This window comes from Sorangium sp. So ce590 (assembly GCF_051521365.1).
Classification (GTDB): Bacteria; Myxococcota_A; Polyangia; order Polyangiales; family Polyangiaceae; genus Sorangium.
Genome location: NZ_CP150346.1, coordinates 6,981,757 through 7,039,427 on the forward strand (window position 1 = coordinate 6,981,757; position 57,671 = coordinate 7,039,427).

The 57,671-nt window shown below is 73.3% G+C and carries 42 protein-coding genes and 2 pseudogenes (2 of these 44 only partly in view); 17 read left to right on the forward strand and 27 right to left on the reverse strand.

The annotated features are described in order from the left end of the window. The 3 genes in view from WMF28_RS26030 to WMF28_RS26040 are tightly spaced (each overlapping or abutting the next) and all read right to left on the reverse strand, a layout consistent with a single transcriptional unit that may run on beyond the window. Positions 1-1,346, reverse strand: the 5' portion of a protein-coding gene (locus WMF28_RS26030; protein WP_437596020.1) for a hypothetical protein. 442 nt of this gene lie to the left of the window's left edge; the window shows 1,346 of its 1,788 coding nt (coding positions 1-1,346); it begins with the start codon at positions 1,344-1,346; the stop codon falls past the left edge of the window. Then, entirely contained in the window at positions 1,333-2,217 is an 885-nt protein-coding gene (locus WMF28_RS26035) for a S8 family peptidase (protein WP_437596021.1), read from the reverse strand. The genes WMF28_RS26030 and WMF28_RS26035 overlap by 14 nt, the downstream gene beginning before the upstream one ends. Continuing rightward, the gene (locus WMF28_RS26040; protein WP_437596022.1) at positions 2,214-3,119 is read right to left on the reverse strand and encodes a hypothetical protein; all 906 of its coding nucleotides are present in this window, start codon (positions 3,117-3,119) and stop codon (positions 2,214-2,216) included. Before WMF28_RS26040 ends, WMF28_RS26035 begins: the two co-directional genes overlap by 4 nt. 268 nt (positions 3,120-3,387) lie before the next feature. On the opposite strand from WMF28_RS26040, the gene WMF28_RS26045 reads away from it, so the two are divergent. From WMF28_RS26045 to WMF28_RS26055, 3 genes are all read left to right on the forward strand, one after another. Beyond that, positions 3,388-3,993 carry a hypothetical protein gene (locus tag WMF28_RS26045; protein ID WP_437596023.1) on the forward strand — a complete coding sequence of 202 codons (606 nt, stop codon included), beginning with the start codon at positions 3,388-3,390 and terminating at the stop codon, positions 3,991-3,993. 413 nt (positions 3,994-4,406) lie between these two features. Further along, a complete protein-coding gene (locus WMF28_RS26050) occupies positions 4,407-4,844 on the forward strand; it encodes a DUF2382 domain-containing protein (protein WP_437596024.1) in 438 nt (145 codons plus the stop codon). 113 nt (positions 4,845-4,957) lie between these two features. Next, positions 4,958-5,728 carry a YsnF/AvaK domain-containing protein gene (locus WMF28_RS26055; RefSeq protein WP_437596025.1) on the forward strand — a complete coding sequence of 257 codons (771 nt, stop codon included), beginning with the start codon at positions 4,958-4,960 and terminating at the stop codon, positions 5,726-5,728. A 96-nt stretch (positions 5,729-5,824) separates the two neighbouring features. Here WMF28_RS26055 and WMF28_RS26060 read toward each other — a convergent pair whose 3' ends face one another. Next, positions 5,825-6,331 carry a DUF6326 family protein gene (locus WMF28_RS26060; RefSeq protein WP_437596026.1) on the reverse strand — a complete coding sequence of 169 codons (507 nt, stop codon included), beginning with the start codon at positions 6,329-6,331 and terminating at the stop codon, positions 5,825-5,827. Positions 6,332-6,404: 73 nt separating this feature from the next. Between WMF28_RS26060 and WMF28_RS26065 the strand changes: the two genes are divergently transcribed. Beyond that, a complete protein-coding gene (locus tag WMF28_RS26065; protein ID WP_437596027.1) occupies positions 6,405-7,262 on the forward strand; it encodes a LysR family transcriptional regulator in 858 nt (285 codons plus the stop codon). A gap of 583 nt (positions 7,263-7,845) precedes the next feature. On the opposite strand, the gene WMF28_RS26070 is transcribed toward WMF28_RS26065, so the two are convergent. Then, the gene (locus WMF28_RS26070; RefSeq protein WP_437596028.1) at positions 7,846-9,894 is read right to left on the reverse strand and encodes an ATP-binding cassette domain-containing protein; all 2,049 of its coding nucleotides are present in this window, start codon (positions 9,892-9,894) and stop codon (positions 7,846-7,848) included. Positions 9,895-9,912: 18 nt separating this feature from the next. On the opposite strand from WMF28_RS26070, the gene WMF28_RS26075 reads away from it, so the two are divergent. Continuing rightward, positions 9,913-10,587, forward strand: a complete 675-nt coding sequence (locus WMF28_RS26075; RefSeq protein WP_437596029.1) for a hypothetical protein — start codon at positions 9,913-9,915, stop codon at positions 10,585-10,587. A 30-nt stretch (positions 10,588-10,617) separates the two neighbouring features. Here the strand turns inward: WMF28_RS26075 and WMF28_RS26080 are convergent, their stop codons facing one another. From WMF28_RS26080 to WMF28_RS26130, 11 genes are all read right to left on the reverse strand, one after another. Further along, a complete protein-coding gene (locus WMF28_RS26080) occupies positions 10,618-12,126 on the reverse strand; it encodes a pyruvate kinase (RefSeq protein WP_437596030.1) in 1,509 nt (502 codons plus the stop codon). 217 nt (positions 12,127-12,343) lie between these two features. After that, complete coding sequence (locus WMF28_RS26085) at positions 12,344-14,821, reverse strand: SpoIIE family protein phosphatase (protein ID WP_437596031.1); 2,478 nt, start codon at positions 14,819-14,821, stop codon at positions 12,344-12,346. A 17-nt stretch (positions 14,822-14,838) separates the two neighbouring features. Continuing rightward, the gene (locus WMF28_RS26090) at positions 14,839-15,216 is read right to left on the reverse strand and encodes a hypothetical protein (protein ID WP_437596032.1); all 378 of its coding nucleotides are present in this window, start codon (positions 15,214-15,216) and stop codon (positions 14,839-14,841) included. Further along, positions 15,197-15,328 (reverse strand): hypothetical protein, encoded by a 132-nt coding sequence (locus tag WMF28_RS26095; protein ID WP_437596033.1) that lies wholly within the window; start codon positions 15,326-15,328, stop codon positions 15,197-15,199. The genes WMF28_RS26090 and WMF28_RS26095 overlap by 20 nt, the downstream gene beginning before the upstream one ends. Before the next feature lie 220 nt (positions 15,329-15,548). Beyond that, positions 15,549-18,047, reverse strand: coding sequence for a SpoIIE family protein phosphatase (locus tag WMF28_RS26100; protein WP_437596034.1), 2,499 nt, complete (start codon positions 18,045-18,047; stop codon positions 15,549-15,551). Positions 18,048-18,063: 16 nt separating this feature from the next. Then, positions 18,064-18,441, reverse strand: a complete 378-nt coding sequence (locus WMF28_RS26105) for a hypothetical protein (protein ID WP_437596035.1) — start codon at positions 18,439-18,441, stop codon at positions 18,064-18,066. Beyond that, a complete protein-coding gene (locus WMF28_RS26110; RefSeq protein WP_437604312.1) occupies positions 18,422-18,940 on the reverse strand; it encodes a hypothetical protein in 519 nt (172 codons plus the stop codon). The genes WMF28_RS26105 and WMF28_RS26110 overlap by 20 nt, the downstream gene beginning before the upstream one ends. Positions 18,941-19,016: 76 nt before the next feature. Further along, positions 19,017-21,527 carry a SpoIIE family protein phosphatase gene (locus WMF28_RS26115; protein ID WP_437596036.1) on the reverse strand — a complete coding sequence of 837 codons (2,511 nt, stop codon included), beginning with the start codon at positions 21,525-21,527 and terminating at the stop codon, positions 19,017-19,019. A 17-nt stretch (positions 21,528-21,544) separates the two neighbouring features. Further along, complete coding sequence (locus tag WMF28_RS26120) at positions 21,545-21,922, reverse strand: hypothetical protein (RefSeq protein WP_437477142.1); 378 nt, start codon at positions 21,920-21,922, stop codon at positions 21,545-21,547. Then, positions 21,919-22,335, reverse strand: a complete 417-nt coding sequence (locus WMF28_RS26125; RefSeq protein WP_437596037.1) for a hypothetical protein — start codon at positions 22,333-22,335, stop codon at positions 21,919-21,921. The genes WMF28_RS26120 and WMF28_RS26125 overlap by 4 nt, the downstream gene beginning before the upstream one ends. Before the next feature lie 339 nt (positions 22,336-22,674). After that, positions 22,675-27,333, reverse strand: a complete 4,659-nt coding sequence (locus tag WMF28_RS26130; protein ID WP_437596038.1) for an nSTAND1 domain-containing NTPase — start codon at positions 27,331-27,333, stop codon at positions 22,675-22,677. 46 nt (positions 27,334-27,379) lie between these two features. Between WMF28_RS26130 and WMF28_RS26135 the strand changes: the two are divergent. From WMF28_RS26135 to WMF28_RS26145, 3 genes and pseudogenes are all read left to right on the forward strand, one after another. Then, positions 27,380-27,670, forward strand: a pseudogene (locus WMF28_RS26135) (Uma2 family endonuclease); the annotation flags it as partial. Between the two features lie 158 nt (positions 27,671-27,828). Then, entirely contained in the window at positions 27,829-28,329 is a 501-nt protein-coding gene (locus WMF28_RS26140; protein WP_437596039.1) for an FHA domain-containing protein, read from the forward strand. Positions 28,330-29,012: 683 nt separating this feature from the next. Continuing rightward, the gene (locus WMF28_RS26145; RefSeq protein WP_437596040.1) at positions 29,013-29,855 is read left to right on the forward strand and encodes a hypothetical protein; all 843 of its coding nucleotides are present in this window, start codon (positions 29,013-29,015) and stop codon (positions 29,853-29,855) included. Between the two features lie 153 nt (positions 29,856-30,008). Here the strand turns inward: WMF28_RS26145 and WMF28_RS26150 are convergent, their stop codons facing one another. From WMF28_RS26150 to WMF28_RS26170, 5 genes and pseudogenes are all read right to left on the reverse strand, one after another. Then, positions 30,009-30,263, reverse strand: coding sequence for a helix-turn-helix domain-containing protein (locus tag WMF28_RS26150; protein ID WP_437596041.1), 255 nt, complete (start codon positions 30,261-30,263; stop codon positions 30,009-30,011). A 10-nt stretch (positions 30,264-30,273) separates the two neighbouring features. Then, a pseudogene (locus tag WMF28_RS26155) lies at positions 30,274-30,609 on the reverse strand (type II toxin-antitoxin system VapC family toxin); the annotation flags it as partial. After that, positions 30,593-30,913 (reverse strand): hypothetical protein, encoded by a 321-nt coding sequence (locus tag WMF28_RS26160; protein ID WP_437596042.1) that lies wholly within the window; start codon positions 30,911-30,913, stop codon positions 30,593-30,595. The gene WMF28_RS26160 and the pseudogene WMF28_RS26155, both read right to left, overlap by 17 nt. Before the next feature lie 186 nt (positions 30,914-31,099). Beyond that, positions 31,100-33,196 carry a PKD domain-containing protein gene (locus WMF28_RS26165; RefSeq protein ID WP_437596043.1) on the reverse strand — a complete coding sequence of 699 codons (2,097 nt, stop codon included), beginning with the start codon at positions 33,194-33,196 and terminating at the stop codon, positions 31,100-31,102. A 400-nt stretch (positions 33,197-33,596) separates the two neighbouring features. Further along, positions 33,597-35,993 carry a hypothetical protein gene (locus tag WMF28_RS26170; protein ID WP_437596044.1) on the reverse strand — a complete coding sequence of 799 codons (2,397 nt, stop codon included), beginning with the start codon at positions 35,991-35,993 and terminating at the stop codon, positions 33,597-33,599. A 398-nt stretch (positions 35,994-36,391) separates the two neighbouring features. Between WMF28_RS26170 and WMF28_RS26175 the strand changes: the two genes are divergently transcribed. Continuing rightward, positions 36,392-37,660, forward strand: a complete 1,269-nt coding sequence (locus WMF28_RS26175; protein WP_437596045.1) for an SGNH/GDSL hydrolase family protein — start codon at positions 36,392-36,394, stop codon at positions 37,658-37,660. Positions 37,661-37,750: 90 nt separating this feature from the next. On the opposite strand, the gene WMF28_RS26180 is transcribed toward WMF28_RS26175, so the two are convergent. Continuing rightward, positions 37,751-38,206, reverse strand: coding sequence for a GFA family protein (locus tag WMF28_RS26180; RefSeq protein ID WP_437596046.1), 456 nt, complete (start codon positions 38,204-38,206; stop codon positions 37,751-37,753). A gap of 124 nt (positions 38,207-38,330) precedes the next feature. On the opposite strand from WMF28_RS26180, the gene WMF28_RS26185 reads away from it, so the two are divergent. Then, positions 38,331-39,320: a helix-turn-helix transcriptional regulator gene (locus WMF28_RS26185; protein ID WP_437596047.1), complete on the forward strand. Its 990-nt coding sequence runs from the start codon at positions 38,331-38,333 to the stop codon at positions 39,318-39,320. A 21-nt stretch (positions 39,321-39,341) separates the two neighbouring features. Here WMF28_RS26185 and WMF28_RS26190 read toward each other — a convergent pair whose 3' ends face one another. Next, positions 39,342-42,695: a protein kinase domain-containing protein gene (locus WMF28_RS26190; protein WP_437596048.1), complete on the reverse strand. Its 3,354-nt coding sequence runs from the start codon at positions 42,693-42,695 to the stop codon at positions 39,342-39,344. 351 nt (positions 42,696-43,046) lie between these two features. Here WMF28_RS26190 and WMF28_RS26195 point away from each other — a divergent pair, with 351 nt between their 5' ends. The 3 genes from WMF28_RS26195 to WMF28_RS26205 are packed head-to-tail and all read left to right on the forward strand — an operon-like array spanning position 43,047 to position 46,884. Beyond that, positions 43,047-43,361: a hypothetical protein gene (locus WMF28_RS26195; protein WP_437596049.1), complete on the forward strand. Its 315-nt coding sequence runs from the start codon at positions 43,047-43,049 to the stop codon at positions 43,359-43,361. After that, positions 43,358-44,725, forward strand: coding sequence for a hypothetical protein (locus tag WMF28_RS26200; protein ID WP_437596051.1), 1,368 nt, complete (start codon positions 43,358-43,360; stop codon positions 44,723-44,725). The genes WMF28_RS26195 and WMF28_RS26200 overlap by 4 nt, the downstream gene beginning before the upstream one ends. After that, the gene (locus WMF28_RS26205; RefSeq protein WP_437596052.1) at positions 44,722-46,884 is read left to right on the forward strand and encodes a hypothetical protein; all 2,163 of its coding nucleotides are present in this window, start codon (positions 44,722-44,724) and stop codon (positions 46,882-46,884) included. Before WMF28_RS26200 ends, WMF28_RS26205 begins: the two co-directional genes overlap by 4 nt. 25 nt (positions 46,885-46,909) lie before the next feature. On the opposite strand, the gene WMF28_RS26210 is transcribed toward WMF28_RS26205, so the two are convergent. Beyond that, entirely contained in the window at positions 46,910-48,235 is a 1,326-nt protein-coding gene (locus WMF28_RS26210; protein WP_437596053.1) for an RNA polymerase sigma factor, read from the reverse strand. Between the two features lie 620 nt (positions 48,236-48,855). Between WMF28_RS26210 and WMF28_RS26215 the strand changes: the two genes are divergently transcribed. Next, entirely contained in the window at positions 48,856-49,368 is a 513-nt protein-coding gene (locus WMF28_RS26215) for a hotdog fold domain-containing protein (RefSeq protein WP_437573822.1), read from the forward strand. A 320-nt stretch (positions 49,369-49,688) separates the two neighbouring features. Next, positions 49,689-51,164 carry a hypothetical protein gene (locus tag WMF28_RS26220; RefSeq protein ID WP_437596054.1) on the forward strand — a complete coding sequence of 492 codons (1,476 nt, stop codon included), beginning with the start codon at positions 49,689-49,691 and terminating at the stop codon, positions 51,162-51,164. Positions 51,165-51,312: 148 nt separating this feature from the next. Here WMF28_RS26220 and WMF28_RS26225 read toward each other — a convergent pair whose 3' ends face one another. Then, the gene (locus tag WMF28_RS26225) at positions 51,313-52,629 is read right to left on the reverse strand and encodes a DUF5690 family protein (RefSeq protein WP_437596055.1); all 1,317 of its coding nucleotides are present in this window, start codon (positions 52,627-52,629) and stop codon (positions 51,313-51,315) included. 197 nt (positions 52,630-52,826) lie between these two features. Here WMF28_RS26225 and WMF28_RS26230 point away from each other — a divergent pair, with 197 nt between their 5' ends. Next, complete coding sequence (locus tag WMF28_RS26230; protein WP_437596056.1) at positions 52,827-53,327, forward strand: hypothetical protein; 501 nt, start codon at positions 52,827-52,829, stop codon at positions 53,325-53,327. A gap of 356 nt (positions 53,328-53,683) precedes the next feature. Here the strand turns inward: WMF28_RS26230 and WMF28_RS26235 are convergent, their stop codons facing one another. After that, on the reverse strand, positions 53,684-54,814 hold the full coding sequence (locus WMF28_RS26235; RefSeq protein WP_437604386.1) for a hypothetical protein: 1,131 nt from the start codon (positions 54,812-54,814) through the stop codon (positions 53,684-53,686). Positions 54,815-55,072: 258 nt separating this feature from the next. On the opposite strand from WMF28_RS26235, the gene WMF28_RS26240 reads away from it, so the two are divergent. Further along, entirely contained in the window at positions 55,073-55,435 is a 363-nt protein-coding gene (locus WMF28_RS26240; protein WP_437604313.1) for a BON domain-containing protein, read from the forward strand. A 493-nt stretch (positions 55,436-55,928) separates the two neighbouring features. Here the strand turns inward: WMF28_RS26240 and WMF28_RS26245 are convergent, their stop codons facing one another. Then, positions 55,929-57,671, reverse strand: partial view of a M12 family metallopeptidase gene (locus WMF28_RS26245; RefSeq protein ID WP_437596057.1) — the 3' portion only. It continues 474 nt past the right edge of the window; 1,743 of the gene's 2,217 nt are visible here — the last part of the coding sequence; the start codon falls outside the window, past its right edge — the gene reads right to left on this strand; the stop codon is at positions 55,929-55,931.

Consider the following 57,671-nt stretch of genomic DNA (forward strand, 5'->3'; position numbering starts at 1 on the left):
TTGCGGTGCGCCGCAGTCCGGCGGGCGGCAACCACGGTGAGGTCGTCGGGTCGGTCGTAGACGAGCTCGACCTCGCGCTGGACGGCCACATGAGGCGCCGCCTGCGCCGCCGCCGCGAGCGCCCGCTCGCGGAGCCCGCCGTCCGGCGCCGGCCCGCCGTTATCCTGCGGCGGCGCGGCCTCCTCGATTTCCAGCCGCTCGCGGAGCAGCTGCGCCACCCGAGACGGCAGCCCCAGCGAGCCGAGCGACCAGGCCGCGGAGAACCAGTCGACCGGCGCCGCGGGCTCCGCGGGCGCGAGCGCCTCAGCCGATGCACGGTCCCACGCGGCGAGCGCCTCCCCGAGCGGATGGCCGAGCTCCCGGAACAGCGCGCCCGCCTCCTCGAGCGCCACCGCCGCGCCGGGATCGCCGAGGTCCCGCCGCGCGCGCCCGGCAGCCCGCGCCGCGTAGGCGATCCAGGTCCGCAGCGGCGGCGCGGCGCCCGCGGCGACGTCGCGGGCGCAGCTCGCGAGCGCGAGGGCGTCGTCGGCGCGGCCCAGCTCGAGCGCCAGCTCCGAGAGGAACGTGAGCGCCCGGGCGCGGCCGAACGCGTCGCCGAGGCGCGCGCACAGCCACTCCTGCCGCTGGAGCGCCGCGCGGGCGCGCTCGAGGGCGCCGAGCCCGAGCGCCGCCGCGCCGAGCTGGCCGCAGGCGATCGCCTCGCCCACCGCATCGCCCCGGCGGCGGTGGAGCTCGGCCGCATGCTCAAGCAGCGCCTCGGCCGCGCCGTGGGCGCCGAGGGTCACGTAGAGCGTGCCCAGCGAGTTCAGGATCTGCGCCCGCTCGCCGAGGAACGGCTCCGACCGGCGCAGCGCCGACAGCAGCGTGCGCTGCGCGGCCGCCGCGTCGCCGACGATCCGCTCGGCCGTGCCGCGGTAGTGGCCGGCCACGACCGCGGCGCGGCGGCCCGTGTCCCCTGCGCCCGCGATGGCGTCGAGCTCCGCGACGGCGGAGGCGCAGGCCGACCGCGCGTCGCGGCGCAGCCGCGCGAGCACCGCCTCGCACCGGGCGAGGTCCCGGGCCTCCGCCTCGCCTTCCCGGTCGAACGCCGCGGCGGCGCCCTCGAGCAGCACGACCGCGGCGTCCAGCGCCCCCTCGCGCAGCGCGAGCGCGCCCCGCCCGAAGCCGAGCGCCGCCGCGAGGAGCGGGCCTCCGGCAGGCGGCGCAGCCGGCGCCGCCGCTGGATCCCCGGCCTTCCCGAGGAGCCCCGCGACACGGTCGAGCTCGGCGCGGACCTCGGCGCCCGGCGCGCTCCGGAGCAGCCGCGGCAGCGGCGACATCCTCTCGAGCGGGTCAAGCGGGAGCACGGCCATCCTCCAACTCCTCCGCGCCCGCGCGCTGCGGCGCCGCTCGCGCCGCCGTGGCGCCCTCCACCGCGCTCCTCCCCGCCCCGCGCGCGAGCTCGTGCAGCGCCGCCTTCACCGCCTCGATCGAGAGCTCCGGCCGGGCGGCGCGGATCCGCGCCACGTGCGCGGTCACGTGGGGCGCCGCGAACGAGGTTCCGGTCCAGCGCCGCTCGCCGCCGCCGGGCGCGGGCGCGAGCACCTCCTCGCCGGGCGCGAGGATCTCATGGTCCAGCGTGAGCTCGCTCCGGAGCGCCTCCGGGTCCTGGAGGGCCCCTCGACCGACGCCGATCAGCGACTTGAAGCGCCCTGGATAGGTGCGGAACGCCGCCGCGTTCGGGCCGGCGGCCACGAGCACGACCTCTGCCGTGTAGGCCGCGTCCGCGACCTCGTAGAGCTCGACGAGGGACCGGTAGTCGCCCGGGCGGAGCGGCGCGCTCCTCGGGATGTCGATACCGAGACTCAGGTTGACCACGGAGAAGCGCTCGCGGACGCAGAAGCGCAGCGCGGCGATGAGCCCGTCGCGCGAGCATCGTCCGTCCTCGCCGAGCGCGCGCACGCTCGTGATCTCGGCCCCGGGCGCCATGCGGTGGACGATGCCCGCGCACGCCGTCCCGTGCCCGCTGACGTCTCCCGGCGCGCACGGCGCGGCCTCGTGCGCGCCGCCGCGGCGGACCAGCGCGACGTGGCGCAGCGCCGCCGCGCTCAGCGCTGGGTGCGAGGCGTCGACGCCGGAGTCGACGAGCGCGACGCGCACGCCGGCGCCGCGGCGCGCCTCCCCGCGCGCCGCGTCGTCGAGGTCGCCGCCCGGTCCTGCCGGAGGGGGCGCCGTCACGCCGCGCTCCCCTCCCCCTCGGCGAGCGGCCCCTGTGCGCCGCCGGCGCCGCGCGCGTAGGCGTCGATCCGCGCGAGGAGGTCGAGGGCGAGGCGGGCCTCGGCCTCGCCGTGCTCGGCGAGCCTCCCCACCACCGCCGCGAGCTCCAGGCGGCGGCGGTACTCCGGCGTGAGCCGGAGCGCGTGGATGTGCCGCTCCAGCGCGGCGCGGAGCGAGGTCGGCGGCGGGGCCGCTCCTTCCTGCGCCGACTGGCCCGGCGCCTGCGCGAGCAGGTCTGGCATCGCGCGGGCGAAGAGCTCGAAGACGACCCGTTCGGTGCGGAACGACTCCACGGTGAGCGCGAGGACCTCGGCGAGCCGCTCGGCCATGTCGAGCTCCCTCGCTCCGAAGGGAGCGTCATGCGAGAAGAGCGCGGCGCCGCCCACGGTCGTCGCGCCGACGCGGATCGGCACGAAGATCGCGGCCGTCGGCGCCGCGGCCAACAGCGGCCGGAGCGGCGCGATCATCGGGTCGCCGTCGGACAGCCCCACCGCGTGCCCGCCGCCGCCGCCGAGCAGGAACGCGAACGGGGTGCCGCTCGGCGGCAGCTCCGCGCCCGGGGCGCGGAAGCCGGCGGCGTCGGCGACGACGGGCACCGTGAGCCGCCCGAGCGCCTCCATCTCGACCGCGACGAGCGCCTCCGAGCACGGCACCGCGAGGCAGGCGAAGCGCAGGTGCTCTCCGAGCCCGCGCACGCGCGCCTCGACCGCACCGAGGAGCGCCGCCGACTCGACGGTCGCGAGCAGATCGCGGAGGCGCGCGGTGAACGGGGCGAGCGGCGAGCGCAGCGCGTGCGGGTGGGGCGGGAGGGCCCGCGCCGGGGCGGGCGGGGCGCCCGGCGCGGAGCGGTCGGCGAGCGGCATGGTGCGGCGATGCTACCGCCGGAGGGCCCTCGAGCGAACCGCCATGACGCCCGCGCCGAGCCGCTGCCCCCCGGACAGCGCTGCCGCGGGCGCGGCGGGCCGCCTCCCGCCCTGCGAGGTTCGGGTTGACGTGCCCTGCTCCTCTCCTAGCATGCAAAGACATGCGGCGATCCGGCTGCCCCGCGCACCGTCCGAAGCGATCGACCGCGCACGCGGCAGACGGATCGCGGTTCACGGCCGCGAGGCCCCTCGATCCGGCGCGGGCGCGATGAGCCCGTCCGTCCGCGAGCAGCGGCTCCGTCTCGCCGTCGTCCTCTGGGGTGTCCTCGGCGTCGTGGCCGTCCTGATCGAGGCGATCTACCGGCTCGGGGCCACGGCGGTTCGCATCCTGACAACCCACGATCTCACGACAGCCCAGCTCATTCTTCTTGCGGCCTGGACGGTCGTGATCGCCTATTTCGAGGGGTATCGCGGTTTTCAGCAGCGCTTCTCGCCGCGGGTGATCGCGCGCGCGCTCCACCTCGCGGAGCACCGTCGGCCCCTGCATGTGGCGCTGGCGCCGCTCTACTGCATGGCGCTCTTCCACACGACGCGCCGCCGGCTGATCGCGACGTGGGTGCTCATCGCGGGCATCGTGGCGCTCATCCTGCTCGTCCGGCAGATGTCCCCGCCCTACCGCGCGATCGTCGACGCGGGCGTCGCGTTTGCGCTCGCCTGGGGGACCGTGTCCATCCTCGTCTACCTCGCGCGGGGGCTCGCGGGCCGCCCGCTCGGCATCCCGGCGGACGTGCCGGAGGACGCGCTCCGCGCGGGCAGCGGCGCGGGGCAGCTCGCCCGTCCGGCCGTGCAGGCGGGCGGCCCCTGCGATCCGTGAAGCCGTGCAGACGGGCGGGCGGCCCCTGCGGACCAGGAGCTCCGCGCAGGCGACCGACCTCCGCAACAGCACAGCCATGCGGGCGAGCGGCGCTGTGACTCCCGATCGGCCCGGCTCATCATACGCCCTGATCTGAACCGCGTCGCGGCCTCACCTGTGGCCTTCTGGTCATCGCCTCCGACGTCGCGATTCGCGGCAACAAATACTTTGTAAACACATCTTCATGTCACGCGTGTGGCGCGATGCCTCGCGCGGCGCGGCCCGCGCAGGGGAGAGCGCGCTGTCGCGCGGCGCCTCGACGCCTGCGGCCGCAGTTGGCCCGGACCGTGCTCCAGACCGGGGACGACCGGGAGCGCTCGTCGAGAGCGCGTCACCGACGAAGAACCGCGCTCCGTGGAGCGCACCGGGGCACCGTGCAGGACTCGATCAACAGCCAGAGACCGGCCGACGAGAGAGCAGAGATCGCCGACGAGCTCATCGTGCCTGTCGTCGCGCAGGAGCTCGAGGTGCAGAAGCGCACGGTCGAGTCTGGACGCGTCCGCATCGCCAAGCAGGTCCACGAGCGGGTGGAGGCCGTCGAGGAGCCGCTCGTGAGCGAGCGCGTCGTCGTGGAGCGCGTCACCGTCGATCAGGTGGTGACGGAGCCGCCCGCGACCCGGCAGGAGGGCGACACCCTGATCGTGCCGGTCGTCGAGGAGGTGCTCTTCGTCGAGAAGCGCCTGGTGCTGAAGGAAGAGCTCCGCATCACCCGGATCCGCGCGGTCGAGATGAGCCCGCCGGAGCGCGTCACGCTCCGGAGCGAGGACGTACGGGTGGAGCGCGTGCCTCCGCGCGATCGCGACGGCGAGTGAAGAGTTTTCGAGGGGCTCCGGCGTCCCGGGCCCCGAGCCACGAACCCCACCCTCGCGCGCGGCGCGGGGGGACAACGGTCCAGAGGGACCCCACCGACCCTGGAGGTCATGTCATGAATCACAGCGAACGTTCCATGTCCCCGTCCCAGCGCTCTCAGCAGCTGAGCAAGTCCCAGCAGACCACCAAGACCGCCACCTCGACCGCCAGGACCGAGGACCTCCGGGCCGACGTCCTGCAGGAGCAGCTCGCCGTCCCCGTGATCGAGGAGGAGCTTCAGGTCGGCAAGCGCGAGGTGAACCGCGGGGGCGTGCGCGTGTCGAGCCGCCTGGTCGAGCAGCCGATCCAGGAGTCGGTGAGGCTGCGCGAGGAGCACGTCCACGTCGAGCGGCACCCGGTGGATCGGCCGGTTCAGCCGGCGGCGCTCGACGCCTTCCAGTCCGGCACCGTGGAGCTCGTCGAGACCGACGAGGAGGCGGTCGTCGCCAAGAAGGCGCGCGTCATCGAGGAGGTCGTCGTCAGCAAGGCGGTCACCCAGCGGACCGAGCAGATCCGGGAGACCTTGCGTCACACCGAGGTCCACGTCGAGCCGGTCAGCGCGGCCGAGCGCAGCAACGGCGTGAGAGGGTACGAGCAGTACGACACCGACTTCCGGCAGCACTACCAGACGGGCGCCTACGCCAAGCACGGCTATGCCTACGAGCAGGTCGCGCCGGCGTATCTGTTCGGCTACCAGCTCGGCACGTCCAAGAACTTCAAGGGACACGACTGGACGACCATCGAGATGGAAGCGGGCAAGGCGTGGGAGGAGCGCAACCCCGGGACCTGGGAGCACATGAAGGCCGCGGTGCGGCACGCCTGGGACAAGGTCACGGACAAGGCGTAGGAGCGCGGCGCTGGCACGCCGCTGAGCCCCCGAGACGGGAGGGCGCTGGAGGCGCCGGGAGATGGGTTCTCTCGGCGTCTCTTTGCTTGATCCGATTCAGGACCAGCCCTCTTCCAGCCGCGCCGCATGGGCGCCGGGGCCTCGGGCTCGTGCCTCGCTCGCGGGGCGCGGCTTCCACCGGAAGGCCAGCACCACGATGAGCGTCGTGCACGCGATCTCGATCGCCGCGAAGAAGCGATAATAGCCGGCGGTGGGGCCCATCATGAGCGTCGCCGCGACGACCGCGGTCTTGACGGCGCCGGCCACGATGTTGGCCCACCGGTTGGCCCGATACGGCAAGATGCGCGACAGGAGCGTCATCGCGATCGGGATCTCCATGAGCACGGCTGCGCCGAGGAGGAACTCGCGGGTGATCCGGAGCGAGTCGACCTGGCCGCGCAGGTACTGCGCGAGCATCGTGGAGTCCATCAGCCCCACGACGTCGGCATAGAGGTAGTTGAACATCGCGAAGACCCACAGCGCCGAGAGGAGGCGCTGCATGTCCCGGGGCGGCGTGTGAATCGCGGCGGGCGGCGTCGAGAGGGTGTGTTCCGGGTGCCTCATGCGATGAACGTAGCGGCTCGTGTTCGTTCAGCCGATGGTTGAATCCGCAGATTCATTGTGCAAGGATGCACAGGTGGACTGGGACGACCTGCGGCACGTGCTCGCCCTCGCGCGGCACGACACGCTGAGCCGCGCTGGCGTCGCGCTGCGGACGACCCACACGACGGTGGCGCGCCGCATCCGGGCGCTCGAGGAGCGCCTGGGGGTTCTGCTCTTCGCGCAGACGCCCGACGGCTACGTGGCCACGGCGGCGGGCCAGGACGTGGTGGAGGTCGCCGAGCGGACCGAGGCCGAGCTGCTGGCGCTCGAGGCGCGCGTGCTCGGCCGGGACGCGCAGCTCCAGGGGAGGCTCCGCGTCTCCACGATGGATATGCTCTTTCGCGTATACCAGCCGGCGTTCTCGTCGTTCACCGAGCGCTACCCGGGCGTCGAGCTGACGGTCGCCTCCGGCGACAGCGAGGTCAGCCTGCCGCGCCGCGAGGCCGACGTCGTGCTGCGCATGACGAGCTCACCCCCCGAGCACCTCGTGGGGCGCAAGGTCGGCCGCGTCCAGTTCGCCGTGTACGCGAGCAAGGGCCTCGCGGAGCGCGCGGGGCAGCCGGCGCGCTACGCCGACTTCCCCTGGATCCACTGGGACGAGCGGCTCGACCCGCGCTGGCTCGACGCGTGGCTCGCGGCGAACGTTCCGGGCGCGCGCATCGCGATGCGGGTGGACTTCAGCTCGATGGCGCTCCAGGAGGCGGTCGCCGCGGGGATCGGCGCGCACTTCCTCGCCTGCATCGCGGCGGACGGCGACCCGCGGCTCGCGCGCATCGGCCCGATCGACCCCGCGTTCGACCGCGACCTCTGGCTGCTCACGCTCCCCGAGCTGAGGAACGTGAACCGCATCCGCGCGTTCATGGAACACATGGCCGAGGCGCTGTCGGCTTGACGCCGCGCTCGCACGGGAGCCGCGTGGGGGCTCACGCCGGTGGGGCGCCGAGCTCCGCGCGCCGGCGCTCGCGACGGGAAGCCGGAATGCGCAAGCCCCACGACATCCTCATCGAAGACAACGTCTTCTGGCGGGGACGGCGGGCATCAATCACCACGACGTAGCGAGCAGGAAGAACGATTTCGCGACGACCACGATTCGCGACGACTCCTTCGGTCCGCGCGCTCCCCCGCGCCGGGCGCCCCGCTCGCGGGCGGCTCCGGCGGCAGCACCTCCTTCGCCAGCTCCTCGAGCGGGATCTCGGCGAGCTTCCGCTTGATCTCCGGGAGCAGCAGGCCTGGCCCTGAAGGTCGAATGAGGCATCCTCGCGAGGCGCAGAAACGAGCGCCGAGAGGTCATGCGGTGGCAAAGTCGGCGGGGATGTCGCTCTCTCGACGTGCGAGCCCGGCGACGGCGAATCACCGCGACCGGGAAAGGCCCCGGCCCGATTCGTGGTCCTCGATCGCGCTGGGCTCCTGGGACCCCAACGTGGTCGACGAGTACGTCGCGAGCTCTGACGAGCACCTCCTCCTGAGGGGATCCCTCAGGTGACAGGGGTCGAGCGCTGCAGCGCATCGGCCAGCAGCGACCGGTAGAGGTGCGAGCCCTCGCGCAGCGACTCGTGCGTGCCCACCGCCACGACCCTGCCCTCGTCGAGCAGCACGTTGAACGTCGACCTGAGGAGGTGCGGCCCGTGGGTCACCACGATCGCGGTGCGCCCGGCGGCGACCTCGCACACCGTGCGCAGGAGCGCCTCGGCGGTCGCGCCCGGCAGGCCCGCCTCCGGCTCGTCCAGCACAAAGACGCGCGGCTCGCGCAGCAGCACCCGCGCGAGCAGCAACCGCCGCGCCTCGCCGCCGGACAGGCTCGGCGGCGACGTGCGCACCTCGGTCGCGATCCCGCGCGCCGGCCGCGTCCCCGCCGGCCCGTCCGACCCCCCCGCCAGCTCGTCGAGCTCCACCCGGCGAAGCGCGTCGCGCATGCGGTCCTCCGAGGGCGCTGGCGCGAGGCCGAGCGCGAGGTTGTCCGCGATGCTCCGCTCGAACAGCCGCGCCGACTGGCCCACCACGCCGAAGAGCCGCGGCAGGTGCTCGGGCGGGATCTGCCGGAGATCGACGCCTCCCACGGAAATCGCGCCCGACGACGGCTCGTCCAGGCGCAGGAGCAGGCGCAGGAGCATCGATTTGCCGCTGCCGGAGCGGCCGCAGACGCCGACCACCACGCCGGCGGGAATCGAGAGCGACACGTCCTCGAGCACCGGACGGCTCGCGCCCGGCGGGGTGAAGGTGACCCGCTCGAAGACGATCGCCAGAGGCCCCATGGCCTCGCCGTCCAGGCCGGTCGCGGGGGCGCCGCTCGGGCGCGGCGGGTGCTCCGGCAGCCGCAGCAGGGCGAGCGTCGCACGCAGCAGCGGGGCGCGCTCGAGGAAGCCGGCGCGGAGCGCGTCGAGCGCCTCGAGGCGCGCCATCAGGAGCGGCACAACGAGCAGGAGCTCGCCGACCTCGCCCGCGCCCGCATCCCCGCGGGAGGCCGCGATCGCCGCCACGATGACGAGCGGCGAGAGCGCCGCGAGCACGCCCTTGATCTGGCCCGAGACCGCGAGCGCCTGGCCGAAGCGGCGGCGCGCGTCCGCGACCCGGTGCGCCGCCCCGGCGAGCTCGCCCTCCGCCTGGGCGCGGGCGCCGAGCAGGCGCAGGTCCTCCGCGCCCGCGAGCGCCTCGCCGAGGGCGCCGAAGACGGCCGTGTCGGCGTGCTGCATCTCCCGCATCGCGTGCGCCACGCGGCCCGAGGCGCGATCCGCCGCGAGGCGCGAGGCCGCGAAGAGCGCCGCGCCGCCCGCGAGGACGAGCGCCATGCCGCTCGAGACGAGCGACGCGGCGAGCACCGCGAGCGTCGCGAGCGCCTGGGGCAAGCCGGTGGCGAGGGCGACCCCGAAGTCGGCGACGAGGCCGGCGTCGCGCGCGATCGCGAGCCGCACGACCTCGGCGCCCCGCGCGGGCGGCGCGGGCCTCGCACCGGAGCCGGCCGGCGGCCGGGGCGCCGCGGCGGGCCCCGCCGCCCGGGCCTCCAGGAGGGCGCGCCCCGCAGCGTCGACGTCCCGGGGCGAGGCGGAGAGCGCCGCGTGGAAGAGCGCGACGCGGAGCGCGGCGGTGAGGTCGCCGGCGAGCTCGGAGCTCTTCCGGCTCGACAGCACCGCCGCCGAGGCCGAGGCGAGCGTGGCGCCCAGCGCGGCGAGGACCACCGCGGACGGCGGCGCGCCGTCGAGCAGCCGGGCGAGCGCGCCGCCGAGGCCGCTGGAGGGCGCCGCCGCGCGCCCGGCCACGGCGCCGAGGGCCGCGCCGGCCATGGCCGGCAGGAGGCCGGACAGGGCGCCTGCGAGCGAGGAGAGCGCCACGACGAGGGCGAGGCGCAGCCCTCCGGAGAGGGCCGCGCGGCGCTCTGCCGGCCCCTGCTCCCCCGCCGGCGCTTGCGACATGTGCGCCCCGCCCCCCTCGCGCAGCGAGCGAAGACCGATCCGCAGGATCGCGAGGAGCGCGCGCATCGACGTGCGGCGCCACGCTACACCGCGGACGCCGTTGCGCGCGACGCGCATTCGATCGACCCTCTCCCCGTGCGCACCGCGCTCGTGGTCCTGCTCCCGCTGCTCGCGGCCTGCGAGCGCCCTCAGCCCGCGCCGCCGGCGGAGGCCGACGCGGGGGCTCACACCCCCTGGACGCGCGGCGCCGCGCCGCCCCTGAGCGAGCGCAGCGCCCACCCCCGGACAGGCGCTGCGCCGGCGGTGGGCTCCGCCGAGCCGGACGCGCTCGAGGAGATCCTCGCCGCCGCGCGGCAGGCCGCGCCCAGGCCGGGCGACGGCGCGAGCCTCGCGAAGATCGGCACGAGCACCGGCCTGCCGGCGCCCTCCGCGCCCCTGCCGGCCCCGGCGCCCGACCCCACCCCGGCCCCGCGCTCGCGCGTCGAGATCGGCGCGCCCATGATGCAGGCCAACATGTCGAGCCCCGCGATCGAGAAGGCGGCGCGGGCGCAGCTCTACTGGGACCTCGTGCAGCGCTGCCGCGACCCGGACGGCAAGAGGTTGCCGCCCGACGCCGTCCGCGTCGAGTTCAACGTCGACGCCGAGGGCTACATCGTGGTGCCAACGATCATCGGCAGCGCCTCCGACCCCCGCCACGACGAGGCCGCCACGTGCATGCGGCGGGAGCTGTCCGGCGCCGCGTTCCGCGCGCCGGCGGGCGCGCGCGGGCTGCCGACCCGGGTCGACGCCACCGTGCCGTCGGTGGACTGACCGGCCGGCGCCGGCGGCCCCCGCGCCGCCTCAGTCGAGGCGCGAGACGCTGAGCGGCCGCATGAGCGCCCGCTTCTTGTCCTGGTGCTCGTGCATCCGCTTCAGCACGTCGACAACGAAGGCGACCGTCGCGACGAGGTTCTCGCCCTGGTTGAGCATCACGCACTCGGCGCGCGAGCTCATCGCCGCGTCCGTCACCTCCCCGCGGGTCGGCACGCCGGTCTTGTTCAGGCTCTCGAGCACCTGCGTCGCCCAGATCGCCGGGACCAGCGCGGCCTCGCACAGCCACAGGAGCTCCTCCTGGACCTCCGCCAGCCGCACGAACCCCATCTCGACGGCCATGTCGCCGCGCGCGAGCATCACCCCCACGTTCTCGCTGCGCATCGCCGTGAGCAAGAGCCGCGGGAACCGCTGGAACGCGGGCGTCGTCTCGATCTTGAGCACGATCCCGAGGTGAGCCGCCCCGCGCGCGGAGAGCTCCGTCTGGAGGCGCTCCACATCGGAAGGAGACCGAACAAAGGAGAGCCCCACCATGTCCGCGTGGCGCGCGATGAAGTCGAGATCCTCGAGATCCTTCGGCGCGAGCGACGGGATCCCGAGCTCGGTGTCCGGAAAATTCAGGCCCTTTCCAGGCTTCAGCTTCACCGAGCCCTCTCGCGCGAAATCCACCTCCACGAGCGCGGCCCCTTCGGTCACGACCTTGACCGTGCCGCACAGCCGCCCGTCGTCGTAGAACACCCTGTGCCCGGGCCGGAGGTCGTCGACGACCTCCGGGATGGAGCAGCCGACCGCGAGCGCCTCGTCGGCCTCGGCCTCGGCCCCGCCCGCCAGGGCGCGCGCCCGCTTCACGTCCTTGCAGAGCCAGAACCTCGGCCGCTCGCCCGACGCAGGGAGCGTGATGCGCGCCGACCCGCCGATCTTGCGCACGCGCGGGTTGGGCCCGGCGATGTCGCAGAGCACCTTGTACGCGATCCCGGTCTCCTTCCCCGCCTTCCGGAGCCGATCGAGGAGCTCGGCCCACGCGTCCGCGTCCCCCTTCGAGCAGTTGATCCGCGCGATGTCCATGCCGCCCTCGAGCAGCCGCTTCAGCTCGCCCTTCCGCGCGTCCCGGGGCAGCGTGACCATCACCCGCGTCTGGCGCCCCTGCCCCCCCGCGCCGAGCAGCGCCAGCGCGTGCTCCTCGAGCAGCGCGCCCCCCGACGCGAACGTGGTGGGGTGCTCGCCGGGCGGCCGCGCCTCGGGGCGGCGCCGCGCGAGCGCGTCGAGCGCGCCGAGCACCGCGTCCAGCGAGGCCAGCGCGCAGCTCTCCAGGCGCCCCAGCGAGCTCAGCCCGAGCGAGGCGAGCCGCGGCTGCAGCTCGCGGAGGTCCTGCTGCCGGACGGCGAGGTAGTGGAGCAGGTTCGTCGCCCCCGCCCGGTGCCGCGGGTGCACCGCCTCGATCAGGTGCCGGTAGCGCTGCTCGTGCTCGCCTGCGCTCGCGCGCAGCGCCTCCACGGCGGCGAGAGCGTGCTCAACAACCTGCGGGTCGGGACAAGCCATGGCGCGATCTCCGGGCTCCGGTGCGTGGATCCTCGCACCGCTGCGGCGCACCGCGACGCGCGGCGCTCCGGCGAGTCCAGCACCGCGCTCCGGGCAAGTCCAGCGCTGCAACCCCCGCAGCGCGCCGGCGACAACAGGACGCCTCCGCTCCGCCACGGCGCCGTCACGGACGGCCGCCCCCCGCGGCCAGCGCCGCGGCGGGCGCTGCCCCGAGGCGCTACGCGGGCGCGCGGTACCGCGCCACGACCACCGTGATGTCGTCGTCGGGGCTCGAGCACCAGCCCTCGACGTCCCTCAGGATCCGGTCGCGGATCGCCTCGACGGGCGCGGTCTGGACGGCCTCGATGGCGGCGCAGAGCCGCTCCAGCCCGAACTGCTCGCGGTGCGCGTTGCGGGACTCCGTTACGCCGTCGCTGTAGAGCACGAGGACGTCCCCGTCCTCCAGGACGAACTCGGCGTCCCGCGTCACCGCGTCGATGACGGGCAGCACGCCGATCCAGACGCCCGTGCTCGGGATGCACACGCACCGCCGCGTCCGCGCGGAGCACACGATGATGTCGTCGTGCGCCCCCGCGAACGTCACCCGCCCGCTCCGCTCGTACCGGAGGAGCAGCAGCGTCGCGTGCTCGTCCCGCTTCAACCGGCCGCGGACGTTCTTGAACACCGCCTTGTTGAGCGCCGCGAGGAGCTCGCTCGGGCTCGCGCCCGGGTCCCGGCTCGTCAGCGCCGAGACCATGCTCTGGATCATCAGCATCACGAGCCCCGCCGCGAGCCCGTGCCCCGCGACGTCGCCGATCCCGAGCCACCCGCCCCCGGGCGTCGCGATGACGTCGTAGTAATCGCCCCCCACCTCGGCGGCCGGGGTCATGGCCGCGCTGAGCTCCAGCCCCTCGACCGCGAGCTCCTCCGGCACAAGCGTCGTCTGGAGGCGCGCCGCGAGGGCGGTCTCCTGCCGCTCGCTCTCCTGCTCCAGCCGCTCGCGCAGCTCCACCTGGCGGACCATCTCCCGGTGCAGCGCCACCGTCTTCACCGCAGAGCCGATCTGGAGCCGCAACGCGTCGTACGCCGTCTCGGACATGCCGCTGTTGAGCGCCATGATCCCGAAAAACTCGGTGTCACCAAACGTAATCGGCATCACAACTGTGCCCCTGCGCTCGTGCGAGCTCAGGAACCCGGGCGGCGCGAGGGAGCGCGCGGGGAAGCTCTCCGCGGGGGGCGCCACCTCGCGACCGCCCTCCATCAAGAAGAACGTCTTCAGGGCGGTGCGCTGGGCGTCCTCGTAGAGCGAGACGGCGGCGCAGGTGACGTGCAGCCGGGGCATCTCCGAGGCCAGCATGCGCTTGAAGAGCGGCAGGCTCAGGCACGTCGAGAACCACCGCCCGCTCCAGCTCAGATCGATCGCGGCGACCTCGACGTCGAGGCGCTGGCGCCCCTCGGCGCGCACCGCCGCGGCCCCGACGAGGACGCGGCACGCGTGCCAGAGCTGCTCGATGGCCTCGTTCGCGGCGGCCCCGGCCGGGTCCTCGCTCGGCCGGCGGAGCCGCGCGCGCAGCAGCGTGATCACGCCCTGGAACAGATCGAGGAACACCCCCTCGCGCGCCGCCGCGTCGAGGACGCGCTCCAGCACGAGCAGGAAGCGCCCCTGGCTCCCCTCGAGCTCCTCCTCCAGCGCCGACAGGAGCTCGCCGGACCAGCCGTCGAGCGAGGCGGCCGGGATGCCCACGGCGCGCTCGAGCGCGCGCTCGAGCTCGCCGCGGCGGCCGCCGAGCACGAGCCCCCCGTGGCGCGGCGGCGGGCTCGTGCGCGGCGGCACGGCGGCGACGGCCTGATAGGCGCAGCCGCACGACTCGCGCCGCGTGAGCTCGATCGGCTGCGTGCGGAGCTCGGGGACGCGCTCGCCGTCGAGCATGCGCAGGACCGTCTCGAGCGCGATCTCCCCGAGCCGCTGGATCGGCTGGCGGACCGTGGTGAGCGACGGCTTCGCGTAGCGCGCCACGCCGACGTCGTCGAAGCCGCACACGAGGATGTCCCGGGGGACATCGCGGCCCTGCGCCTTCAGGAGCTCGATCGCGCCGAGGGCCATGTTGTCGTTGGCGGCGAGCACCGCGTCGAGCTCGACCCCGCGGGCCAGGATCTCGGCCATCGCGACCCGGCCGCTGTCGATCGTGAACTCGCCGGCCGCGACGAGGCGCTCGTCGCAGGGCAGCGCGCGCGCGGCGAGCGCCTTCCGGTACGCGTCGGCGCGGAGCCTCGCCTCCCCGTTGTTGGCCGGCCCGCCGATGTACGCGACGCGCCGGCACGCGTGCTCGTCGAGCAGGTGGCCGGCCGCCATCTCGATCCCGAGGCCGTTGTCGACGACGACGCTGGGGACGCCCGCGAGCGGGATCCCGATGCTGCACACGGGCAGCGGCGCGTAAGCACGGCAGAAGCTCTGCACGCCCTCGACGCCGACGTGGTTGCAGAGCGGCGCCGCGGCGACCACGATGCCGTCGACCGCCTCCGGGCCGACGAGGCGATAGATGCTGTTCTGGGCGACCTCGGCGGCGCTGTGGCCGGCGAGCGTCTCGCCGACGGCGATCACGAGATTGACGTCGTGCGCCTCGGCGGCGCGCTCGGCCCCGATCCGCACGGCGGACTGGTACTCGCCCCGCACATAATCCATCACGAGGGCGATCGTCCGGCGCTTCTGCTTCATGTCCTCGGGCTCTCGGGTCAGGCGTCCTCGATCGAGACGAGCTCCGGGGACATGCGCTCGAGCGCCGCCAGGCTCCGCCTTTGCCATCCGAGCCGCGCGTCCGCGATGAACAGCACCTTGCACTTCATCCCGTGGCCCGCGAGGCCGCAGATGAAGCTGATGAACGCCTTCAGGCAGCTCGAGTTCAGGAAGTAAAGGGCCCTGATGTCGAACTCGACGACGTGGATGGAGAGGCGCTGCACCTCCGCCTGGAGCGCCTTGAGGCAGAGGCCGAGCTCCGGCGCCGCCGCCATGTCGCCTGTCCCGCTGAGCTTGACGCCGAGGGTGTCGTCCCTCAGGGTCGGAGCGATCCCGAAGCTGTCCGTGACGACAGGCTCAACCCGCAAGCTGCTCATCGACCCTCCATCTCCCGACCGGCGCGCGCGCGAGGTGCGTCAGCTCGTCGCCCTCGCCCTCGCTCGCGAGCGCGCGGTCCTCGTCCAGCACCATCGCGCAGACGCTGGACACCGACCGTAACAGCGCGATAACCGTCCGTTTGCTCGGAAGAAACGTGATGCACCAACGTGATGTACAGGAACGGCGAAGCGTTCTGGCTCACTCCGGAAGCTAACACGACCCGGCCAGCGTACGTCGTTCTTGCACGGGATCCAATCCCCTCGGTCCGCTGTGCGGCCATGTAGGCGCGCTCGTGGCCGCGCGCCACCACCGCGCCGGGCCGTCAGGGCCGTCAGGGCGGTCGGGGCGCTCGGTACCTCGCCACGACCATCGTGATGTCGTCGTCCGGGCTCGGGCACCAGCCCTCGACTTCCTTCAAGATCCGGTCGCGGATGGCCACGACGGACGCAGACTGGGCGGACTCGATGGCGGCGCAGAGCCGCTCGAGGCCGAACTGCTCATGGTGGGCGTCGCGCGCTTCGGTCACTCCATCGCTGTACAGCACGAGGACGTCGCCGTCCTCCAGGACGAACTCGGCGTCTCGCGTCATCGCGTCGATCGCGGGCAGCGCGCCGATCCAGACACCCGAGCTCGGGATGCACACGCAGCGACGGGTGCGCGCGCGACACACGATGAGGTCGTCGTGCGCCCCGGCGAACGTCACCCGCCCGCCCCGCTCGTACCGGAGGAGCAGCAGCGTCGCGTGCTCGTCCCGCATCAGGCGGCCGCGGACGTTCTCGTACACCGCCGCGTTGATGGCCGAGATCAGCCGGGCAGGGCTCGCCCCCGGGTCCCTGCGCGTCAGCGCCGAGACCATGCTCTGGATCATCAGCATCACGAGCCCCGCCGCGAGCCCGTGCCCCGCGACGTCGCCGATCCCGAGCCACCCGCCCTCGTCGGTCGCGAGCACGTCGTAGTAGTCGCCGCCGACCGCGGCGGCCGGCTTCATGACGGCCGAGAGCTCGAGCCCCTCGACCGAGAGCCGCTCCGGGACCAGCGTGGTCTGGATGCGCGCCGCCACGACGCTCTCCTGGCGGACCTTCTCCTGCTCCAGCCGCTCGCGCAGCTCCACCTGCCGGATCATCTCCCGGTGCAGCGCCGCGGCCTTGACCGCCGAGCCGAGCTGGAGGCGGAGCGCGTCATAGACCAGCTCGTGCGCACCGCTGTTGAGCACCGCGACACCGAACTTCTCCAGGTCGCCGAACGCGACAGGGATCGCGATCAGGGTCGTGCGCTCTCCACCCCCGAGAAAGCCGTCGGGCGCGAGGAGCCGGGCCGGGAAGCTCGCGGGCGGCGGCTCCACCTCGCGGCCGCCCTCCATGAGGAAGAGCGTCTTCATCGTGGTTTGCTGCGGGTCGTGGGCGCCGAGCGTGCTGTCATAGAGCGACACCGCGACGCGCGAGAACCCCAGGGCGGGCAGCTCCGACGCCATCACGCGCTTCAGGATCGGCAGGCTCAGGCAGGTCGAGAAGCTCCGCGCGCTCCAGCTGAGGTACATCGACGCGAGCTCCACGTTGAGCCGCCGCTCCCCCTCGACGCGCACGGACGCGCTCCCGATGACGATGCGCGAGGCGTGCCAGAGCCGCTCGAGGGTGTCCTGGAGGACGCCGTCGCCGCCGTCCTCGACCGGCCGGTGGAGCCGCTCGCGGAGCACCGCGATCGCGCCCTGGAAGTGATCGAGGATCGCGCCCGCGCGCCCCGCCGCGTCGAGGAGCGCCTCCAGCGCATGCAGGAAGCGGCCCTCCTTCCCGGTGAGCTCCGCCTCCAGCGCCGACAGGAGATCGCCGGGCCAGCCGTCGAGCGAGCCGGTCGGGATCGACACGCTCCGCCGGAGCCCCCGCTCCAGCGACTCCCGCTGCGCGGCGATCAAGGCCGCGCCGCTCCGCCCCAAGGTGCCCGGAGGCGGGAGCGAGGCGCTCGCCTGGACCCCGCAGCCGCACGACTCGCGGCACGTGAGCTCGACCTCCAGGAGCGCCATGTCCTGCACGTCCTTGCCGTCGAGCATGCGCACCATGCTGTCCATCGCGAGGGCCCCGAGCCGCTTCATGGGCTGGCGGACGGTGGTCAGCGACGGCTTGGAGAACCGCGCGATGACCGCGTCGTCGAAGCCGGACACGAGGATGTCCTGCGGGACGCGGATCCCCCGCTCCTTGAGCAGCTCCATCGCACCGAGGGCCATCTTGTCGTTGGCGGCGACCACGGCGTCGGGCTCGCCCCCGCCGGTCAAGAGGTCGCGCATCGCGCTCCTGCCGCTGTCGATCGTGAACGCGCCTTCCGCGAAGAGGCGCTCGTCGAGCGGGACGGCGCGCGCCGCCAGCGCTCCCCAGTACGCCTCGGCGCGCGCGCTCGCCTCCTCGTTGTTGGCCGGCCCGCCGATGTACGCGACGCGCCGGCGCCCGTGGGCGTCGACCATGTGCCCGACCGCGAGCTCGATCCCGAAGGCGTTGTCCACGGTGAGGCTCGGGATGCCCTCTATCTCCATTCCGATGCTGAGGACCGGCAGCGGCGCGTAGCCGCGGAGGAACTCCCGCATCCCCTCGATGCCGATGTGATGGCAGAGGGTCGCCGACGCGACGATGACGCCGTCGACCGTCTCCGAGCCGACGAGGTGATAGATGCTGTTCTGGGCCGCGTCCGTCGCCCCGGGCAGCGCGAGCGTCTCTCCGAAGGCGACCAGGAGATTGACGTCATGCGCCTCGGCGGCGCGCTCGACCCCGAACCGCACCTCGGACTGGTAGTCTCCGCCCACGTAGTCCATCAAGAGGGCGATCGTGCGGCGCTTCGTGCTCATGCCCACGGCTCTCGGGTCAGGTATCGGCGATGGAGACCAGCTCCGGGGACATGCGCTCGAGCGCCGTCAGGCTCCGCCGCTGCCACCCCAGCCGCGCGTCCGTGATGAACTCCACCTTGCACTTGAGCCCCTGGCCCGCGACGCTGGAGATGAAGCTGATCAACGCCTTGAGACAGCTCGAGTTCAGAAAATAAAGCGCCCTCACGTCGAACGCGACGGCGCTCACGCGCAGGCGCAGCGCCTCCGACTGGATGTCCTTGAGGAAGAAGCCGAGCGGCCCGACCGCCGCCATGTCGCCCGTACCGGTGAGCTTGACGCTGAGGGTGTCGTCCCTCAGGGTCGGCTCGATCCCGAAGCTGTCCGTGACGACGGGCTCAACCCTCAAGATGCTCATCGACCCTCCACCTCCCAACCGGCGCGTGCGCGATGATCGTCAGCTCGTTGCCCTCGATCTTGTAGTCCACGTCGAGCCCGCCCTCGGCGCGCACGCGCGCGAGGCCGAGCCCCGACACCCCTTCTACCATCGCCGTCTCGCAGATGAGCTCGTCATAATGCTTCACCGGATCGATCGCTGTCTTCAGCTCGAACAGCCGCCTCTCCACCTCGCGCAGCCGCTCCGGAGAGGCCTCGTTGCGGGCGCATATCTTCATGACGCACGAGCTGTCGCTCTCCTCCAGCGCGAGCTCGAGGCTGACCTTGGGGCCGGAGGAGTACTTGATGATGTTCTCGGCGAGCTCGTGCGCCGCCATGTAGAACCGCGAGCACACGTTCGCGTCGTCGAGCACCATGCTGCAGAAGCTGGACACCAGGCGAAGCACGCTGTTGGCCATCCGCTCGGTCGGATAGAACGTGATGCACAGGAACAGTGACCCGCTGCGGCTCGGTTCGGACACTGGCACGATTGAGCAGCCTACGTGGTTCTCGGACGGAATCCAATCCCTGTCTTCCTTCCCGCGCGCGAGGTAGCGCTCATGTAGGAAAGCCGGCGGACTGGAGCGACAGCCCCCGAGGCGCGCTGTACCTCGCCACGACGACCGTCACGTCGTCATCGGGGCTCGGGCACCAGCCCTCGACCTCCCTCATGATCCGGTCGCGGATCGCGTCGGCGGGCGCGTCCTGGGAAGACTCGATGGTGGAGCACAGCCGCTCGAGGCCGAACTGCTCCCGGTGGGCGTCGCGCGCCTCCGTCGCGCCGTCGCTGTACAGCACGAGGAGGTCGCCGTCCTCCAGGACGAACTCGGCGTCTCGCGTCATCGCGTCGATCGCGGGCAGCGCGCCGACCCACACGCCCGAGCTCTGGATGCACACGCAGCGACGGGTGCGCGCGCGGCACACGATGAGGTCGTCGTGCGCCCCGGCGAACGTCACCCGCCCGCTCCGCTCGTACCGGAGGAGCAGCAGCGTCGCGTGCTCATCCCGCTTCAGCCGGCTGCGGACGTTCTCGTACACCGCCGCGTTGACCGCGGAGACGATGTCGCTCGGGCTGGCGTTCGGGTCGCTGCGCGTCAGGGCCGAGACCATGCTCTGGATCATCAGCATCACGAGCCCGGCCGCGAGCCCGTGCCCCGCGACATCGCCGATCCCGAGCCAGCCCCCCTCCGCGGTCGCGAGCACATCGTAGTAGTCGCCGCCGACCGTGGCGGCCGGCCTCATGACGGCGGAGAGCTCGAGCCCCTCGACCGAGAGCTGCGTCGGCACAAGCGCCGTCTGGATGCGCGCCGCCACGACGCTCTCCTGGCGGGCCTTCTCCTGCTCCAGCCGCTCGCGCAGCTCCACCTGCCGCACGACCTCCCAGTGCAGCGCCGCGGCCTTGACCGCGGAGCCGATCTGGAGGCGGAGCGCGTCATAGACCAGCTCGTTCGCGCCGCTGTTGAGCACCGCGACGCCGAATTTCTCCGCGTCGCCGAACGCGACCGGCAGCGCGATCACGCTCCAGCGCTCCCCATCTCCCAGAAAGCCGTCGGGCGCGAGGAGCCGGGCCGGGAAGCTCCCGGGCGGCGGCTCGACCTCGCGGCCGTCCTCCATCAGAAAGAGCGGCACCATGGTCTTGCGCCGCGGGTCGTCGTAGAGCGACACGGCGACCCGCGAGAACTGCATCCGCGGCAGCTCCGACGCCATCATGCGCCGCAGGATGGGCAGGCTCAGGCAGGTCGAGAAGCTCCGCGCGCTCCAGCTCAGGTACAGCGACGCGAGCTCCACGTTCAGGCGCTGTTGCCCCTCGGAGCGCACGGACGCGCTCCCGACGAGCACGCGCGAGGCGTGCCAGAGCTGCTCGAGCGTCTCCGCGAGCGCCGCGCCCCGGAGGTCGCCGGGCCCGCGGCGCACCCGCTCGCGGAGGAGCGTTATCACGCCCTGGAAATGCTCTAGGTTCGCGCCCTCGCGCCCCGCCGCGTCGAGGAGCGCCTCGAGGGCGCGCAGGAAGCGGCCCTCCTCCCCGGCGAGCTCGCCGTCGAGCGCCGACAGGAGCTCACCGGCCCAGCCGTGGAGCGGGCCGGCCGGGATCGCGACGCTCTTCTCGAGGTCGCGCTCCAGCGCCTCCCGCCCGCCGGCGTGCGCGGGCGGGAGCGGCGCGCGCCGCGCCCTGCTCGAGGGCCCGCCCGCCGCGTCCGCCGGGTTGCCGCAGCCGCAGGACTCGCGCAGCGTGAGCTCGACCGGGAAGAGGCTGCGCTCCGGGACGGGCTCGCCGTCGATCATGCGCATCAGCGCGTCGACGGCGCGCGCGCCGAGCCGCTTGATGGGCTGGCCGACGGTGGACATCGACGGCTTCGTGAAGCGCGCGATGACCACGTCGTCGAAGCCGCACACGAGGATGTCCTCCGGGACGCCGAGGCCGCGCGCCCGGAGGGCGTCGATCGCGCCGAGGGCCATGGCGTCGTTCGCGGCGACCACGGCGTCGAGCTCGACCCCGCGATCCAGGATCTCGCGCATGGAGGCGCGCCCGGAGTCGATCGTGAACGCGCCGCACGCGAAGAGGCGCTGGTCGAAGGGCAGCGATCGATCGGCGAGCGCCCTGAAGTAGGCGGCGGTGCGCACGTCCGCCTCCTCGTTGTTGGCCGGCCCGCCGAGGTACGCGACGCGCCGGCACCCGTGGGCGTCGACCATGTGCCCGACCGCGGCGTCGATCCCGAGGGCGTTGTCGACGACGAGGCTCGGGACGCCGTCGATCGCCACCCCGATGCTGCAGACCGGCAGCGGCGCGTAGGACCGGCAAAACCGCTGCATTCCCTCGATGCCGACGTGATGGCACAGGGTCGTCGAGGCGATGATGATGCCGTCGACCGTCTCGGCGCCGATGAGGTGATAGATGCTGTTCTGGGCCGTACCGGACGACCCGGGGAGGGCGAGCATCTCGCCGAAGGCGATCACGAGATTGACGTCGTGCGCCTCGGCGGCGCGCTCGACGCCGAAGCGCACCCCGGACTGGTACTCGCCTCGTACGTAGTCCATCAAGAGGGCGATCGTCCGGCGCTTCTTGCTCATGGCCTACGGCTCTCGGGTCAGGTATCGGCGATGGAGACCAGCTCCGGAGACATGCGCTCGAGCGCCGTCAGGCTCCGCCGTTGCCACCCCAGCCTCGCGTCCGTGAGGAACTGGATCTTGCACTTGAGCCCCTGACCCGCGAGACCGCAGATGAAGCTGATGAACGCCTTGAGGCAGCTCGAGTTCAGGAAGTAGAGGGCCCTCACGTCGAACTCGACGGCGCTCACGGAGAGGCGTATCACCTCCGCCTGGAGGGTCCTGAAATAGGAGCCGAGCGGCGCGGCGGCCGCCATGTCGCCCGTGCCGGTGAGCTTGACGCTGAGGGTGTCGTCCCTCAGGGTCGGCTCGATCCCGAAGCTGTCCGTGACGACGGACTCAACCTTTAAGCTGCTCAATCTGCCCTCCATCTCCCAACCGGCGCGTGCGCGATGATCGTCAGCTCGTTGCCCTCGATCTTGTAGTCCACGTCGAGCCCGCCCTCGGCGCACACCCGCGCGAGGCCGAGGCCCGACACCCCCTCTATCATCGCCGTCTCGTTGATGAGCTCATCATAGTGCTTCACCGGATCGCTCGCGGTCTTCAGCTCGAGCAGCCGCCTCTCCACCTCGCGCAGCCGCTCCGGAGAGGCCTCGTTGCGCGCGCGGATCTTCAGGATATAAGAGCTCTCGTCCTCCTCCATCGCGAGCTCGAGGCTGACCTTGGGGCCCGTCGAATACTTTGTGATATTCTCGGCGAGCTCGTGCGCGGCCATGTAAAACCGCGAGCTCACGTTCGCGTCGTCCAGCACCATCCCGCAGAAGCTGGACACCAGCCGTAACACCGCGTTGGCCAGCCTCTCGCTCGGGAAGAATGTGATGCAAAGGAACAGTGAAGCGTTCTGGCTCGGTTCGGGCGCGGGCACGGTTGGAGCAGCGTACGGCGTTCGCGGACCGGATCCAATCCCTTCTGCTCTCTCGCGGCCGCGCAGGTGAGCGCGCTCCCTACAATGTCACGTCCGATGGGCCGAGAGAGAGTGAGCGCGCGCGCGACAGCGCGCTTCGAGGGCGCGGGCGAGGCGCCCGCCCGCGTGAGCGCGATCGGTGCAGCGGTTCACGAGAGATTCGCGAGAGGTCCCGGGCGCGTGGCGCGGGGGATCGTGCGTTGCGGGTCACGGGGATCCGTGACGCGCCACGAGCCGCTTGCCCTCGGCCCGCAGGTTCGACACCGCCTCCCCCACCCGCCGGGCCAGGGGCAACCCCCGGGGCACCACGACGCCTGCCGGCCCGCCCACGCGGCCGAACGACCACGAGAGCACCGAGCCCTCGGCGTCCCAGGGCGCGAGCCGCTCGCGGCCGTCCGACGGCATGGCGCCGACGATCTCGCGCCGCACCAGGTCGAGCACGGCGATCCGGTCCGCCGACGAGAGCAGCATCGTCTTGCCGTCGGGCGCGGCGGAGAGGTCCTCCCACTCCGCCCCGCTCACGCCGTCGAGCACCCGCTCGGCGAGGCCGGCGCGGCGGACCAGGACGACGCCCGTCGCGTCCGCGAAGGCCACGTCGCCCGGCAGCGGGCCGTCCGCGATCGCGGTCGCCCGCGGCGTCGCGTACCCGAGCACCCGCACCTCGCCGCGCCGCTCGTCGATGCGCGCCACCGCGCCCGAGCTGAAGGCGAGCCACAGCCCCGGGCCGACGTCGCCGCGCGCGGGGCTCGGGCGCGCCTCGTAGACGTAGCCGTCGGTCACCGCGAGCGTGCGCGACGACAGGTCGCGGAGCGACGTCGCGACGAGGTTGCCGTCGAGCTCCTGCGTGAACAGCGTCCGGCAGGCGGCGTCGACGCCGAGCACGAGCGCGGGCGCCGTCGGCACCGCCTCCACGGTCGCCCCGGTCGCCGCGTCGAACAGCGTCCACACCCCCTCGTCCTTGCGGTACGACAGGACGCGGCCGTCGTCGCAGGCGCGCAGCAGGTGCCCCCGTTGCGCGGCCGTGCGGCGCCGCGACCCCTCGTCGTAGAGGCGCACCTCGCCGCCGATCTGGAGGGCCACCGCGCCCCCGCTCCGCAGCGCCGCGGCGGCCGAGGCGCTCGCCTCGCGGAGCTCCGGCCTGCCCGCGGGGTCGAGCCCCTCGAACCGGAGGAAGCGCTCCGCGGCGGGCGGGCCCGGGCTGAACAGGATGAGATCGCGCGTGAGCACGCGGCGGTCCGGCAGCCGCCACCCGCCGAGGAGCCCGTGCGGGCCGACGTCGCGCTCGGCGAGGTCGGCCGCGTCGCTGCGCGCGCGCAGCGGCTGCGGCGCGCGCTGGCCGGGCGGCGCCTCGCACGGCGAGCCCTCGGGCGGCGGATCGCCCGGGGCGCGCCCGCCCTTCCGGAGGTAGTGCCAGGCGCTGCCGCCGCTGCCGCAGACGCCCAGATCGAGCCCGCCCGCGTCCCAGCGCGCCGACGCGGGCGCCGGGTCCGTGTCGAGCTCGAGGAGCGGCGCGCCGGGCCGATCGAAGGCGTAGATCGACGTCCTGCTCTGCTGCACGAGCGCGATCGCGGGGTCCCGCGGGCTGAAGCGCCCGAGCACGGCGGGCGCCGCCAGGGTGATCTCGGCGCCCGCGCCGCCGTCCGGCCCCCAGAGCAGCGCCCTGCGCCCGAGCACCGCCGCCACGCGCGCGCCGTCCGGCGAGATGCCGAGCACGTTGCCGCGGAACGGGTGCCTGTCGACCGCGCCGGCGCCGCCGCCGCGCCGCATGTCCCAGCGCGCGATCCCGCCGTCGGTCGAGCAGGCGAGGACGGGCGCCGCCTCGGCCGCGTGCACGGCGCTGCTGCACTGCACCGGCGCGACAGCGGCCAGCGCCACGGTGCCGCCCTCCCGCAGCCGGAAGACGCGGACCTCGCCCGTGACCGAGCGCGTCGCCACCGCCGTGTCGAACGCGAACGGCACGCGCTCCACGTGCGGGGCGTCGTGCGGCCGCAGCGCGAGCACGCGCGGCGGCCTGGCGAGCTCGACGCTCTCCGGGTCGACGTCGAGCGCGACGTCGTCGATGACGTCCGGATCGGGCGGGCGCAGGTCGGCGATGAGCAGGGTGCCGCCGGGGCCGCCGGCGACGACCCAGCGGTCGTCCCACGGCAGCGCCGGCCCCACCACGCTGTCGACCGTCAGGAAGTGCGCGCGCGGCAGGCCCATGGCCGCGGTCGCGAGATCGAGCGGCAGCGCCGCGTCGTCCGCGCGCCGCCCGAGGGCCGCGGCGATCCACGCGGCGCGGTGGTACGGGTCCTCGGTGCGGCGCGCCTTGCCGATGAGCTCGGCGAGGTCGGCGCGCTCCTCGGCCGCGCGGCGCGCCGCCTCGGCGCTCGCCTGGCGCGCCGACACCCACCGCTCGGCCACGAACCCCGAGGCGACCGCGAGCCCGAGCGCCGCGACCGCGCCGATCTTCTTGGCACGCTGGACGCGGGCGCGCCGGAGGCTCTCGCGCACGAGGGCCTGCTCGCGCCGCGGCAGCCGCGAGGCGAAGGCGGCGCCCGCGCTCACCTGGTCGAGCAGGTCGCGGCGCAGCAGGAAGTCGGGGCTCTCGCCGGAGCGATCCCACACGTCGGCGGCCTCGCGGAGCCGCTCGAGCAGGATGACCCGCTCCATGTGCCGCGCGCGGGTGGCGGCGAGGTGCGGCCAGCCCGCGACGAGCGCCTCGTGGGCGAGCTCCACGGCCCTGTCGCGGCGGACGAGGAGGCGCGCGCGCTCCAGGGCGCCGAGGATCCGGTCGACCTCGGCGGGCGGGGCGGCGACGGCCTCGACGAGCTCCGCCTCGACCCAGCGGACGCGCGACCCGTCCACGGCGCCGAGGCGGAGCAGCGCCTCGTCGGCGATCGCGCGGTCCTCCGGGGTGAGGGCCGCGATGGCGGCGTCGGCGTGCCGCGCGAGGGCGCCGCGCACGCCGCCGAGCGCCTGCCACGCCTCGCCGCTCAGGACGTCGCGCGCGCCGCGCGCGGTCGTCCACCAGTCGGCGAGGGCGAGCGCCACGAACGACAGCGCGGCGCCGCCGCCCCGGAGCTCGCGCTGCACCTCGGCCTCGACCTGAGCGAGGCCGCGCACCTCGGCGCCGGCGAGCTTCGCCGGGCCGGCGACGAGGTCCTTCACGGCGGCGGCGGCGGGCAGCCCCACGTAGCGCAGCGCCGCGCGCAGGCCCTCGCCGGCCGGCGTGGCGAGGAGCGCCGCGGCGCGATCGTCGGCCTCGTCGAGCACGCCGACGAGCCGGAGCCCGCGCCGCGCGTCGCCGGTCGCGAGCGCGCTCACGAGGGCGGCGAGCCGCCCGTCGCCGAGGGGCGCGATCGGGTCGATGACGAGCGCGACCCCGACGGCCGACGTCATGCAGAACCTGGTGAGCGCGGCGAGGTCTGCGGCCTCGAGCTCGGGCGAGACGGCGGCGAGCGCGCAGGCGAGGGCGCCGTCCGGGTCGCCGTCGGGGGTGAGGCGCGCCTCGATCCAGTCGTCCTTGTGGTCGGCGTGGCGGCGCGCGAGGTGGGGCACGAGGCCGGCCGAGGCGAGCGAGGTCTTGCCGGCGCCGCGCGGCCCCTGGAGGACGAGGCACGGCTCGAACTCGAGCTCGCGCCCGAGGCGCGCGATGTCGTCGTCGCGCCCGAACAGGAGGCCTTCGTCGGCGGCCGACAGGGGGGCGAGCCCCCTGTACGGCCGGTCCGGGACGCCGTGGGGTCGCTCCCAGACCTCGTCGATCAGCTGCTTCAGCCGCCCCGGCGCGACGCGCCTGTGCGCGGGATCGACGGAGAGCAGGCGCTTCAGCAGCGCGAGGAGGCCGCGCGGCAGCCGCGCGGGGTCGCCCGCGAGGTCGCGCATGGCGCCGCGCAGGGTCGCGCTGCGGAGCTCGGTCCACCAGGCGGAGACGCTCGACGGGTCGGAGCAGTCGTCCGGCTCGTCGGGGACGTCGTGCGGGAGGCGTCCGGTCGCGAGCTGCGCGATGCACACGGCGAGCGCGTAGGCGTCGGTGGCGGCGGTGGGCTCGGCCATCTCGAGCACCTCGGGGGCCATGAAGCCCGGCGTGCCGATGACGTTGCGCGCGACGGCGGGGCTGTCCGCGCCGGCGAAGGCGCGGCGGGTGGAGGCGTAGACGTCGCGCTCGGCGAGGAAGGCGGCGGTGCCGAGCTCGCCGCTGCCGGCGCCGCTGTCGCCGTCACGGCCGCCGCTGCCGCTGCCGTCGCGGCCGCTGCCGCCGCCGATGCTAACGGCCGGGGGCGCGCCGGGGGCGCGCGAGAGGGGGCCGCCGGGCGGGGTGCCTGCGCGCCGCGAGATGCCGAAGTCGAGGACTTTGAGGGTGCCGTCCTGGGTGAGGAACAGGTTGGCGGGCTTGAGGTCGAGGTGGACGACGCCGCGCGCGTGGATGACGTCGAGCGCGCCGGCGATGTCGCGGGCCCAGGCGACGACGCGGCGCCAGGGGACGCGCCCGCGGTAGCGGATCAGGTCGGCGAGGTTCCTGCCCTCGAGGAGCTCCATCGAGACGAACGGGGTCCTCGCGGCGCCGTGGAGGATGCCGGCGGCGTAGATCGTGACGAGCGAGGGGTGCCGGAACGAGGCGAGGAGCTTGGCCTCCTCGGCCCAGTCCGCGGCCTCGGCGAAGTCCGAGACGAGGAGCTTGAGGGCGACCTCGCGGAACGGGGCGCCGTCGGGCAGGAGCTCCTCGGCGCGCCACACGTCGCCGAAGCCGCCGCGGCCGAGCCGGACGCGGAGGCGGTAGCGGCGGTCGAGCGCGTCGCCGGGCATGTGCCCGAGCCCGCCCGGGGGCAGCGGTACGACGCCCGGGTCGCGGGAGGAGCTGCCCTCGTCGACGAGCGTGCGGTCCATCGCACGACGACGGTATCACCGGCGCGGGGAGAGGTGGACGGTCTCGCTGCGCAGCACACCGCCCGGTGCTCCACGCGCGCCCGCGCGCGCCCGCGGCGGCTCGCCTGCCTGCGCGTGGACATCGCCAGCCCGGCACGCGACACTGTCGCGCATGGGCGTGGCGGCTCCGCGACGGAAGCTCTCGCCAGGGGAGTATCTCGAGGTCTACCCCGACGGCTCGGTCGTCTGCGGCCGCCCCGAGTTCGAGGATGAGCGGCGCGACACGCTCCTGAACCCGGCCCTCGTGATCGAGGTGCTCTCCGATTCGAGCGAGGCGTACGATCGCGGCGACAAGTTCGGGGCCGCCGGCGCGGCAGAGCGCCTCCCAGGGGGTAGAACGCCCCCGTGACCTCGGATCGTTAAGACCGTCGTTCACCGGCCGGAGATCGCGCTGCGGCCGGGCGCCCGCGTCCTCCTGCGGCGCGGGAGCTCACGGTCTTCGCCGGCGATGCGGTCGTGGTCCACCCGCTGCCGCCGAGCGGCTCGGTCTCGATCGGCCGCGCCGCCGAGAACGACATCTGCATCCACCACGCGTCCGTCTCGCGCCGGCACGCCGTCCTGCACCTCGATCCCCCGCTCCGGATCGAGGATCTCGGCGGCACCAACCCGATCTCCGTGCGCGCCTCGCGAGCAGACCAGGCGCGCACGCCCGCCGGGACAGGGAAGACGGAGGACATGCGGCAGGTCTCCGGGCAAGCCATCGAGATCGCGCCGGGCGACTGCATCACCCTGGGCTCTGCCCTGATCGTCGTCCGCCTGGCCGAGGCGGCCGAGGCGCACCGGGCGGAGCGCTGGGGGATGGATTCTCCGCCTGTTTCGGCGGCCGGGGCGGCCAAGGAGGGCCCGGCGGCTACGGCGGCCCGGGGCGCGGCGGCGACTCGATCGGCATTGCCTACCTCGACGAGGACCAGCTCACGCTCGAGGGCGTCACCTTCGAGATCGGACGGCCGGGCATAGGCGGCACCAGCTGGAACCACGATGGCAGCACGACGGTGGGAGAGAGCGGCACCTCCGTCGAGACGCTGCGGTTCCCCGAGTCGTTGGAATGAACCCCACGGGTCGAGCAGGCGCGCGCTGGCGATCGAACGCTCGCGCGCGCCGCGCTCTCAGCACCCCCGAGCATCACGACCTGGTCCGACGCTCCATTTCAGCCTCCCTGCCAGGTCACGATCTGGCCGGGCGCTCCTTTCCGGCCCTGCGGCAAGATCACGACCTGGCCAGGCACTCCTTATCCGGCCCTGCGGCAAGGTCACGACCTGGCCAGGCGCTCGCTTCCAGCCCCCCGGCAAGATCGCGACCTGGCCAGGCGCTCGTTTTCAGCCCCCCGGCAAGGTCGCGTCCTCGCCTGGCGCTCCTTTTCAGCCCTCCGACAAGGTCGCCTCCCACCCGAGAGGCTCCCCGGAACCCGCCGGCCTGGCCGGGATCTGGCCGCCACTTCAAAATTATGCTCCGCGCCAGATCGCGACCTCCGCCATACGTCCGTCATGGACGACCTGCAAAGGCACGCCGCCCCACGGCCTCCAGCATCACGACCAAAACCTGCTTCGAGGCCAGCGCACGCAGAAAGAGCATTGACACGCTTGCCCCTTTGAAGATGTCCTTGCGGGACACGTTTTGCCCCGAATCAGGAGGTTGATGCGATGTTGAAGCACCTGATGATCGAAGAGATGGTCGCGCTGCTGGCTCCCTGGGTCGAGAACGCGCAGCGGAAGCGGCTGTTCCTCTCGATCCCGGAGATCGCCGGTCTGCACCCCAGGGTGGTCGAGGCGCATGAGACCGTGCTCGCGGTGCGCCCCGCCAAGACCGCTGGTTCGCCCAGGATGGTCGAGCTCACCCAGGAGCTCGCCGTGGTCGATACGCGCCACGACCACCTCGCCAAGGCGGTGTCGTGGGGCATCGACGCGCATCGCGAGCACTGCCTCGCCGGGGAGCCGCCGGACGCCGAGCGCGCCGCCGCCTGTGATCAGGTGCAAGGCAAGCTGTTCCCGAGCGGGCTCAGCATCATCAAGGCGTCGCCGACGGCGGAGTCGGGCAACACCGCGCGGATCGCCCGGCTCCTCGACGAGGAGCCGGCCATCGCCGAGTTCCTGAAGGGGATCCCTGCCGCAGGCAAGACAACGCTGCTCCACACGACGCAGCGGTGGATCAAGGCCGGCAAGGAGCTCTCGGCGATCGAGCACGAGCGGGACGCGCTCGCCGCCAAGGAGAAGACCGCGCCCGTGCCGAACGCGACCATCCTCTCGGCGCGCAGCAAGTGGTTGCGGGTCGTCTCCGCGGTGCTCTCCAACCTGGACCTCTCCGATGCGCCGGCCGAGGCCATCGAGACGATCCGCGGCCCCGTGCTGAAGGCGTCGGAGCGCGCCGGCAAGCGGTACGCCGGCGTCGGGCCGAGCGAGACCGCCGTCGAGGAGCCGCCGGCCCCGGCGGCTCCTGCGGCGCCCAGCGAGGTCGACGCGGCCGGGAGCGATGCCCTCGGCGGCTGAGCTGTCCTGCCCGTGACGCGGGCCGACAGGCCGCGGAAGGCAAGGGGACGCGCCCCGCCCTCTCCGCGCCCCGCCCTCTCCGCGCCCGCCCTCGCCCCGCCGCAGATCGTCGAGCAACGTCTCCACTATCCCCCGGCGTGCGCCGCGCCCCGCTCACTCGTCGCGGAAGCCGAGCCCGAACCGGTCGATGCGCCGCTTGATCATGACCCGGGTGATCCCGAGCTGCCGCGCCGCCTCGGACAGGTTGCCGCGCGCCGCCTTCAGCGCCTCCTCGATGAGCCGCCGCTCCGTCGAATCGAGCGCCTGTCCCTGGCCGAGCGGTTCGCGGCGCTCGATTCGACGGAGCGGCGGCCACCGAGAGCCGCGTGAAGTCCCGTTCGTTGAACGTGAGCAGTACCCCCGCGTCAACTGCCTCAGCCGTCGCCAGATGGATCGCGTCGAAGATCGCGCCCGACCGGAGTCCTTTGGAGGCACAGCGCTCGACAGCCTTCATCTGGATCTGCACGGTCAGCGACACCACCTCGAATCGGTCCAAGAGGTCGCGGATCGCCTCCCAGGCTACGAACGGGGAAATGGGCGGAGACACGGGGAGCTTCGTCAGGTCCGACCACGGCTCGCTGAGCGCGTGCACGCTCACCACGCCATCGATTGCTCCTTCGGACACCGCGCTCAACCACACGATGGCGCGCGGATGGTCCCGGTGCGAGGCGACCAGGGCCGCGGTGAGCACCGACGTGTCAAAGGCGACCTTCACCGGAGCCCTTCAAGAGCGAGTCGATACGTTCGTCGCGTGCTGAGCGATGATCGGGGATGTCCTCGGAGGCGATCTCGCCGTCGAACACGAGAAACCCGTGCCGCCGCACGAACCGTGGATCCAATCCTGCCTCGCTCGCCCCCGAGTCGCGTGCCTCGGCGCTGTTCGGCTCCGGATCGGCGCGGAGCCTCTCGCGAAGCAACCGCGAGGCTTCTTTCTCCGGGGTCGTGCCCAGCCGTTTGGCCCGGAGCTCAAGTTTCTCCATGACTTCCGGTTCCAGGTTGTCCAGAACGAGCTGCGCCATAGGTCCTCCGGCGTCTGCTGCCGCAGTCTACCTGATCCGCGCTCCGCTGCCCCTCCGGCCGGACGCGCTGCGCTCGAGCGCGATCCGGGCCGCCGTCGCGGTCGACGGCGGCCCGCCTCACGTCGCGCGCGGCGCCCGGAGGCCCCGCGCGCGCCAGGAGCCGCGCGTCAGCCGGTCACGATCCGCTCACAGGCTCATGCAGAGCGTGAGCTGACCCGGCCACTCGATCAGCACGTCGGAGCAGCCGGCGCCCCCGAGCATCGGGGCAAGCTGGAACGGGCCCGATCCGTTGCAATCAGCAGAGTCCATGCCCCAGTCCTGGAGCTCGGTCGACTGATCGCGGTGCGCGATACAGCAGTTGTCCGACGGCTGGTGCTTGTACGTCTTGCCCACGAACCCGGGCGCGATGCGGCTCAGCGCGCCCTGCGGGGCCAGCGTGTAGCCGGCGTCGCACGCGCCCCCCGAGCCGTCCAGGTAATAGCAGTGCCCGTGGAGCTCGACCTCGGTCGCCGGATCGCACAGGCCGATGTGGCAGGGCGCGCAGGGGCCGCCGCAATCGACGCCCGTCTCGCCCTGGTTCTGGAGGCCATCGTGGCACGTGGGGGCGGCGCCGCCCTCGCCCGAGCACACGACGGAGATCGTCTGGCTCGGCGCCAAGCAGGTCTCGCCGGCCACGCCGCCCCAGTTCTCGTTGCCGATGCACGGCCGCGCTGTGTACCCGCTGGTGCACGCGCACTGCGCGCCGTCCGCGGTGATCTCGAGCACCTCGGAGGTGGGGCCGCAGCCCGCCCCGACGACCCAGGTCCGGCCGTCGCACGCGATCGGCTCCGTCGGCGTCCCGTTGTGGAGCGCCTGGCAGAGCGTGTTCGCCGCCGCGCCCGTGCAGGTCACCCCCTCCGGGTCCTGGCTGCCCCGGATCGTGACGGCCGAGTACTCGCCCGTGAGCGACGCGCGGAACGCATCCCAGGCGCCGCACTGCTCGGAGGACGGCTGGCCCTGCGTGAACTCCTCCGAGAACTCGACCGTGGTGCCGGTGCAGGGCGCGCAGGGGCCGCCGCAGTCGACGCCCGTCTCGCCCTGGTTCTGGAGGCCGTCGTCGCACGTGGGGGCGGTGCCGCCCTCGCCCCCGCACACGACGGAGATCGTCTGGCTCGGCGCGAAGCAGGTGTCGCCGCCCACGCCGCCCCAGTTCTCGTTGCCGATGCACGGCCGCGCGGTGTACCCGCTGGTGCACGCGCACTGCGCGCCGTCCGCGGTGATCTCGACCACCTCGGAGGTGGGGCCGCAGCCCGTCCCGACGACCCAGCTCCGGCCGTCGCACTCGATTGGCCCCGTCTGCGTCCCATCGTGGAGCGCCTGACAGAGCAGATTCGCCGCCGCGCCCGTGCAGGTCACCCCGCCGGGGTCCTGGCTGCCCCGGATCGTGACGAACGAGTACTCGCCCGTGAGCGACGCGCGGAACGCGTCCCAGGCGCCGCACTGCTCGCTCGACGACTGGTCCTGCGTGAACTCCTCCGAGAACTCGACCGTTGTGCCGGGGGTGCCGCAGTCCGCGGAGACGTGGATGGGGAAGGTCAGCGAGGAGCTCCCGCCCAAGGGGTCCGTCGCCCTCACCCTCACGGTGGCATCACCCGGGCCGTTCGGGGTGAACGTCGCGGCGTTGCCGTCGCCCGTGATCGAGCCGGCGCCGGCGGCCAGCTCCCACGTGTAGAAGATCGCGTCGCCGTCGGGATCCTCCGCGACCGCGGTGATCGTGGCCGTTTCGCACCGGGTGATGAACTTGCTCGGCGCGATGTCGAGGTCCTGGAACGCCGGCGGGTCGTTCAGCGCGACGACCGTGTCGAGCCCGCCGTTGCCCGCCCCGAGGCACTGGGACACGAGGAAGAGCTCGGTCGTGGCCTCGGAGATGACCGTCGCGATCCCCTCGGTGGGCCCGCACTCCAGGGAGGGTCCGGCGTCGCCCATCGGCGTCGCGCAGACGCGGTAATCGCCGGGCGGCACCACGAACAGGCCGTCGGCGCCGGCGTGGGTCCCCGCGCCCGGGGGGAGCGCCCCGCCGGGGAGCGCTTCTTCTTCGAGGGGACTCGTGGTCTCCGCGATGGCGGAGTCGCTGCACGGGCTGCTCGCGTTGACGACCTTGTAGTGGACGGCGGTGACGTCGTGTCGCGCGCCGCCGACGGTGAGCGCCGCCTGGATAGATCCGTTCGCCGCTGATTCTCTTGCTGTGAACCCCCCCTTGTCCGCGTCGCACGCGGAAGCTCCCAGTGCCAGTGCAATGACCATCGATCCGCACGCGCATGCGCGTGCATCAAACCGCTGTGCCATGGCCTCTCCTTGTCCAAGGATGATCGACTTAAGACGAGCACCGCAGTCCCAACGGGGCTGCGGGCGGCTCGGGGCGGCTTCGTCGTTGCCGGGACGCCCGGCATACATGGAAGCACCGTATGTGCCACGAAACGTTCTGGAGAGATTCGGCCTCGTGCGCGGGTTGGCGGAGGGGCGCGGCGCATTCTTGCGTCAGGATCTTGCCGGATCCCGCAAAAGGCTGCGCGGGGAGGCGGCGCGGGGGGTGGCGCGCCGCCGGGCGGTTTCCGGAGTTGATCCATCGCTGGTGGCGTCGTGCCCACCGCGAGACGAGCAGACGAGAGCAAGAACGCCGCGCCCCCGCGGGGCCCTCAGCCCCTCACCCGCCCGCCGCGTCCAGCATCGCCCGCAGCAGCGGCGCCATCCTCCGCGCATCGCAGGGCGCCTTCACCGCCTTTCCCGCCACGACCGCGCTCATATTGCACGCCCCCGGCCGCGGCAGGTGATCCATCCAGTAGAGATCGAACCTGTCGTCCGGCGCGAGCCGCCGCACCATCGGATCGAGCGGCAGCATCAGCCCTTCGCGGAAGCGGGCCAGATAGACAACGTTCGACAGCCGAACCGGCGAGTTCAGCCCGATCCGCCGCCGCGTCCCCGACGCGAACGGGCCTGTGTGATCGATGAACTCCACCGTCTGGAGATCGCCGTAGAGATCCGGCTCCGTCTTCTCGACCGTCACCAGGGTCCACGCGCAGAGCGGCCGCTGCGCCCGGAGCAGCGCGCGGGTCATCTGCTCGAAATCGGGCAGATCCGCGGCCGCCCGCGCCTCGGTGTAGTGACCGTGCGCGAACTGGTTGCGCTCGGCCTGCATCAGGTTCGAGAGCGTCTCGAACGTCTGGTTGTGCGACAGCTTGACGTCGAGCACCTCCCTCGCCATCGAGCCGATCGGATCGTCGCGATCCCCGAACGCCCGCGCGGCCGTGCGCGCGAGCTCGCGCCACGCGCCGAGGGCCAGGCCGTCGCGCGTGCGCGTGCGGCCATAGAAATCGAGCAGCGCGCCCCACCCCGGGGGAACGCCGCCCGCGCCGCCCGCGCCGCTCGGGCTGCTCGGCCTGCCGCCGCTCGCCGGGGCCACCGACCCGCGCCCGCCACCCGATCCGGCCCCATCGCCCGATCCGCTCGCGCTCGCGCTCCCCCCGCCGCCGCGCCCCGAGCCGGGCGGCGCGCTTCCTCCGCTGAAGAACGCCGAAACGAGCACCGTCGCGATGAACCGCCACGTGCCCTCGAGCACGTCGAACAGCATCTTCACCCGCTCGATCGCGCTCGACGCCCCGATCGCCGCCCGCACCCTCCCGGCGATCGGATAGGGCAGGCCCCCGCTCAGCGCCGAGAGCACCCCGTGCGGATCGTCGCACTCGCGCGAGATCTCCTCCGCCCGCGCGCCCGCGTCGGCGCCGTGCAGGAGCTCCCACGACAGGGTCCGCGCGTGCTCGACCCTGCCGTCCAGGATCGGCGGCCGGCCGTGCCAGTCGCACTGCACCGCGCTCGCCATCACCGCCGGATCCGCCTTCCGGGGCACGCACGCGGCGACCACGCCGGGCGCGAGCGGCGCGATCAGCGCGCCGGCGCCCGCGTGGCTCGCGACGACCGCCGCGAGCTCCTGCGCGAGCGCCCCGATGACATGCGGCCCGACGCCGCCGAGCGCGCTCTGCTCCTCGATGCCGAACAGGACCGTCGCCCGGCGCCCGCTCCGCGACGCCTCGATCACCTCGCCCGGCGCGGCGAAGCGCGCGCTCGCCGCGGCGTCGCGGAGCTCCGCCACGGGGGTGGACCCCCCCGGGGCGCACCGCTCGCGCTCCGCCGCGAGCGAGGCGATGGCGTGCAAGCCGAGCTCGACCTCGCGGCCGGCGACGTCCGCCTCCCCGGCCACCGTGAAGTAGCCGCACGCGAACGCCCCGAGCCCCTCCGCCTCGACGGCCTCCAGGGCGCGCCCCGCCGCCGCGGCCGCCTCCGCCGCGCCGCCCCGCACGAGCGCCACCGCCGTGCCGTCCGCGTCGCCGACCGGCAGGTCCGGCCAGAGCCGGTGCACCGCGACGAGGGCGGCCGCCGCGGCCGCCGCGCGCGAGGGCGCGCCCGCCTCGATCGGCCGCAGCAGGACGAGCGCGCCCTGGCCCTTCCGCGCGAGGAGCGACGCGCACTCCTGCTCCAGGCCGCCGCGCGCGAGCAGGCCCGTCGCCGGGTCGACCGCCCCGGCGGGGACCGACAGCGCGGCGTAGCGGCGGTCGAAGAACGTCGCGCGCATGCCGCCGACGCAGACGAACGTGCCGTGGACGAGCGGCGACTCCTGCCCGCGCGCGAGGTGCCGCGCGCCCACCTGCACGGGCACGCTGCACTCCTCGCGGCGGCGCAGCCACCAGCGCACGCCGTCGTGGCGCAGCGTGGCCGCGAGCCGCGACGCGACGTCGGCGTAGACGAGCTCGTTGCGCTCGTCGCCGACGCGCTCGGCGCGGCCGAGCCGCAGCACGCCGACCGGCTCGAGCCGGAGCTCGTGGAGGTACCCGTCGCGCCCCTCGATCCGCAGCCGATCCGGGGCGGCCACCTCGCCGCGCCACAGCGAGAACCCGGGCGATTGCGTGAGCCAGAGGGTGGCGCCGCTCGCAGCGACCGAGCGCAGCTCCGCCCCGGGCGCGCCCTCGGAGCCGCTCGCCTCGACGGGCGCAGGCGGGATGCTCTCGCCCGCCGGGAAGTCTCCTCCGCTGTCTCGTGCGCCCGTCACGCGTGCCTGTCCATGGTGATCCCGGCGTCCGATCCACGCCGCCCCCGGCGCGCGCCGCCCGAGCGCACGGCGGGCTCCTCGAGCGATTACCGCACCGAGCCTCGGCAAATTCAACGCAAATGCGCCGCTGCGCATTCCTCGATCGCCGTCCGCGTCCCCCTCGATCCCCTCCCCCGCGTCACCCCCCGCCCTGGGTGGTCCTGGCCAGGGTCACCGACAGCGGCCATGGAGCAACGCGCGCGTCACCGTCGAGCTCGGAGCCAGGGAAATTGCTGCGCTCCACGCGAACAACGTAGAGAGAACCGATGGCAAATACACAGAGACCTCACGGAGTCACCTCAGGGCGCCGTAACGCCTTGCGCTTCTTGCTCGATCTGCCCAGGCCGAGGCTCGGGCGCTTGCCACGATTTGCGCTCATCGCCGCGGCGATCGCGCTGACGGCTGGTGCATCGGGGCGCCCCGCGCTGGCCGCAGACCCGGCGCCTGACGGACGATGGGTCTCCGCATGGCACGGCAGCCCGACGCCGGGCGGCACGTTCAACTCGCAGGATTGTCCCTCGGATGTCGGCCTCACCGGCCAGACGGTCCGGAACATCGTCCGCCTGAGCGCCGGCGGGAGCTCGGTGCGCGTGCGGATCTCCAACGCCGGGGGCAGCGAGCCGCTCAAGGTGGGCGCAGCGTCGGTCGCCGCCTCGGCGGGCGGCGCGGCGACGGTCGCCGGGACGTCGAAGCCGCTGCGCTTCGCAGGTCAGGCCTCGATCGTCATCGCCGCGGGCGGCGAAGCGGTGAGCGACCCCGTGGCCCTGAACGTGCAACCCCTCCAGACGCTGGCGGTGAACATCCACCTCCCGGCCAAGACCGGGCCGGCCACGCAGCACTACTTCGCTGCGCAGGACAACTTCCTCGCCACGGGCAACCAGACCGGGGCCGGCGCTGACAAGCAGTTCACACGGAAGATCTCGTGCTGGATGTTCGCGTCGGGCGTCGACGTCAAGGCCGCGCCGAACGTCGTCGGCACCCTGATCGCGCTCGGCGACTCGATCACCGATGGATATCTCTCGACAAAGAACAACAACCAGCGTTACCCCGACTTCCTCGCGCAGCGCCTGGCCAGCCGGAAGGGGCAGACCCTCTCGGTGGTCAACGCCGGGATCATCGGGAACGAGCTGCTCACCGTCCGCCCCCAGCTCCAGTTCGGCTACCCCGTCCCGGCCCGCCTCGCGCGCGACGTGCTGACCCAGCCCGGCGCGCGCGCCGTCATCCTGCTGGCAGGCATCAACGACATCGGCGACCGCTCCGCGAAGGCCGCGGATCTGATCCCGGTCTACCAGCAGATCATCCAGGCTGCCCGCGCCGCGGGGCTCAAGATCTACGGCGGCACCCTGGTGCCGTTCGCCGGCTCGACCGGGACCTACAAGGGCGATTATGGAACCGCCAAGGGCGAGCAGGAGCGACAGAAGCTGAACACCTGGATCCGCACCAGCAACGCCTTCGACGGCGTGATCGACTTCGACAAGGCGCTGCGAGATCCGGCCGATCCGAGCCGCCTCCTCCCGGCCTACGACGCGGACAAGCTGCACCCGAACGACGCCGGCTACCAGGCGATGGCGAACGCGGTGAACCTGGACGCGATCCTCGCCGACGTCGTCAAGGCGACCTCGCCGTAACCTCTTCAGTCCCGACGCCACAGGCGCGCTGCGGCTTCGAGGGCCGGTGAGCCGCCGCCCACGGGAGGAGGCGGCCCGCCGGCCTTCGCCTCAAGCGCTCTTCGCGGCCGTGACCGGGTCCACGTACGGCGCGACGGCGAGCTGCTCCCACGTGTCGTGGAGACCGTCCAAGTAGATCACCGGCACGCCGGAGAGATCCGCGTCGTCGAGGCAGTTCAGGTTCACGGAGCAATACTCCCCGCCGAGCTCAGGGAGGTTGCCGTGGCCGAAGACGCGGATCCCGCAGGTCTTGCAGAAGCGGGCGTGGCCGGCCTCGGACCGCGAGTGGTCGCCGAGGACCTCCTCGCCGGCGACGAGACGGAAGGCGCTCGGCTTCACGATGACGCCCCACCACCTGGTCTTCGCGCAGATGGTGCAGTTGCACTGCGTCGTCCCGGCGCTCGGGTCGAAGTCGGCCTCGAAGCGAACGGCGCGGCAGGCGCAGCTTCCCCTGTGGGTCCGGGGGCCGAGGGTCGTCGTGGTTTGCGCGGAAGCGGCGTTGCTCATGGGCGGTAACTCCAGGGATGAGGGGGGCGGGGCGCCTTCAGGCGCCTCGCCCGCGGGTTGAGAGGAGGCTACACTCGATTGCGGACAGATTCGGTCCGCAAGGTTCACCGATGAGGAGCGGCACGTGATCCAGACCTCCGCGCGCCTGCTGAAGCTCCTGTCGCGGCTCCAGTCCCGGCGCTTCTGGACGGGCGGCGAGCTCGCCCGCGAGCTCGAGATCACCGAGCGCAGCGTCCGGCGCGACGTGGACCGGCTCCGGAGCCTCGGGTACCCGGTGCACGCGGCCCCCGGGATCGGCGGCGGCTACCAGCTCGGCGCCGGCAAGGAGCTGCCGCCGCTGCCGCTCGAGGACGACGAGGCGGTCGCCGTCGCCGTGGGGCTGCGCGCCGCCGCGACCGGCCCGGTGAAGGGGCTGGAGGAGGCGTCGGTCCGCGCGCTCGCGAAGCTCGAGCAGGTGCTCCCGAAGCGGCTCCGGCGCAAGGTGAGCGCGCTCGATGCCGTGAGCGTGCGGCTCGGCGAGGGCGGGCCCGGCTTCGACGCGGACGCGCTGGCCGTGATGGCGAACGCGTGCCGCGATTCCGAGGTCCTGCGCTTCGAGTACAGCAGCCACGACGGCACGGCGAGCGCGCGCGTCGTCGAGCCCTACCGGCTCGTGCACACGAGCCGCCGCTGGTACCTGCTGGCGTACGACCTCGATCGGGGAGCGTGGCGGACGTTCCGCGTCGATCGCATCCAGGGCAGGCCGAGGACCGGCGGTCGCTTCAAGCCGCGCCCGCTGCCCGCCGAGGACGTGGCCGCCTACGTGTCGCAGTCGGTCTCGACGGACGCGTACCCGTTCCGCGCGCGCGTGACGGTGCACGCCGCCGCGGACGCCGTCTCGACGCAGCTGTCCGGCGTGGCAGGGCGCATCGAGCCGCTGGGGCCGGACCGCTGCGTGGTCCACACCGGCGGCGGGAGCCTCGAGGCGCTCGCGTTCCACCTCGGGTTCATGGGGTTCGACTTCGAGGTGCACGAGCCGCGGGAGCTCATCGAGGTCCTCCGCCGTCTGGCCGAGCGTCTCGGCCGGGCCGCGGGGCGGGGCGAAGCGGCGGCGCACGACCCGGGCGAGCGCTGAACGACCGCGGCGCGCGCCCGCTCACTCCGAGAGCGCCGCCGCCATCGTCGCGTCGAGCCCGGCCCCCCGGCCCTCGGCGAAGCGCGCCTCGTGGACGGCATCCCCGAGCGCCGCGCGCGCGGCCCCGGCGCACGCGACGAGCGCCGGCCGCTCGATGGGCGGCACCGGCGTGCCGATGGCCTCGCGGAGCGCCGCCGCGCCGCCGAGGAGGCGGGCGCCGCGCTCCGGCTTGCCCGCCCACACCGCCGCGCGCGCGAGCGCCTCCAGGACGCTCGCCGACCGCCAGAGATCGCCGAGCTCCCGGTGCAGCCGCAGGCTCGCCCGCAGGCGCCGGCCCGCGAGGACGAGATCGCCGCGCTCGATCGCGACGAGCCCCAGGAGGTTGCTCGTCCAGGCGATCCCCTCCTTGAACTTCACCTGCTGCGACAGGCCCTCGCTCTCCTCGCAAAGGCGGGCCGCCTCGTCGAGATCCTCGCGGTAGAACGCCGCGCAGCCGAGGTAGAGCAGCGCCGTCGCGGTCCCCTCGCGATCGCCCGCGCTGCGGAGCTCCGGCAGCGCGAGGCGGCAGGCGCCCTCCGCGCGCGCCGTGTCGCCCGAGAGCCACGCCGCGAAGCCCGAGTAGCCGAGCGCGCGCGCCGCCTCGAGCGTGTCGCCGCGGCGCGTGGCCAGCGCGAGGCTCTCGCCGTGCAGCGAGAGCGCGCGCTCGTAGTCGCCCTGCTCGCGGGCCACGCTCCCGAGCATCTGGATCACCGAGGCGAGCCCGCGCTCGTCCCCGAGCTCGCGGTAGAGCGCCGCGCCCCGCTCGAGCAGCGCGCGCGCCTCGCGGTAGTCGCACTGGAGGAGCGCGAGCGTCCCCGCGCCCCGGAGCGCCGGGGCCACGTGCTCGGGCGCGACGCCCGCGGCGGCCCCGAGCGCCCGGCGGAGCCACGCGCGGCCCTCCTGGTAGTGCCCGTGGATGTACCAGAACCGCGCCATCGCGGCGGCGAGCCGGACCGCAGCGCCCGCGTCTCCGCCCTCGATCGCGAGCTCCAGGGCGAGGCGGAGGTTGTCGTGCTCGAGGTCGAGCGCGGCGAGCCACGCGGCCTGCTCGGGCCCGCGGAGCGCCTCGGCCGCGCGCTCGGCGAGCTCCAGCGAGAGCTCCACGAAGCGCCGGTTGCACGCCGCGGCGGCGCCCTCCTCCGCGAGCCGATCGAGGCCGTACTCGCGGAGGATCGCGAGCATCTGGAACCGGGGCTCCTCGCCCGCGGCCTGGAGCAGCAGGCTCTTGTCGATCAGCGACTCGAGGATCCCGAGCGTGTCGAGCGCCGGGTCGCGGAAGGCGCACATCGGGTCCGCCATGGCCAGCGAGAAGCCGCCCGCGAAGACGGCGAGCGTGCGGAAGGCGAGCTGCTCCTCCGGCTCCAGCAGGCCGTAGCTCCAGTCGATGGCGGCCCGCATGGTCTGCTGGCGCTCGGGCAGGTCGCGCGCGCCGCCCGTGAGCAGGCGGAACGAGCCCGCGGCCCCGGAGGGACGCCCGGCGGCGCCGCGGTCGCGGAGGCGCGCGAGCAGCGCCGCGGGGGTGAGGACCCGGAGGCGCGAGGCGGCGAGCTCGATCGCGAGCGGCAGGCCGTCGAGGCGCGCGCAGATCTCCACGACCTCGGCGACGTTCTCGGGGCCGAGCTGGAAGCCGGGCTTGATCGCGGAGGCCCGGCGGCAGAACAGGCTCACCGCCGAGCTGGCCAGCGCGGCAGAGGCCGTGATCCCGCGCGGCTCCGGCAGCTCCAGCGGCGGCACGACGTAGCGCCGCTCGCCCGAGAGGTTCAGCGCGGCGCGGCTCGTCACGAGGAGCGACAGGCGCGAGCAGCTCGCGGCGAGGTGCGCGATCGCCGGCGCCGCGGCCGTCAGGTGCTCGAGGTTGTCGAGCAGGAGCAGGAGCCGGCGGTCGCGGAGGAAATGCACAACGCGCTCCAGATCCGGCCGCGCGCCGCCGTCGCCGAGGCTGAGCGCCTGCGCGATCGCCGAGGGCACGAGCGCCGGCTCGCGCAGCGACGCGAGGGGGACGAAGCAGACGCCGCCGGGGAACACGGGGACGAGGTCCTCCGCGACCTGGAGCGCGAGCCGGGTCTTGCCGGTGCCGCCGACGCCGGTGAGCGTGAGCAGGCCGGCCCCCGGATCGAGCAGGAGCGCGGCGATCTCGGCGCGCTCGCGGGCGCGGCCCACGAACGGCGTGCGCTGGACCGGCAGGTTGTGGCGAGGCCGCTCGGCCTCCGGCGAGGCGCCCAGCGGCGGCGAGGCGCCCAGCGGCGGCGGGGCGCCCTGCGGCGGCGGAGGGCCCGGCGGCGGGGCGCCCAGCCACGCCGGTAGCGGGCCGGGATCGTGGGGTGTGCCGCCGGGGAAAGGCTGGGAGGGGGCCTCGACCGTCCCCGCAAGCTCCATCGTGGAGGTGCGGAGCATGTCGGTCTCCGCGGGGCCTCCAGCCGACCACGGCCCCCCCGCGCCGGGCGGCTCGGCGGGCACCCTGACCGCCTCGAGCGCGGCGCGCAGCTCGAGGCTCTGCTCGCGGACCGAAGGGAAGCGCCCGGCGGGGTCGCGGTCGCACGACCGCAAGAACCATGCGTCGAACGCGGGCGGGAGCCACCGCCAGCGCGTCGACGGCGGGTAGAGCCGCATGACGAGCAGCGCCACCATCAGCTCGGCCATGCTGTTCGCGGTCCAGTAGATGTCGCCGGTCAGGAGCCGCACGACGATGAGCCCGATCGCCCACACGTCCGCCGCGGGGCCGAGCTGGTCCGAGCGCCCGCGCGCCTGCTCGGGGGCCATGTAGATGGGCGTGCCGATGGCCATGCCCGTCGCCGTGATGCTGCCCGACGCGCCGAGCGCGCCGGGTTCGATCTCCTTGACCAGCCCGAGATCGAGGATCTTCACGCGCTCCCGGCCGTCGTCGCCGATCGCGAGGAAGAGGTTCGCGGGCTTGAGGTCGCGGTGGAAGAGGCCCTGCGCGTGGGCGACCTCGAGGGCGTCGGCGACCTCGCCGAGCCAGCGCTGCACCTCGACGGGCGAGCGCTTGCCCTGGGTGGTGACGAGGTGCTCGAGGTCGTGGCCCTGGAGCAGCTCCATCACCAGGAAGGGCGCGCCGTCGAGCTCGGGGGCGACGCCGGCGTCCAGCATGCGCACGAACCCGGGCGCGTCGAGGAGCCGCATCGCCCGGATCTCGCGCTGGAAGCGGGAAGCCGCCGCGTCTCCGGCCGCGTGCGTCCGGAGCAGGACCTTCACCGCGACCCGGCCGCCGCCGTCGAGGTCGTCGGCCATGTAGACAACGCCCGCGCCGCCCCGACCGATCTCGCTCAGGAGACGGTAGCGGCCACCGAGGACGATCAGGCGATCTGGGGAGCGCATCGGGCGGCCGCGGTAGGGACACGATCTCGCGAGGGCCCGCGGCGCCGGCAGCCTACCACACGGCGCCCGCGGCCCGCCCTCGGCCGCTGCCGACCAGGGTGGTGAGCGGGCGCTCCCTGGCGGTCGACGGAGAACAGCTGTCGCGCCGTCGCGCCGTCGCGGTGAGCCGGAGGCGGATCGCGCCGCGCGAAGCGCTCCCGCGCGCCGCGCGAAGCGGGTATGATCGAGACAGCGTGGAGGGACAGCGCCGAGCACCACCCAGAGCCCGCGCTCCAGCGCGGCGCGCGATCCGGGAGCCGGCGCTCCGCGCCCGGAGGGCCGCCCCCTCGCCGCTCGCCAGGAGAGAGCGCCATGACCAGCCCCGTTGACAAGAACGACGTGTTCCTCATCCCGATGCCCGGCAAGCGCGTCGCGCGCATCCCCGTCGCCGTCCTCGAGCGCTACCTCGACGACGAGACGCGCATGGTGCACGACCCCGGCGAGCCGGAGAGCGACGTGACCGCCCACGCGATGTCCGTCGACCCCGCGACGGGCGCGAGCGTCTGGCACACCGAATGGGAGCTGGGCCCGTGCGATTACACGGACGAGAGCGGGTTCCCGCAGAGCGCCTATGCGTGGCACCGCCACCCGCTCGGGACCGAGTACACCGAGATCTACCAGAAGTGAGCGCACCTCGACCGGCCTTGCCCGTCGCCGCGCGCGCCCGTCGTCCACGCCGACCCGGCGCGGCGCTCCTCGCGGCGGGCGGCGGCGCGCTCGTCCTCGCCGCCGCCTGCATCGAGCGCGGCTACCCCCTCGCCGGGAGCGGGCAGGTCGAGCTCCGCGCCGACGTCGCCGGACCGCTGTTCGCGGCCGACACGCTCGACGCGACGGGCAGGCCGGTGCCGCCCCGCCAGGGCCCGTGGCGCACCGACGTCTCGCTCAAGCTCACCGAGGCGAACGAGCCGGCGTACGGCGCCTACGTCGAGGTCCGCGTGGTCCCGAGCGAGGCGCTCGCGCTGCACCCGGCGGACGGCGCGGAGGGCGACCGGGCCTCGTGCGGCATGAAGGACGGCGCGTTCCGCTGCACCGCCGGCACGCAGGGCTACGCCGGCCTCACCGCGGCCTCCGAGGGCGACTGGTCCGGCGAGGCGCGGCTCGTCGTCGCCTGGGCCGACCGCACCGAGGAGCTCTCGATCACGGTGCTCCCCGCGGGCTTGCCGGAGGACGCCACAAACTTCGCGCTCATCGCGGGGGGCCTCGGCGACAGCGACCGGGTGCTCGCGACGTACCTGCCCCTCGCGTGCACGCTCGGCCCCCTGCCGGACGACCTCGGCGCCACCTGGCGGCCGGGCGCGATCCGGTCGCGCGAGGCGCGCGTCCGCGCGTCGCCCCCCCAGGACGCGCCGGGCGTGGTGGAGCACGCCCCCGTGATCATCGAGTCGCTGCACAGCGAGGCCGCCCTCTCGCTCGCCCCGGATTGCCGCGAGCGGGCCACGCGCCTGCGCGTGCTGCTCGGCGCGACCGGGGAGAGCCCGCCCTTCACCCTGTGCTTCAGCGACCTCGGCGGCGAGGTCAAGCTCGCCGTGAGCTCGGGGCAGAAGGCGATCGAGCCGAACCCCTCGCTCACCGTCGACCCCGAGCCGCGCCTGCTCCGCGTGCGCTCCCTCCGGAGCGTCGTGACCGCGGGGACGCCGGGCGATCTCTTCGAGGTGAGCGCCTACAACGCCGAGCGCGTGCGCATCGCCGTCCCCGTCGACCTCACCGTCGACGACGACCAGGTGATCGCGCTCGGCGGGGCGTCCGTGACCCTGCGCGGCGAGGAGAGCGAGGCGACGATCATCCAGGGCATCGCGGTCGCGCCGGGGACGACGGTGCTGCGGGTGACGCCGCGCCTGCTCGCGCGCCCGGAGTGCTCCTCGGAGCCCATCACCGTCGTCGAGCCCGAGCCGAGGCCCGAGCCGGAGCCCGAGCCCGAACCGGAGCCCGAACCGGAGCCCGAACCGGAGCCCGAACCGGAGCCCGAGGAAGAAGGGGAGGGCTCGCCGTGAGTGCACGCAAGTCCTCGATATTCCTATCGATCACCGCGCTCGCGGTCGCGCTCGCGGCGCCCGCCACCGCGCCGGCGCAGGACGAGCCCGAGGGCGACGCCGGCGAGGGCGACGCGCCCGCGGGGGGCTCGGCCTCGGCGCGGAGCGCGGCGGGCGCGCTGCCGATGGCCGTCCCCGCCGACTTCGGCGGCAGCCTGCAGGTCGTGCGCGCCCCGGCGGGCACGGCCGGCGCCGCGGCGTCGTCGGCGGGCGGACCGGAGATCTTCCCGGACGCGCGCCGCGTCTGGATGACCGTCCGCGACACCGATCCGGTCCCGATCGAGGCGGCCCGCCGCGGCGGCCGCTGGCTCTGCAGCGGCGGCGGCTGCGCGGCGCAGACCGGCGAGCCCGGGCAGAGCCCCGTCGGCGACCAGGTCCTGCGCTCGATCAAGCTCCAGACCCCGACGCTGCCCCTCCCGCTCACGATCTGGGGGCGGCTCAGCGAGGACGGCCAGCGCCTGCTCGACTTCGATCCGGTGCTCCTCGGCCGCCGCTCGTACCGGCACGTCTGCGCCTACCGGCCGGTCGCCGAGGCCGCGAGGTCCCCCTCCGGCGCGCCGGCCGCGCCGTCGCCCGAGCGCGTCGACGTCTGCCGCGACGGCCGGCCCGAGCCGCCGCCGGCCGACGCGGGCGAGCTCACGCTGGGCATGCAGTGGCCGAAGCAGTCGGAGATGGCCGACTTCCACTACCTCGCCATCGTCGACAGCTGCGGCAACGCCCGGGTGCAGCCGTTCCAGCGCACGTTCACGGTGCCGGTCCTCGAGGTCGCCTCGGGCGCCTGCGGGCGCCCCGACGGCAAGGTGCTCCGCGTCTTCCCGGGCGGCGGCTGGCTCCGCGTCTCCGCCTTCAACCTCCACGCGCCCGCGGCGGGCAACGTGGTCAACGCGACGTACCGGGTCACGATCCCGCCGCTCGAGAACCTCGTCGAGTCGAACCCCGCGCGGCTGCTCTTCCCCGATCCGCTCGCCGACGACCTGAAGGTCGACTGCGGCCCCACGCCGATCGCGCAGCGCGCGGATCTCGGGGGCGCCCCGCCGGGGAGCCACCGTCCGCCCGGGCCCCTGCCCCCGGCCGCCGCCCCGCCGGGGGGCCGGGCGCCTCCGCGCGCCGCGGCCGGTCCGGCGGCGGCGCAGGCCCCCTCGCCGGCGCCGCCGCTCGGCGCCCTGCCGCCGCGCCGGGCGCCCGACGTGGATCCGTCGCGCCCCGGGCCGCAGCCGCTCGCGCACGGCGCGGTCGTCATCTCGCCGGCGCCGCTCCGGCTGGGCAACTGCCGGATCCGGCTGACGGGCCAGACGAAGCACCGCCTCGTGGCGCCGCTCGCGCTCCACGTCTCGCTGACGCGCACCGACCAGCTGCGGGGCGGCGCACCGATCGAGCTCCTCCAGGACGGCACGTGGATCGTCACGCCGAGCAGCGCGGAGTTCCCGCTGCCGCCGCTCGCAGAGGATTTCGACGGGGACGCGCGGCTCCGGCTGGCCGTCTACAGCCATCCGCTGAGCCCGCAAGGCAAGGTGGTGCTCGTCTCCGACGCGGGCCGCGTCGCGAGCTCGCTCCGCTCGAGCGAGCCCGGCGATCCGGAGCGCGCCCGGCGGCTCGTGGGCTCGGTGGCGATCCACTCGGTCCCGCTGTGCGGGGAGGACAACTTCGAGACGCTGGACGCCGCGGGGAGCTGCTTCCGCGCCTACCTGACCGTCCCGGCGATGCTCGCGACCCTGCAGGTCACCCGCGCGCCGTGGGTGGAGAAGCCCCTCGTCACGCGGAGCGTGCTCAGCGCGGTCGGCGTGGCGCTCGCTGTCGATCGCTACGACCCGGTGGAGCGCCGGGCCTTCCCGGTCGCGGCGCAGCTCGGTGGCTTCGTGCAGACGCTCGGCGAGGGGCGGGTCGGGTTGCTCGGCTACGTGGGCGTCGCGCCGACGGTCCCGATCCTCGGCTCGGGGGGCAACACCACGTCGTTCGGCTTCCTGGCGGGGATCGGGCTGGAGTACATCACCAACGAGGCGGGGCCCGACGAAGGGCTCAAGCCGGCCGCGTTCGTCTCCGCGGTCGTGCAGGTGGGCCAGGCCGCCCCGCAGGTCTCCACGAGCGGCCGGGCGAGCTTCGGCACGTACGCGGGCGACTGAGCCGCCGCGCCGCGCGGCGCGCGCTCTAAGGATCGGGCAAGGCCTCGTCCAGCTCGTCGAGCAGGCGCCTGTCGATCGCGGGATCGAGCAGGGCCTCGTCGAGCAGCGTGCGCGCCTCGGGGCGGCGCCCCGCGAGCAGGAGCGCCCGGATCCAGAGCACCTTCCGCTCCACCCCGAAGGCGCTCTGCGGCATCTCGCGCTCGTAGCGCTCGAGCGCCGCGATCGCCCGGGTCGGCTCGCGCCGCTGCACCGCCGCGCTGCACGCCTCGAACAGGGCGATGTCGAGGCTGCTGCCGGGCACCTCGCCCTCGACCGCGGGCACCTCGGGCGCGACCGGCGCCGGAGCGCGCTCCTCCCTGTCGGGCGCGGGGACGCGCGCTCGCCGCTCGACCGGGGTGCGCCTCGGCGGCGCCTGGACGGGCTCCGGGGCCGGCGGCTCCTCGGGCGGCGCCGGCTCCTCGGGCGGCGCCGTCGGCTCGACGGGCGGCGGCGAAGGATGCACGGCGGTGATGATCGCGGGCGCGAGGTGCCTCACCGTCGGTGGCGGCGGCTGCTCCGGGGTCCGGAGCGCCAGCCAGAGCGCCCCGGCCGCCGCCGTGGCCACGACGGGCGCGGCGACGAGGGGCCCGACGCCCACGCTCGGCAGCACCTGCTGGGCGAGCTTCACGAGCCCCTTGAGCCACGCCGCGGCTTCGTTCAGCGCCTTGCCGACGCCGGTCTTCCCTGCGCTGCCCTCCTTGAGCGCCCGCGCCGACTCCTGCACGCGGCGGAGGATCGACAGCTGGACGTCGTCGGGCATGCGCGGCGCGACCTGGGTGGTGGCGAAGAGCGCCGCCGGATCCAGGGGCAGCACGAAGCGCGGGCCCTCTTTCTTCCGCTCCTCGCGCCGGCGCTTCGCGATGAGATCGTGGAATATGGCCATGGCGCGCGCGCGCCACTTGTACGCCGTCGACAGCGGGATGCCGCGCTGCTGCGCGAGATCCGCCATCGGGACGCCCTCGAGGTCGTGCTCGACAAGGATCGAGTGCGCGTCCACGTCGAGCCGATGCAGCAGCTCGATCACCATGAGGCGCTCCTGGTCCGAGATCAACAGCTCGTCCGCGCTCTTGGACTCGTCGACGAGGACCGGGAACTCCTCTTCCTGCACCAGCTCCTCGTAGCGGTGCCGGGCGCGCTCCCGGTAGTGCGCGGCGGTGTGAACCGCGATCCGGTTCAGCCAGCGCTCGGGCCGGGAGATCTCAGGTTTGTAATTGTCGAAGCTCACATACGCAGAAAGCAGGACGTCCTGCGCGAGGTCTGCACGGTCGCGCAGGGGAACTCCCAGGCGCGTCAGCCAGCGCCAGACGAGCATGAATGTTTTTTCACGAAAGAGCAGCTCGAAGGCTCGCTCCTTCTCGGGTGGACCACCTTGGCCCGGGCGGCGAGGTCGTGTCATACACAAGAAAAATTCCGGGCACGGAGGGGGGATTGCCGCTCGGGGCAGGCCACGAGCGGCGAGCGCGGGGGCCTGGCGACCGCTCGCGAGCGCATGGAGGCCTGGATCCGCGCGGGATCCTCGCGCCGGCGGCGTCTCGAGGCGTCCCTGGATCCATCCGAAATTCGAATAATATTCACGCGTACAATTCTTCTGGTGAATGAATCTTTCCGGCTCGCTCCAGGACCCTGAAGGAGGGGCCTTGGGACGTAAGCGCTGGCCGGCGGGATCTGCCGAGATCGTCCCGTGGCGCGAGCCAGGAGCGGGCGCGGCGGGCGGCCCCAGCCGTGTGGCCGCGCGCCAGCACTGCCCATCACGCTCGCGGCATCGGCGCCGAAGCGCGGGCGCTGTTCGCTGCGCAACCGATGTATCTGCGCTGCTCCGTGGCGTGCCGGACAGGCTGCCGCCTCGCTTCGCGACGGGAGCGGGGGAGCAACATTCCGGGTGCGTGCGCGGGCGACTTGGGGCACCCTGGCGCTGCCACGCGGATCCAGCGCATGAACCTCTCTGACTTTTCTCTCGCAGCCATCGCGGCGAGCTCGCGCCGCAACACCATCCGCGAGCTCTGGGACAGGCTGCACCTCCTGCCCGGGGGCAAGCGCCTGTTCAGCCGGCTCATCGGCGCGATGGCGCCGTACACCGGGACGATCCGGGCCGACATCGAGGTCCTCGAGCGCGGCCGCGCGGAGGTATCGATGCGCGACCGGCCCGGGCTGCGCAACCACCTCCGCTCGGTGCACGCCGTCGCGCTCGTCAACCTCGCCGAGCTCACCGCCAACACGGCGCTGGCCTACGCGCTGCCCGACGACGCGCGGTTCATCGTCGCGGGCCTCTCGATCGAGTACCTGAAGAAGGCGCGCGGGACGCTCCGCGCCGTCTGCGAGTGCCCTGTCCCGGACACGAGCGAACGCAGGGAATACCCGATCCCCGTGAGCCTGCGAGACGCGACAGGAGCCGAGGTCGCCCGCGCCGTCCTCCGCAGCCTCGTGGGTCCGAAGAAGCAGCCCTGATTCAGCAGCAGCCCTGAGTCAGCAGCAGCCCTGAGTCAGCAGCAGCCCTGTGCGACGGAGCGATCCTGAGTCCGCAGCACCCCTGTGCCTCGGAGCGCCCTGCGCTCCAGGCACCTCTGCGCTCCAGAGCCCCCTGCCCTCGGAGCAATCCTGTGCTTCGCGGCAATCCTGTGTCCCGAGCCACGCTTGAATATCGGGGTTCCACTCACCTCGCTCGAAGCGTCTCACCCAGCACCACACCCGACCAGATTCCAGATTCCAGACAGCGGCTCGGACCAACGCACTCGACAAAGCGCTGTAGGGGTGTTTCGATTCTGTTCATGGAGAACCGCTCAACGATGGTGGCGCTCGCCGCGACGGGGATCTGCGCGATCTTCGCGGCCTGCGGTGGGGCCGATGGCGGCTCGGTCGCCGGCGGCGGGACCGGGGGCGTGGCGGCGACTGGGGCCGGCGCGGGCTCGGGGACGAGCTCCGAGACCGGCTCGGGGACGAGCTCCGAGACCGGCTACGGCCCCGATGAACCGGGAGGAACCAACGCCGGGAACAGCACCGGCACGGGAGATGGCGCCGGCGGCGACGCCTCGTGCGCGGGCGAGTCGAGCACCGCCGAGATCGTGCCGCTCGACCTCTACATCATGCTCGATGCGTCCGGGTCGATGGACGAGCGGCTCGCGGGGGGCGTCACCAAGTGGGACGCCGTCACCGAGGCGCTCGAGGCCTTCTTCACCGACTCGCAATCGGAGGGGATCGGCGTCGGGCTCCAGTACTTCCCGCTGCCCGACGACGACGTGCCTCGATCCTGCACGACAAACGCGCAGTGCGGCGACAACGGGCCGTGCGCGCTCCGGGTCTGTCGCGACACGTTCCCCACGAGGATGGCGGAGTACTGCGCCACGGACGCGGACTGCTCGGAGAGCGACGCGTGCGTGGACCTCGGCGTCTGCTCCCGCAACGGCGATCTCTGCGCGGACGTGGGAGCGACCTGCGCCAACCGCGGGGGCACGTGCATGAGGGTGACCCGGAGCAGCTGCGCGAACCCGGACTCGTGCGTCACCGAGGACTACGCGACGCCCGCCGTCTCGATCGAGCCGCTCGACGCCGCGCGGGCCGAGGTGCTCGTCCGGTCGATCGCCCGGACGGATCCCGTCGGGGGCACGCCCACCGCCGGCGCCCTGTCCGGCGCGCTCGCGCAGGCCCGAGCGCACGCCGAGGCGAACCCGACCCACCGGGTCGTCGCCGTGCTCGCCACCGACGGGATGCCCACCGAGTGCAAGCCGAAGGACGCCGACGGCCTGGCGGCGCTCGCGGCCGAGGGGGTGAGCGGCACGCCGAGCATCTCCACCTTCGTGATCGGCGTCTTCGACGGCAACGACGACGGCGCCCAGGCCACGATGGACCGCATCGCCGAGGGCGGCGGGACGGAGTCGGCCTTCTTCATCGACACGAACGAGGACGTGACGCAGGCCTTCCTCGACGCGCTCAGCGCGATCCGCGGCAAGAGCCTGGCGTGCGAGTACCAGGTCCCCGCGCCGTCGGCCGGGCAGACGCTCGATTACGACACGCTCAACGTCCAGCACACCTCGCCGAACGGCGGCGCCGAGTCGACAATCTTCTACGTGGCCGACGAGGCGAGCTGCGACGCGGCCGCCGGCGGCTGGTACTACGACGTCGACCCCGCGACCGGCGGCGCGCCGACGAAGATCGTGATGTGCCCCGCGACCTGCACCCGGTTCCAGGAGGGCGGCCAGGTCCAGCTCCGCGTCGGCTGCAAGACCGAGATCCCGCCGGTCAACTGAGCCCCTTCCCCCTGCGCTCCCGGAGGGGACAGAGATCTCACTCTCTCTGTCCCCTCTGTGCCTCTATGGTCCCAACGCTTCATCCCCCCACGACAGCGGGGACGAGCTTCGGGGATACGGAGCTGGAGGAGCGCTGCCGCGCGGGGCTTCAGGCGTCGACCGCCGGGCGCGCGCCGGGGACCGGGGCGCGCGTGCGCAGCCAGAAGTACGCCGCCGACGCGGCGAAGAGCGCCGCGCAGAGGGAGGCGGTGGCGTAGCTGAAGCCGACGAAGAACTCGATCCACGAGAGCTTCGCCTGGCCGAAGCTCTTGTAGAGCAGCAGCGCCACGCTCCCGAGATAGCCGAACGCGTCGGCCGCGGTGATCAGGAAGCCCGCCGTCGCCACCGAGCCCACCGCGGCGATGAGCCGGTCGAAGAGCACGCAGTTGAACGGGACATACCCCACGTAGAGCCCGAGCCCGACGCTGATCATCCAGGCGACCGGGCCGATGACGCCCGCCTGGTAGAGCGCGGTGCTCAGCCCGGCGAGCACCGCGCCGGCGACCATGATGCCGTGGACCACGACGAGCGCCGTGCGGTTGCTCCGGATCCCCATCATCACCGCGACAGAGACGAGCGCGCCGATGGCCACGGGGATCTCGGCGGTCGTCAGGATCGCCGGCTGATCGGCGTAGTCGAGGGCGTCCCAGATCTCGCGGGCGAAATTGTCCCGGAAATCGCGGTAGGCCGTGAGGACGATGTAGCCGAGGACCAGGGTCGCGAGCCCGCCGGCGTTCGCCGCGACGAACGCGCGCCGCGCGGCGCGGTCCATCGGCGCGCGCCGCGTCCGGAGCGCCTCGTCGTCGGCCGTGGGCGGCGGGATCTGCGCGAGCATCCACACCGAGAGGAGCAGCGGCGGGAAGAAGAGCGCGCCCGTCACCGCGGGCATCCACACCTCCGGCACTCCCCAGCCGAGCGTCAGTTTGCCGATGGTCTTCACGAAGCCGCTGGCGACGATGAAGCTGGCGCAGAGGCCGGCGCCGAGCAGGTCGCTCACGCGGCGGCCCTCGAGGAAGCCGAAGACGAGCCCCCAGACCATGCCGAGCGGCAGCCCGTTCAGCACGAGGAAGAGGGCGGCGTACGGGGTGGGGACGAGCGCGAACAGGACGAGCGCCGCCTCGCTCACGCAGATGCACGTGAGGATGGCGAGGGCGCGCCGCTCGGGCCGCATCTCGGAGACGACCTTGATGCCGAGGAACTTCGAGGCGCAGTACCCGATCACCTGAGCGATGATGTAAAAGCTCTTCAGATCGAGGTCCGGGAGCAGCGGCAGCGCGACCGCGCCCGTGAAGGTCCCGACCGCGAACGGCTTGCGAAAGGCGTACATGCAGAAGTACGTCGCGAACGCGGCGAGCATGGCGAACGCCGAGAACACCGGGGCGGGCGCCCGTTCGAGCCATCTCGTCACGCTTCTCTGGGCCGGCATGGGAGCTCCGAGGAAGGCGGGAGGGTAATCACGGGTGCGCGGCAAGCGCATGGATTTTCGGCGCGGCAAGCGCATGGATTTTCGGCGCGGCAAGCGCATGGATTTTCGGTGCGGCGCACGACCGTTCCCTTCGGCGCGCGTCCGTGCGAGACATGGATCCTGCGCCGTGACCCCCGGCGCGGCCGGGAGGGCACGCCTTGGGAGACCTGTCAGCGCTCGCCGCAACGAAGATCGTGCAGGACGTCGCGCCCGCGGCCCCTTCGCTCGGCCGGGACGAGCGGCTGCGCGGCGCGGTCGCCCTGCTCGCGCTGGGCCTCGCCGCCGGGGGAGCGGGCGAGCTCTCCTACGACCAGCTGAAGCGGCGCTGCCGCGACGCCATGGCGCGGGATCCTGTCGACTCGCTCGCGGTGATGATCCTCGGGAGCTCGTACCTGTTCTACCAGGCCGAGCACGGCGAGAACCCACGGTGCGCCAGCTTCCTGGACGCCCTCCTGTTCATCTCGACCTGCCTGTCCGGCGGCTACGTCGACCGCTTCGCGCACACCGCCGCGGGCAAGGCGATCGCCTCCTTCGTGATGACGATGGGCCCGGCGCTCGCGACCTCCGCGCTCGGCGCGCCGCAGGGCACACAGGATCAGGGCCGGGCGATCGTCGAGCGGCTGGACGGGATCCTCGAGGCGCTGCGCGCGCCGAGGTGAGCGGCGGCGCCGGCGCCGCTGTGTCCGATTGCCTGCGTCGACTCCCTAGGCCATCTCAGGGAGAGCCCTAACTCGCGATGTCGTGGCTGTGGCACAACGTCTCGATGAGACGCTTTGTCGCTCTGGCATGAGGCACTTTGCACCTCGGCGCGTGCGCGGCGGGGCGTAATCTTCCTGAAATCGGAGTGAAACATCGGCCCGCATGGCCTGGAATACCCCTTGCGATGTCCGGGCGCGCCGGGGCATCGGGGCCTGGGCCATTTTCAGGTCACGCGGCGCCGGACAGGCGCGCAGAGCAGGCGGCCCGATCACTGCTGTCCCTCGTGCCCCCGAGCGTCGACCGAGCGTCGACTGGATCACGAGAGAGGAGCGACGCGACTTCGCTGCCGTGTCGCTCGTATCGCGAGGAAGGCGGAGGAGTCATGCCGAATCGTCAGGGTTGGATCGACGAGGAACATAACGACGGGCGGACGCACGACGAGGAGAGGTCTGGGCGGCACCAGGGACAGCGAGGGGAGGATGGATATCGAGGCGAGCGCGGGGCCTCGGGCGATGCTAGCTACGGGCATCGTGGCAATTACGAGCAAGTCGTCCAGCGAGACGATCAGCGCCATTCCCGAGGCGGTCAGCACGACTTCCGCGGCGGGTGGGATCAGCGGGAGTTCGGCGGCCGCGGTCACGAGGGTGAGCGCGGCGACGGCGGCGAGCGCGGCTGGGGGGGCCGGCAGGATCGCGGCTGGGCAGAGCGCGAGGATCACGGAGGCCCGCGCCAGGCCTCGGGCGCCCCGCGGGATGACGTCCAGCGAGGAAGTCGCGACGATCTTGGCTCCGGGCGTGGTCACGGAGGCGGCCAGGGCGGCTTCTGTGGCGGCCAGGGCGGCTTCGGCGGCGGCCAGGGCGGTCACGGCGGCCAAGGTCACTTCGGCGTCGGCCAGAGCGGCCACGGCGGCCAAGGCGGCTTCGGCGGCAGCCAAGGCGGTCACGGCGGCGGCCAGGGCGGATCTGGCGGCGGTCAGGGCGGTCACGGCGGTCAGGGCAGCTTCGGTGGCCAGGGTGGACTCGGCGGTTATGGCGGCGGCCAGGGTGGATTCGGGGGCAGCCAGCGCGGCTTCGGTGGCCCGGGCGGATTGGGTGGCCAGAGCGGCTATGGCGGCCAGGGCCACTTCGGCGGTGAGCGCGGGTTCGGCGGCGGCCAGAGCGGCTATGGCGGCCAGGGTCACTTCGGCGGTGAGCGCGAGCTCGGCGGCGGCCGGGGCGGCTACGGCGGCCAGGGCCAGGGCGGATTCGGGGGCAGCCAGGGCGGCCACGGTGGCGGCCAGGATGGCTACGGCGGCGGCCAGGGCAGCTTCGGTGGTCAGGGTGGATTCGGCGGCAGCCAGGGCGGCCAGGGCGGCTTCGGCGGCCAGGGTGGATTCGGTGGCCAGGGTGGATCTGGTGGCCGCCAGGGCGGCTTCGGTGGCCAGGGAGGCTTCGGCGGCGGCCAGCACGAAGGCTACGGAGCCCGGGGCGGCCTCCGGCAGTGGGCCGACGACGAGCGCGGCTGGAGCGAGCGATCAGGACACCAGCGTGGGTACGCGGGCCAGGAGTCACGCTTCCGCGGCGATCACGGCTATCCGTCCGGCGAACAGCCCTCCGGCGGACAGGGCTCAGGCGGACAGAGCTTCCTCCAGACCGTCGGACTGGGCGGAAACGTCGGCGGTTCGCGCGGCCGCCCGCCCAGAGGATACAAGCGCTCGGACGAACGGATCCGGGAAGACCTCTGCGACCGGATCTCGGATGACCCTGATCTCGACGCGAGCGACGTCGAAGTGAAGGTGCAGAACGGCGAGGTCGTCCTCTCCGGCACCGTCCGCGAGCGCCGCTTCAAGCACCAGCTCGAGGTGCTCGCGGAGCGGATCTCGGGCGTGACCGACGTGCGGAACGAGATCCGGATGTACCGCGAGCAGCAGCAGAACGAGGCGAAGACGAGCGCCGGGCTGTCGTCGAGCGAGCGCTCCGCCGCGGGCACGTCCAGCGCCGCCGCGGGCGCGTCCGGCGCCGCGACCTCCATGGGCGCGACGACGCCCTCGGAGACGAAGAACAACGAGTCGCGCCGGAACGCCTCGTAGTCAGCCGCCGGCGGGCTCGCTGCTGAAGCACCCGCTTGTGACGGGACCGAAGCCGAAGAAGATTGTCCCCATCGGCCTCTCCTCCTCGTGGTGGTTCGTTCACAGCGCCCACGGGCGCACGGAGAGGCCGTTCTGCAAGCCTTCCGTTCAAGCACTTGGAATTGCTGGTTCCCGAATCAGGATCGGCCAGTAGGGTACAGCTATACGGTAGGATGCCTTCCGCTTGGTGCTACGTCGCGGTAATCCCAGGCGTTTCAGGCGTGGAAGACCTGCCTGATCGCATAAGGCCCGTTCTGTCAATGAGCTCGTACCGTCGGACTGCACGAGTCAGGAACGGCTCCGAGAATCTTGACTTTGCGGAACGCGTTTGCTTGTCCTATCCGCCTGGGTGCTCACCCGAGAGGCTTGCGTTCCGGCGACGCACCTCCGGGGCTCGCCAGAACGCAAGCCCCGGAGGTGAGCCCAGCGAGCTCCCTCACACGTCCTGCGCGTGTCAGTACTTCTGGTGGCCTTTCAACACGAGGGCGGTGTCGCCCCAGAAGAGGCTGAACCTGGCGGCGTACGGGCTGCCGACCACCACGTCGGGAATTCCCTGCCCCTGGACGGCGTCGAAATCGTCGCTGGTCACGCCGCTGTCGCCAAGGCCGTTGATGCTTCCGGCGGCCAGCACATCGCCGAAGCGGGCGCCGGCCTGGTTCGTCTGCATCGGGATGTCGCTCTGCTGGAGAAACTTGACTCCTTGGAGAGAGGCGGCTCCCCCCTGGAAGACCGAGATGGCCCCTACGTTCGAATCCTCCCCGGGCGCTCCGACGATGAGCTCGTGCTGCGGCGTGGACTCGACGATGTTCGCCGCGGCCAGCGAACTACCGAATACGTCCCCCGATTCAGGCGTGCTATTCTGCACGAGGGTCTGCTTGCGATGGAAGAGGTTCGGATCAGCGAACAGGTTCTCGTACTCGTAGACGTACACTGCGCCTTTGAGGTTTTGCGTCCACGGCGCGCCGACGGCGATATCATTGGCGCTGCTTCCACGAAAATCACCGATCGCGATCGAATAGCCGAACCCGATTGTGTCCGCATCGGGCCCGAGAACACTCTCGAAATGCGTGACTATCGGCGCCGAGAGGTTGGATGCCGCGACCGGGGCCGCGCCATTGAACACGTCGATCTGGCCATGGGTGTTGAAGGGCGAACCGACGACGAGGTCGATCGTGGTATTGGCGGTGACGCTGCCGATGGCGAGGGCGGAGCCGAACTGGCCGCCGGCGACCGGAGCGAGCTTCTGCGTGCGCCGTACGGAGCTCCCGCTCACGGGGTTGGTCTGGCTGTACAAGAACACGGCCCCCGCGCCATCCGTGCCCGGGGCGCCGACGACCAGCGTCAGCGCCGGATCGGTCGGCCCAGAAGAGCCGGAAGTATACGTCTGCGCGATGCGACCTGCCGCGACCGCGAAGCCGAACCGGGCATTGGCGCGCACGACGTCGGCGCCCTGGGTCTTCTGCGTGTACTTGCGCCAGACTTGCAGCTTGCCGACATCGTCGGGGCGGAACACGGCGACCGCGCCCGCGCTATCCAGGCCATCGACGTCAAGGTACGGAGCACCGACGATCAGCTCGCTTCTACCATCATTGTCGATGTCTGCTGCAGCGAGCGACCTACCGAATTCACCGCCCTCCGCGGTAGCCCAGTTGGCGGTGCTCTGGGTGAGGGTCTGCCAACGATAAATTCCCCGGCTCGTGCCCTTGTAGACACGGACCTCGCCCGCATCCGCCATGCCATCCACCGTCCTGAGCGGAAGACCGACTGCAACGTCGGAGTAACCGTCGCCATCGAAGTCGCCAATGGCGACCGCTCTGCTCGCACCATCATCGCTGGCGGGCGTCGGGAATGGATTGGAGTACATATAGAACACCGAATTGATGTCCTCTCGAGACATCACAGAATTAAACAGTATCGGCGATCCGTCTTTCTTCACGATCGTCGCGCAGAAGGTCCCGCCCATGCCATCCGAAATATTGCACGAGCTCGGCCGGCTGCTGGCGCAAAACTGCCCTGTCGGGTAGTGCATGATGCTCTGATAATCGTAGACCCCCGACGTGAGGGCCTGGCCCGGCTTGGTTTCATACTGGTCTTCGTCGCTGTCGTTGATGCAGGAATTGTTGATCGTCACGTAGTCCAAGCGATCCGAGCGGGACTGCTCGTGGAACAGGCCGACGACGTGCAGCATCTCGTGCAT

Coding starts and splice junctions, on each gene's coding strand:
- WMF28_RS26160 (WP_437596042.1), bottom strand. CDS start 30,913: ATGGCGCAGCTCGTTCTGGACAACCTGGAACCGGAAGTCATGGAGAAA.
- WMF28_RS26130 (WP_437596038.1), bottom strand. CDS start 27,333: ATGGACCGCACGCTCGTCGACGAGGGCAGCTCCTCCCGCGACCCGGGC.
- WMF28_RS26165 (WP_437596043.1), bottom strand. CDS start 33,196: ATGGTCATTGCACTGGCACTGGGAGCTTCCGCGTGCGACGCGGACAAG.
- WMF28_RS26180 (WP_437596046.1), bottom strand. CDS start 38,206: ATGAGCAACGCCGCTTCCGCGCAAACCACGACGACCCTCGGCCCCCGG.
- WMF28_RS26145 (WP_437596040.1), top strand. CDS start 29,013: ATGTTGAAGCACCTGATGATCGAAGAGATGGTCGCGCTGCTGGCTCCC.
- WMF28_RS26220 (WP_437596054.1), top strand. CDS start 49,689: ATGGAGAACCGCTCAACGATGGTGGCGCTCGCCGCGACGGGGATCTGC.
- WMF28_RS26080 (WP_437596030.1), bottom strand. CDS start 12,126: ATGGCTTGTCCCGACCCGCAGGTTGTTGAGCACGCTCTCGCCGCCGTG.
- WMF28_RS26210 (WP_437596053.1), bottom strand. CDS start 48,235: ATGCTCGTCTGGCGCTGGCTGACGCGCCTGGGAGTTCCCCTGCGCGAC.
- WMF28_RS26090 (WP_437596032.1), bottom strand. CDS start 15,216: ATGAGCAGCTTGCGGGTTGAGCCTGTCGTCACGGACAGCTTCGGGATC.
- WMF28_RS26060 (WP_437596026.1), bottom strand. CDS start 6,331: ATGAGGCACCCGGAACACACCCTCTCGACGCCGCCCGCCGCGATTCAC.
- WMF28_RS26190 (WP_437596048.1), bottom strand. CDS start 42,695: ATGCGCTCCCCAGATCGCCTGATCGTCCTCGGTGGCCGCTACCGTCTC.
- WMF28_RS26070 (WP_437596028.1), bottom strand. CDS start 9,894: ATGCGCGTCGCGCGCAACGGCGTCCGCGGTGTAGCGTGGCGCCGCACG.
- WMF28_RS26045 (WP_437596023.1), top strand. CDS start 3,388: ATGAGCCCGTCCGTCCGCGAGCAGCGGCTCCGTCTCGCCGTCGTCCTC.
- WMF28_RS26105 (WP_437596035.1), bottom strand. CDS start 18,441: ATGAGCATCTTGAGGGTTGAGCCCGTCGTCACGGACAGCTTCGGGATC.
- WMF28_RS26195 (WP_437596049.1), top strand. CDS start 43,047: ATGACCAGCCCCGTTGACAAGAACGACGTGTTCCTCATCCCGATGCCC.
- WMF28_RS26055 (WP_437596025.1), top strand. CDS start 4,958: ATGAATCACAGCGAACGTTCCATGTCCCCGTCCCAGCGCTCTCAGCAG.
- WMF28_RS26085 (WP_437596031.1), bottom strand. CDS start 14,821: ATGAAGCAGAAGCGCCGGACGATCGCCCTCGTGATGGATTATGTGCGG.
- WMF28_RS26040 (WP_437596022.1), bottom strand. CDS start 3,119: ATGCCGCTCGCCGACCGCTCCGCGCCGGGCGCCCCGCCCGCCCCGGCG.
- WMF28_RS26225 (WP_437596055.1), bottom strand. CDS start 52,629: ATGCCGGCCCAGAGAAGCGTGACGAGATGGCTCGAACGGGCGCCCGCC.
- WMF28_RS26100 (WP_437596034.1), bottom strand. CDS start 18,047: ATGAGCACGAAGCGCCGCACGATCGCCCTCTTGATGGACTACGTGGGC.
- WMF28_RS26215 (WP_437573822.1), top strand. CDS start 48,856: ATGAACCTCTCTGACTTTTCTCTCGCAGCCATCGCGGCGAGCTCGCGC.
- WMF28_RS26115 (WP_437596036.1), bottom strand. CDS start 21,527: ATGAGCAAGAAGCGCCGGACGATCGCCCTCTTGATGGACTACGTACGA.